This window comes from Devosia marina, from assembly GCF_009758415.1.
GTDB classification, from domain to species: Bacteria; Pseudomonadota; Alphaproteobacteria; order Rhizobiales; family Devosiaceae; genus Devosia; species Devosia marina.
In genome coordinates this window covers 1,415,642-1,473,312 of record NZ_WQRF01000001.1, presented here as the reverse complement: position 1 = coordinate 1,473,312, position 57,671 = coordinate 1,415,642, and the positions used below count along the sequence as shown (strand labels likewise).

Annotated in this window: 53 protein-coding genes (2 of these 53 running past the window's edge); 28 read left to right on the top strand and 25 right to left on the bottom strand. The window is 61.3% G+C overall.

Annotation, left to right across the window (positions count from 1 at the left end):
* From GO014_RS07115 to glgX, 8 genes are all read left to right on the top strand, one after another.
* Positions 1–751: the 3' portion of an AI-2E family transporter gene (locus tag GO014_RS07115; protein ID WP_157289643.1), read on the top strand. The gene continues 500 nt to the left of window position 1, outside the view; the window shows 751 of its 1,251 coding nt (coding positions 501–1,251); its start codon lies beyond the left edge, outside the window; its stop codon occupies positions 749–751.
* Positions 752–837: 86 nt separating this feature from the next.
* Positions 838–2,694: a monovalent cation:proton antiporter-2 (CPA2) family protein gene (locus GO014_RS07110; protein ID WP_157289642.1), complete on the top strand. Its 1,857-nt coding sequence runs from the start codon at positions 838–840 to the stop codon at positions 2,692–2,694.
* A 97-nt stretch (positions 2,695–2,791) separates the two neighbouring features.
* On the top strand, positions 2,792–5,263 hold the full coding sequence (locus GO014_RS07105; protein WP_157289641.1) for a glycogen/starch/alpha-glucan phosphorylase: 2,472 nt from the start codon (positions 2,792–2,794) through the stop codon (positions 5,261–5,263).
* 98 nt (positions 5,264–5,361) lie between these two features.
* A complete protein-coding gene (gene glgB / locus GO014_RS07100) occupies positions 5,362–7,563 on the top strand; it encodes a 1,4-alpha-glucan branching protein GlgB (RefSeq protein ID WP_425482056.1) in 2,202 nt (733 codons plus the stop codon).
* 57 nt (positions 7,564–7,620) lie between these two features.
* A complete protein-coding gene (gene glgC / locus GO014_RS07095; protein ID WP_116588219.1) occupies positions 7,621–8,892 on the top strand; it encodes a glucose-1-phosphate adenylyltransferase in 1,272 nt (423 codons plus the stop codon).
* Positions 8,892–10,352, top strand: a complete 1,461-nt coding sequence (gene glgA, locus GO014_RS07090; RefSeq protein WP_343030849.1) for a glycogen synthase GlgA — start codon at positions 8,892–8,894, stop codon at positions 10,350–10,352. Before glgC ends, glgA begins: the two co-directional genes overlap by 1 nt.
* Positions 10,333–11,967, top strand: coding sequence for an alpha-D-glucose phosphate-specific phosphoglucomutase (locus GO014_RS07085; protein WP_157289638.1), 1,635 nt, complete (start codon positions 10,333–10,335; stop codon positions 11,965–11,967). Before glgA ends, GO014_RS07085 begins: the two co-directional genes overlap by 20 nt.
* Before the next feature lie 7 nt (positions 11,968–11,974).
* Positions 11,975–13,984: a glycogen debranching protein GlgX gene (glgX, locus tag GO014_RS07080; protein ID WP_246204401.1), complete on the top strand. Its 2,010-nt coding sequence runs from the start codon at positions 11,975–11,977 to the stop codon at positions 13,982–13,984.
* On the opposite strand, the gene GO014_RS07075 is transcribed toward glgX, so the two are convergent.
* The 13 genes from GO014_RS07075 to GO014_RS07015 form a co-directional block, all read right to left on the bottom strand.
* Positions 13,981–14,376, bottom strand: a complete 396-nt coding sequence (locus GO014_RS07075) for a GNAT family N-acetyltransferase (protein WP_157289636.1) — start codon at positions 14,374–14,376, stop codon at positions 13,981–13,983. The genes glgX and GO014_RS07075 overlap by 4 nt on opposite strands.
* A gap of 65 nt (positions 14,377–14,441) precedes the next feature.
* Positions 14,442–15,080, bottom strand: coding sequence for an urease accessory protein UreG (gene ureG / locus GO014_RS07070; RefSeq protein WP_157289635.1), 639 nt, complete (start codon positions 15,078–15,080; stop codon positions 14,442–14,444).
* A gap of 19 nt (positions 15,081–15,099) precedes the next feature.
* Positions 15,100–15,531, bottom strand: a complete 432-nt coding sequence (locus GO014_RS07065; RefSeq protein ID WP_157289634.1) for a DUF3995 domain-containing protein — start codon at positions 15,529–15,531, stop codon at positions 15,100–15,102.
* Positions 15,528–16,184 carry an urease accessory protein UreF gene (locus GO014_RS07060; RefSeq protein ID WP_343030806.1) on the bottom strand — a complete coding sequence of 219 codons (657 nt, stop codon included), beginning with the start codon at positions 16,182–16,184 and terminating at the stop codon, positions 15,528–15,530. The genes GO014_RS07065 and GO014_RS07060 overlap by 4 nt, the downstream gene beginning before the upstream one ends.
* Complete coding sequence (locus tag GO014_RS07055) at positions 16,181–16,654, bottom strand: urease accessory protein UreE (RefSeq protein ID WP_157289633.1); 474 nt, start codon at positions 16,652–16,654, stop codon at positions 16,181–16,183. Before GO014_RS07055 ends, GO014_RS07060 begins: the two co-directional genes overlap by 4 nt.
* A gap of 6 nt (positions 16,655–16,660) precedes the next feature.
* Positions 16,661–17,248 carry a hypothetical protein gene (locus GO014_RS07050; protein WP_157289632.1) on the bottom strand — a complete coding sequence of 196 codons (588 nt, stop codon included), beginning with the start codon at positions 17,246–17,248 and terminating at the stop codon, positions 16,661–16,663.
* A gap of 8 nt (positions 17,249–17,256) precedes the next feature.
* A complete protein-coding gene (locus GO014_RS07045) occupies positions 17,257–17,679 on the bottom strand; it encodes an MliC family protein (protein WP_157289631.1) in 423 nt (140 codons plus the stop codon).
* A gap of 109 nt (positions 17,680–17,788) precedes the next feature.
* Positions 17,789–19,498, bottom strand: coding sequence for an urease subunit alpha (gene ureC / locus GO014_RS07040; RefSeq protein ID WP_157289630.1), 1,710 nt, complete (start codon positions 19,496–19,498; stop codon positions 17,789–17,791).
* Between the two features lie 117 nt (positions 19,499–19,615).
* Positions 19,616–20,017: a hypothetical protein gene (locus GO014_RS07035; protein ID WP_157289629.1), complete on the bottom strand. Its 402-nt coding sequence runs from the start codon at positions 20,015–20,017 to the stop codon at positions 19,616–19,618.
* A gap of 94 nt (positions 20,018–20,111) precedes the next feature.
* Complete coding sequence (locus GO014_RS07030; protein ID WP_157289628.1) at positions 20,112–20,417, bottom strand: urease subunit beta; 306 nt, start codon at positions 20,415–20,417, stop codon at positions 20,112–20,114.
* A gap of 10 nt (positions 20,418–20,427) precedes the next feature.
* Positions 20,428–21,006 (bottom strand): HupE/UreJ family protein, encoded by a 579-nt coding sequence (locus tag GO014_RS07025; RefSeq protein ID WP_157289627.1) that lies wholly within the window; start codon positions 21,004–21,006, stop codon positions 20,428–20,430.
* Positions 21,007–21,016: 10 nt separating this feature from the next.
* Positions 21,017–21,319: an urease subunit gamma gene (locus tag GO014_RS07020; protein ID WP_157289626.1), complete on the bottom strand. Its 303-nt coding sequence runs from the start codon at positions 21,317–21,319 to the stop codon at positions 21,017–21,019.
* A gap of 9 nt (positions 21,320–21,328) precedes the next feature.
* Positions 21,329–22,171: an urease accessory protein UreD gene (locus GO014_RS07015; protein ID WP_157289625.1), complete on the bottom strand. Its 843-nt coding sequence runs from the start codon at positions 22,169–22,171 to the stop codon at positions 21,329–21,331.
* Positions 22,172–22,249: 78 nt separating this feature from the next.
* Here GO014_RS07015 and GO014_RS07010 point away from each other — a divergent pair, with 78 nt between their 5' ends.
* A complete protein-coding gene (locus GO014_RS07010) occupies positions 22,250–22,585 on the top strand; it encodes a hypothetical protein (protein WP_116588233.1) in 336 nt (111 codons plus the stop codon).
* Positions 22,586–22,639: 54 nt separating this feature from the next.
* Here the strand turns inward: GO014_RS07010 and urtE are convergent, their stop codons facing one another.
* The 5 genes from urtE to urtA all read right to left on the bottom strand — a co-directional run bounded on the left by urtE (position 22,640) and on the right by urtA (position 28,345).
* Positions 22,640–23,344, bottom strand: coding sequence for an urea ABC transporter ATP-binding subunit UrtE (gene urtE / locus GO014_RS07005; protein WP_157289624.1), 705 nt, complete (start codon positions 23,342–23,344; stop codon positions 22,640–22,642).
* A gap of 2 nt (positions 23,345–23,346) precedes the next feature.
* Positions 23,347–24,096 (bottom strand): urea ABC transporter ATP-binding protein UrtD, encoded by a 750-nt coding sequence (gene urtD / locus GO014_RS07000; RefSeq protein ID WP_157289623.1) that lies wholly within the window; start codon positions 24,094–24,096, stop codon positions 23,347–23,349.
* 5 nt (positions 24,097–24,101) lie between these two features.
* Positions 24,102–25,313 (bottom strand): urea ABC transporter permease subunit UrtC, encoded by a 1,212-nt coding sequence (urtC, locus tag GO014_RS06995; protein ID WP_157289622.1) that lies wholly within the window; start codon positions 25,311–25,313, stop codon positions 24,102–24,104.
* A gap of 37 nt (positions 25,314–25,350) precedes the next feature.
* Positions 25,351–26,964, bottom strand: coding sequence for an urea ABC transporter permease subunit UrtB (urtB, locus tag GO014_RS06990; protein WP_343030848.1), 1,614 nt, complete (start codon positions 26,962–26,964; stop codon positions 25,351–25,353).
* A gap of 85 nt (positions 26,965–27,049) precedes the next feature.
* Complete coding sequence (urtA, locus tag GO014_RS06985; RefSeq protein WP_157289620.1) at positions 27,050–28,345, bottom strand: urea ABC transporter substrate-binding protein; 1,296 nt, start codon at positions 28,343–28,345, stop codon at positions 27,050–27,052.
* A gap of 235 nt (positions 28,346–28,580) precedes the next feature.
* Here urtA and GO014_RS06980 point away from each other — a divergent pair, with 235 nt between their 5' ends.
* The 8 genes from GO014_RS06980 to GO014_RS06950 all read left to right on the top strand — a co-directional run bounded on the left by GO014_RS06980 (position 28,581) and on the right by GO014_RS06950 (position 38,854).
* Positions 28,581–31,949 carry a hybrid sensor histidine kinase/response regulator gene (locus GO014_RS06980; protein WP_157289619.1) on the top strand — a complete coding sequence of 1,123 codons (3,369 nt, stop codon included), beginning with the start codon at positions 28,581–28,583 and terminating at the stop codon, positions 31,947–31,949.
* Positions 31,936–32,865: a response regulator transcription factor gene (locus GO014_RS06975; RefSeq protein ID WP_157289618.1), complete on the top strand. Its 930-nt coding sequence runs from the start codon at positions 31,936–31,938 to the stop codon at positions 32,863–32,865. The genes GO014_RS06980 and GO014_RS06975 overlap by 14 nt, the downstream gene beginning before the upstream one ends.
* Before the next feature lie 377 nt (positions 32,866–33,242).
* Positions 33,243–33,746, top strand: coding sequence for an Lrp/AsnC family transcriptional regulator (locus GO014_RS06970; RefSeq protein WP_157289617.1), 504 nt, complete (start codon positions 33,243–33,245; stop codon positions 33,744–33,746).
* A gap of 141 nt (positions 33,747–33,887) precedes the next feature.
* The gene (locus GO014_RS06965; RefSeq protein ID WP_157289616.1) at positions 33,888–34,919 is read left to right on the top strand and encodes an ABC transporter substrate-binding protein; all 1,032 of its coding nucleotides are present in this window, start codon (positions 33,888–33,890) and stop codon (positions 34,917–34,919) included.
* 117 nt (positions 34,920–35,036) lie between these two features.
* A complete protein-coding gene (locus tag GO014_RS06960) occupies positions 35,037–35,828 on the top strand; it encodes an ABC transporter ATP-binding protein (protein WP_246204399.1) in 792 nt (263 codons plus the stop codon).
* The gene (locus GO014_RS06955; RefSeq protein ID WP_116588242.1) at positions 35,825–36,640 is read left to right on the top strand and encodes an ABC transporter permease; all 816 of its coding nucleotides are present in this window, start codon (positions 35,825–35,827) and stop codon (positions 36,638–36,640) included. Before GO014_RS06960 ends, GO014_RS06955 begins: the two co-directional genes overlap by 4 nt.
* 65 nt (positions 36,641–36,705) lie before the next feature.
* Positions 36,706–36,951 carry a hypothetical protein gene (locus GO014_RS18990; RefSeq protein WP_210252414.1) on the top strand — a complete coding sequence of 82 codons (246 nt, stop codon included), beginning with the start codon at positions 36,706–36,708 and terminating at the stop codon, positions 36,949–36,951.
* Entirely contained in the window at positions 36,872–38,854 is a 1,983-nt protein-coding gene (locus GO014_RS06950; protein WP_210252413.1) for an FdhF/YdeP family oxidoreductase, read from the top strand. The genes GO014_RS18990 and GO014_RS06950 overlap by 80 nt, the downstream gene beginning before the upstream one ends.
* Positions 38,855–38,859: 5 nt before the next feature.
* Here GO014_RS06950 and GO014_RS06945 read toward each other — a convergent pair whose 3' ends face one another.
* Together GO014_RS06945 and GO014_RS06940 are read right to left on the bottom strand one after the other, a co-directional pair.
* The gene (locus GO014_RS06945; protein ID WP_157289615.1) at positions 38,860–40,491 is read right to left on the bottom strand and encodes an alpha-amylase family protein; all 1,632 of its coding nucleotides are present in this window, start codon (positions 40,489–40,491) and stop codon (positions 38,860–38,862) included.
* 66 nt (positions 40,492–40,557) lie between these two features.
* Positions 40,558–41,379: a sugar phosphate isomerase/epimerase family protein gene (locus GO014_RS06940; RefSeq protein ID WP_157289614.1), complete on the bottom strand. Its 822-nt coding sequence runs from the start codon at positions 41,377–41,379 to the stop codon at positions 40,558–40,560.
* 147 nt (positions 41,380–41,526) lie between these two features.
* Here GO014_RS06940 and ettA point away from each other — a divergent pair, with 147 nt between their 5' ends.
* The 5 genes from ettA to GO014_RS06915 all read left to right on the top strand — a co-directional run bounded on the left by ettA (position 41,527) and on the right by GO014_RS06915 (position 46,450).
* Positions 41,527–43,182 carry an energy-dependent translational throttle protein EttA gene (gene ettA, locus GO014_RS06935; RefSeq protein WP_157289613.1) on the top strand — a complete coding sequence of 552 codons (1,656 nt, stop codon included), beginning with the start codon at positions 41,527–41,529 and terminating at the stop codon, positions 43,180–43,182.
* 162 nt (positions 43,183–43,344) lie between these two features.
* Positions 43,345–44,787 (top strand): sensor histidine kinase, encoded by a 1,443-nt coding sequence (locus GO014_RS06930; protein ID WP_179952930.1) that lies wholly within the window; start codon positions 43,345–43,347, stop codon positions 44,785–44,787.
* Entirely contained in the window at positions 44,780–45,148 is a 369-nt protein-coding gene (locus GO014_RS06925) for a response regulator (RefSeq protein WP_246204397.1), read from the top strand. Before GO014_RS06930 ends, GO014_RS06925 begins: the two co-directional genes overlap by 8 nt.
* Positions 45,149–45,272: 124 nt before the next feature.
* Entirely contained in the window at positions 45,273–45,611 is a 339-nt protein-coding gene (locus GO014_RS06920) for a hypothetical protein (protein ID WP_157289611.1), read from the top strand.
* Positions 45,608–46,450, top strand: a complete 843-nt coding sequence (locus tag GO014_RS06915; protein ID WP_157289610.1) for an alpha/beta fold hydrolase — start codon at positions 45,608–45,610, stop codon at positions 46,448–46,450. The genes GO014_RS06920 and GO014_RS06915 overlap by 4 nt, the downstream gene beginning before the upstream one ends.
* 158 nt (positions 46,451–46,608) lie before the next feature.
* On the opposite strand, the gene GO014_RS06910 is transcribed toward GO014_RS06915, so the two are convergent.
* The gene (locus GO014_RS06910) at positions 46,609–47,058 is read right to left on the bottom strand and encodes a host attachment protein (RefSeq protein WP_157289609.1); all 450 of its coding nucleotides are present in this window, start codon (positions 47,056–47,058) and stop codon (positions 46,609–46,611) included.
* 196 nt (positions 47,059–47,254) lie between these two features.
* On the opposite strand from GO014_RS06910, the gene GO014_RS06905 reads away from it, so the two are divergent.
* Together GO014_RS06905 and rarD are read left to right on the top strand one after the other, a co-directional pair.
* A complete protein-coding gene (locus GO014_RS06905; protein ID WP_157289608.1) occupies positions 47,255–47,422 on the top strand; it encodes a hypothetical protein in 168 nt (55 codons plus the stop codon).
* A complete protein-coding gene (gene rarD / locus GO014_RS06900; RefSeq protein ID WP_157289607.1) occupies positions 47,416–48,192 on the top strand; it encodes an EamA family transporter RarD in 777 nt (258 codons plus the stop codon). Before GO014_RS06905 ends, rarD begins: the two co-directional genes overlap by 7 nt.
* Here rarD and GO014_RS06895 read toward each other — a convergent pair.
* Positions 48,189–49,091 carry a hydrogen peroxide-inducible genes activator gene (locus GO014_RS06895; protein ID WP_157289606.1) on the bottom strand — a complete coding sequence of 301 codons (903 nt, stop codon included), beginning with the start codon at positions 49,089–49,091 and terminating at the stop codon, positions 48,189–48,191. The two genes, rarD and GO014_RS06895, sit on opposite strands and share 4 nt — an antisense overlap.
* Before the next feature lie 96 nt (positions 49,092–49,187).
* Here GO014_RS06895 and katG point away from each other — a divergent pair, with 96 nt between their 5' ends.
* Both katG and GO014_RS06885 read left to right on the top strand, forming a co-directional pair.
* On the top strand, positions 49,188–51,374 hold the full coding sequence (gene katG, locus GO014_RS06890; protein WP_157289605.1) for a catalase/peroxidase HPI: 2,187 nt from the start codon (positions 49,188–49,190) through the stop codon (positions 51,372–51,374).
* Positions 51,375–51,581: 207 nt separating this feature from the next.
* Entirely contained in the window at positions 51,582–52,706 is a 1,125-nt protein-coding gene (locus GO014_RS06885; RefSeq protein WP_157289604.1) for a DUF2336 domain-containing protein, read from the top strand.
* A 115-nt stretch (positions 52,707–52,821) separates the two neighbouring features.
* On the opposite strand, the gene GO014_RS06880 is transcribed toward GO014_RS06885, so the two are convergent.
* On the bottom strand, positions 52,822–53,802 hold the full coding sequence (locus tag GO014_RS06880; protein ID WP_210252412.1) for a LysR family transcriptional regulator: 981 nt from the start codon (positions 53,800–53,802) through the stop codon (positions 52,822–52,824).
* 53 nt (positions 53,803–53,855) lie between these two features.
* On the opposite strand from GO014_RS06880, the gene GO014_RS06875 reads away from it, so the two are divergent.
* Together GO014_RS06875 and GO014_RS06870 are read left to right on the top strand one after the other, a co-directional pair.
* Complete coding sequence (locus tag GO014_RS06875) at positions 53,856–54,428, top strand: carboxymuconolactone decarboxylase family protein (RefSeq protein ID WP_157289603.1); 573 nt, start codon at positions 53,856–53,858, stop codon at positions 54,426–54,428.
* A 48-nt stretch (positions 54,429–54,476) separates the two neighbouring features.
* Positions 54,477–55,241 (top strand): SDR family oxidoreductase, encoded by a 765-nt coding sequence (locus GO014_RS06870; protein ID WP_157289602.1) that lies wholly within the window; start codon positions 54,477–54,479, stop codon positions 55,239–55,241.
* A 523-nt stretch (positions 55,242–55,764) separates the two neighbouring features.
* Here GO014_RS06870 and GO014_RS06865 read toward each other — a convergent pair.
* The gene (locus GO014_RS06865; protein WP_157289601.1) at positions 55,765–57,051 is read right to left on the bottom strand and encodes a saccharopine dehydrogenase family protein; all 1,287 of its coding nucleotides are present in this window, start codon (positions 57,049–57,051) and stop codon (positions 55,765–55,767) included.
* Between the two features lie 44 nt (positions 57,052–57,095).
* A protein-coding gene (locus tag GO014_RS06860; RefSeq protein ID WP_157289600.1) for a carboxynorspermidine decarboxylase crosses the window boundary here: on the bottom strand, positions 57,096–57,671 show its 3' portion. Its footprint extends 525 nt past the window's final position; only the last 576 of its 1,101 coding nucleotides appear in the window; the start codon falls outside the window, past its right edge — the gene reads right to left on this strand; its stop codon occupies positions 57,096–57,098.

Genomic DNA, 57,671 nt, shown 5'->3' with positions numbered 1-57,671 from the left:
GGCACAGGTGGCGATTTTCCTGGCGAGCCTCTATTTCTTTGTAGCCACGCGCGACCATATCCGTACCTCGGTGCTTTCCATGTGCGTCACCCGGCGCATGCGCTGGCGCACGGCCCATGTGTTCCGCGATGTCGAACTCAAGGTCAGCCGGTTTTTGCTGTCGGTCACACTGATTAATCTGTGCGTCGGCACTGCGGTGTCGATTGCCATGTGGGTCATCGGGATGCCCTCGCCGCTCTTGTGGGGCGCAATGGCTGCAGTGCTCAACTATATCCCTTATGTGGGCCAGGCGATCATGGTCACGGTGTTGATCGCAGTGGGCCTGGGGACGCAGACCGAGCTCTGGCAGATCCTGTTGCCGGTCGCCTGCTATGCGGGGATCAATTTCGTCGAAGGTCAGATCTTCACGCCGCATTTCATCGGCCGATCGTTGACGCTCAATCCGTTCATCATTTTTCTCTCGATTACCTTCTGGATCTGGGCCTGGGGCCCGGTTGGCGGGCTCGTGGCGGTGCCAACCCTGCTGATTGCCCAGTCGGTCATTGCCCATGCCCTGCCCAGCAAGCCCGTGGCGCCCCGCACGCCGGTGCGCCGTACGCGCCAGATGAGCGACCGTGACGAGTTGCTGGCCAATGCCGCTCAGGCGATAGCCGAGAAGCGCCGGGACGAAGATAGCGAGGCCCGCAGGCAAGAGCGGGAAGAGCCGCCCCAAGGTACGGGACCAACCGGGGTCGAGCCCTCCACCAGCTAGAAAGCTGCCATCCGCTCCCAAGCGCTTGACGGCATCGGTCTGACACACCAGTGTCCAGCCAATTAGCGGCAACGGGGGGACAGGCCATGGCAGGTGAAGTAGCGGCCCATGCGGCAGAGGCAGCCCATCACGGTCTCGACCTTGTTCCTGTCGTTGCCTTGCTGGCAGCAGGAGCCATCGCGGTTCCAATATTTCGGCGAATCGGTCTCGGTTCGGTGCTTGGCTACCTGGCTGCTGGCCTGCTGCTTGGGCCTTCGGGCATCGGCCTGATCTCCGATCCTGCTTCGGTCCTGCACGCGGCCGAACTGGGCGTGGTGCTGTTTCTCTTCATCATCGGGCTGGAAATGGAGCCGAGCCGGCTCTGGTCCCTACGCCAGCAGATCTTTGGACTGGGCGTCATTCAGGTCGCGGTCTGTGGCGGGCTGTTGACAGGCATCGGCGTGTTGCTGGGCTTTGCGCCGGCGGTAGCTTTTGTCTTCGGCATGGGCTTCGTGCTGACCTCGACCGCCATTGTCATGCAGATCCTGGGCGAACGCGGTGAACTGGCGACGCCCGGCGGGCAGAAAATGGTGTCGGTGCTGCTGCTCGAGGATCTCGCCATTGTTCCTTTGCTGGCCGTTGTCACATTGATGGCGCCCTCCACCGGCGATGTCAGCATGACGGCCCGGCTGATTTCCTTCGGTGCCGCCGTCGGCGCCATATTGCTGCTGATCTTTCTTGGTCGCCGGATCATGAACCCCTTCTTTGGTCTGCTGGCCCAGGCCAAGGTGCGCGAGGTCATGACAGCGGCGGCGCTGCTGGTGGTGCTGGGCGCAGCCTTGCTGTTCCAAGTCAGCGGGTTGTCGATGGCAATGGGCGCGTTCCTCGCCGGCGTGCTGCTGTCGACCTCCGCATTCAAGCACCAGCTTGAGGCCGATGTGGAGCCCTTTAGGGGTCTGCTTCTGGGCCTGTTCTTCCTGGCCGTCGGCATGTCGCTCGACCTGTCCGTGGTCGGTGAGAACTGGGGCCTCATCGCCATCAGCGTGGTGACCTACATGCTGGTCAAGGCGGTCGCGATTTATGTCATTGCGCGGGTGCTGAAATCCGACCACGGTGAAGCACTGGAGCGTGCCGTATTGATGGGGCAGGGCGGCGAATTCGCCTTCGTGCTCTACACCACCGCCGCCACCAGTGGCCTGATCGATGCGCCCACCAATGCGATCTTCACCGCAACAGTGATCATCTCGATGGTGATCACGCCCTTTGCCATCATCGGCATGCGCTATCTGATGCCGAAAGTGGAGCAGTCCATGGATGGCGTGGAAGAGGCCCACGAAATGAGCGGCAAGGTGCTGATCATCGGCTTTGGCCGCTTCGGGCAGATCGTCAGCCAGCCGCTGCTGGCCCTCAAACATACTGTGTCTATTATCGACAACGATACGGACATGATCAGGGCCGCGGCGCAGATCGGCTTCAAGGTCTATTATGGCGACGGGACGCGGCTCGACATCCTCCGGGCGGCCGGTGCGTCGACGGCAGACCTGATCTTGATCTGCACCGATCAGCGCGAACAGACTACGCGGATTGCCGAATTGCTGCGGGACGAGTTTCCCTTGGCACGTGTGATGGCACGTGCCTTCGACCGGTCGCATGGCATCGAGTTGGTGCGAGCAGGGGTGGAATACCAGCTACGCGAGACATTTGAGTCGGCGATCGCCTTTGGTGGCACCGCGATCCGGATGCTTGGTGCAACCGATGAAGAGGCCGATGAGGTCATCGAGGGTGTGCGCAGCCGCGACCGGCAGCGTTTCGAGCTGCAACTGGGTGGCGAGGATTGGCGCAACCTGACCCAATTGCTGATCAGCAATGCCCGGGATCAGGCGCGTGAGGGCGGCGTTTCCATCGCCGAGGAGGCGGCGGAGGCCGCTGCAAGCCAGTCCGCCGAACATGCGCGGGGCAGCTAGTCACCAATGAAATAATCGGGGGCTTTCCCCTGCATAAATTAAGTGCAACACTGTACCTATTCTGAGGGGAACATCGATATGAACACTGGATTGCGAGATGCCGCAAAAGCCGATCGTTTACGATGCGCCCACGCCCGAACCCCGCGCGATAACAGTTGAGGCGATTCAGGCCGAGATCCTTGAAAAGCTGATCTATTCGGTCGGCAAGGATCCGATTGTCGCTCGACCGCATGACTGGCTGCGCGCCACTATTCTGGTGGTGCGCGACCGGATCATGGACCGCTGGATGGAGAGTTCGCGCGAGACATGGCGAACCTCGAACAAGCGGGTCTATTACCTCAGCCTTGAGTTCCTCATCGGGCGGCTAATGCGCGATGCGATGAGCAATGTCGGGCTGATGCAGCCGGTTGCCGAGGCGCTGAAAAACCTCGATGTCGATCTGGGCGATTTGATCAATCTCGAGCCAGACGCTGCACTGGGCAATGGTGGCCTGGGGCGTCTGGCCGCCTGTTTCCTTGAATCCATGTCCTCGGTGGAAATCCCAGCCTATGGCTATGGTATTCGCTACGTGCATGGCCTGTTCCGGCAGGAAATGAGCGAAGGCTGGCAGGTCGAACTGCCCGAGGACTGGCTGGCACACGGCAATCCCTGGGAATTCGAGCGCCGCGAGAGCGCCTATGAAGTCGGGTTTGGCGGCCATGTCGAACCGGTCACGGATCCGGACGGCGAGGTGCGTCAGGAATGGCGGCCGAATGAGCATTTGCTGGCCGTGGCCTTTGATACGCCGATTGTCGGGTGGCGCGGGGCGCGGGTGAATACGCTCCGTCTCTGGAGCGCACAGCCCATCGACCCGATCCTGCTCGACAAGTTCAATTCCGGTGACCATATCGGGGCGCTCGAAGAAAGCGCCAAGGCCGAAGCCATTACTCGCGTGCTCTACCCGGCAGACTCGACAGCGGCGGGGCAGGAACTGCGCTTGCGCCAGGAGTTCTTCTTCTCCTCGGCCTCACTGCAGGACATCGTCCGCCGCCATCTGCAGCAATATGGCGATCTGGGGTCGCTGGCCGACAAGGTGGCGATTCAGCTCAACGATACGCATCCGGCCATCTCCGTGGCCGAGCTGATGCGCATTCTGGTCGATGACAACGGGATCAAATGGGCCAAGGCCTGGCAGATCACCAAGGGCACGTTCGGCTATACCAACCACACCCTGTTGCCCGAAGCGCTGGAAAGCTGGCCAGTGGCCCTGCTCGAACGCCTGCTGCCGCGCCATATGCAGATCGTCTATCAGATCAATGCCGATGTTTTGGCCGAAGCGCGCAACAAGGCGAAGTTCTCCGACCAGCAGATCGCCAATGTGTCGCTGATTGACGAGCATGGCGGGCGCCGCGTGCGGATGGGCCAACTGGCCTTTGTCGGGTCGCACTCGATCAATGGCGTTTCGGCGCTGCATACCGAACTGATGAAGCAGACGGTGTTTGCCGATCTGCATCGGCTCTATCCCGATCGCATCAACAACAAGACCAATGGCATCACCCCGCGGCGCTGGCTGATGCAGTGCAACCCGACGCTGACGCGATTGGTGTCGGACCGGATCGGGCCCGAATTTCTCGACGATATCGATAAGCTGCAACAGCTTTTGCCTCATGCCGAGGATCCCAGCTTCCAGAAGCAGTTCGCCGAGGTTAAGCTCAAGAACAAGAAAGTGCTGGCCAAGCTTATCAAGGATCGGCTGAACATCACCGTGGCCCCTGATGCCATGTTCGATGTGCAGATCAAGCGCATCCACGAATACAAGCGGCAATTGCTCAACATCATTCACGCCGTGGCGCTTTATGATGAGATCCGCGCCCATCCGGAAAAGGAATGGGTGCCGCGGGTCAAGATCTTCGCGGGCAAGGCGGCGCCGAGTTACTGGAACGCCAAGCTGATCATCAAGCTTATCAACGACGTGGCGCGGGTCATCAACAACGATCCGGCGGTGCGTGGCCTGCTCAAGGTGGTGTTCCTGCCCAACTACAATGTGAGCCTGGCCGAGGTCATCGTGCCGGCGGCGGATCTGTCGGAACAGATATCGACCGCGGGCATGGAAGCCTCAGGCACCGGCAACATGAAGTTCATGGCCAATGGCGCCATCACCATCGGTACCATGGATGGGGCCAATGTGGAGATGCACAAGGAGGTGGGCGACAAGAACATCGTCATCTTCGGACTGACCACGGACGAGGTGGATGACAAGCGGGCCCGTTCGGAAGTGCCGCGTGCGGCAATCGATAGGTCGCCACGTCTGCGTGAGGCACTGGATTCCATCTCCACTGGTGTGTTCTCTCCGGATGATCCGCATCGCTATCGTGATCTGATTGGCGGGCTCTACGACCATGACTGGTTCATGGTGGCGCGGGACTTCGATGCCTATGTCGCGGCGCAGGCCAAGGTCGATGCCATCTGGCGCGACAAGAAGAAGTGGACGGCCATGGCCATCCGCAACACTGCGAGCGTGGGCTTTTTCTCGTCGGACAGGACGATCCGGCAATATGCAGAAGATATCTGGGGCGTGTCCACGTCCTAGAGCGCAAGCGCGCGCGGTCGCACCTGACGCAAGATCAGCATTGCGCGCAGAGTTTTTGTTGGGCCGGCCGGGATGATTTGGCAGGTCATTGGGGGAGCGTGAGAGTGAGTGTGAGCAAGGAAAGCTGGCAGGCCGATGAGCGGGAAATCGAAGCCATTGTGGCCGGGCGCCACAGCAATGCCTTTGCCTTTCTGGGTCTGCACGAGGTTGCAGGACACTGGGTTCTGCGGGCCTTCGTGCCCCACGCGGACACGCTGAATGCCTTTACACTCGACGGCACGCCACTCAGGCACATGATCCCACGCCATAAGGGCGGGTTCTTTGAGGCCAAGGTGGACATCACCGAGCGGCAGCCGATCCGCTATGAGGCTAAAAATGCCGGAGGAAGCTGGACGGTCTATGATCCCTATTCCTTCGGTCCGGTGCTCGGGCCGATGGACGACTACTACATCGGCGAAGGCAGCCATTTGCGGCTGTTCGACAAGATGGGCGCCCACGAAATGGAATTCGAGGGCATTCACGGCACCCATTTTGCGGTCTGGGCGCCAAATGCGCAGCGCGTGTCCGTTGTCGGGCCTTGGAATGATTGGGATGGACGGCGCCACCCGATGCGCAATCGCCAGGGCATCTGGGAAGTGTTCATCCCGGTGCTGGGGACTGGCACCATCTACAAGTACGAGATCGTCGGGCCGAATGGGCAGGTGCTTCCCTTGAAGGCGGACCCGTATGCCCGGCAGGCCGAGATGCGGCCGCGAACCGCTTCGGTGGTTCCCGATCCGACGCCATTCACCTGGACTGACCAAAAATACATGGAAGAACGCGCAACGCGCGACTGGCGACGCACGCCCATGTCCATCTACGAAGTGCATCTGGGCTCGTGGCGACGACGCCCCGACGGCAGCTTCATGTCCTATGACCAGCTTGCCGAGCAGCTCGTGCCCTATGCGGCCGATATGGGGTACACCCACCTCGAACTGATGCCGATCTCCGAGCATCCCTTCGATCCGAGCTGGGGCTATCAGCCAACCGGGCTTTATGCCCCGACGGCGCGGTTTGGCGATCCGGCCGGGTTCGCGCGACTGGTCAATGCGGCTCATGAGGCGGGGCTGGGGGTGATCCTGGATTGGGTGCCGGCGCATTTCCCGACGGACGAGCATGGCCTGTCGCATTTCGACGGCACCGCGCTCTATGAGCATGAAGATCCGCGCCAAGGTTTTCATCCAGACTGGAACACGGCGATTTACAATTTCGGGCGCAAGGAAGTTTCGGCCTACCTCACGAACAATGCACTGTTCTGGTTCGACCAGTTCCATATCGACGGCCTACGGGTCGATGCGGTCGCCTCGATGCTCTATCTCGACTATTCGCGGCAACCGGGCGAATGGGTGCCCAACCAGCATGGCGGTAACCAGAACCTGGAGGCAGTGGCCTTTCTGCAGCGGGTCAATGCGGAGGTCTATCGACAATTCCCGGGTGCCTTCATGATCGCCGAGGAGTCGACTTCGTGGCCCGGCGTCAGCGCCCCCACCTATGCGGGAGGGCTGGGCTTTGGTTTCAAGTGGAACATGGGTTTCATGAACGACACCCTGCGGTTCATGAGCCGGGAAACCATCCATCGCCGGTTCCACCACAACGACATGACCTTCGGGCTGATGTACGCGTTCAGTGAGAATTTCGTATTGCCGCTAAGCCATGACGAGGTGGTGCACGGCAAGGGCGCGCTGCTTTCAAAAATGCCGGGAGACGACTGGCAGCAATTCGCCAATCTGCGCGCCTATCTGGCCTTCATGTGGGGCCATCCGGGCAAGAAACTGCTGTTCATGGGCCAGGAATTCGCGCAGCGCGAGGAATGGTCAGAGAGCCAGGCGCTCGACTGGTATCTGCTCGACGCGCCAAGCCATGAAGGCATGCGGCGGCTGGTGGCCGACCTCAATGCGGCCTATCGCAGCCTGCCTGCGCTTTATGACCGCGATTGCGAGCCGGAGGGCTTCGAGTGGGTGATCGGCAATGATCAGGCCAATTCCGTGCTGGCTTGGCTGCGCAAGGCGCCGGATGCCGATCCGGTGCTGGTGATCTCCAATTTCACGCCAGTGCCACGCAGTCACTACAAGGTACCGCTGCCCAAAGCCGGGCGCTGGGTGGAGCGGATCAATACCGATGCCGGTTGGTATTCCGGTGGCAACACCGGCAATCAGGGCGCGGTCGTTGCCAAAGCTGTCGAGGGGCAGCACTGGCCGGCCGAGGCGGAAGTCTACCTGCCGCCATTGGCAACACTGTTTTTGAAGTATGAGCCGGCCTGAGGCGGCTCGGGTGAGATAAGACCCGGCAGAAGCCGGGCTCAAGCGGAGGGAAATAATATGGCTGACTATCGAGTACCATCGCCGCTGGCGCGTGAAGCCATGGCCTATGTGCTGGCGGGAGGGCGCGGTACGCGTCTGATGGAACTGACCGACCGGCGTGCCAAGCCGGCGGTGTATTTTGGCGGCAAGTCGCGCATCATCGACTTTGCGCTTTCCAATGCCATCAATTCGGGCATTCGCCGTATCTCAGTGGCCACGCAATATCAGGCGCATTCCCTGATCCGCCACTTGTCGCGCGGGTGGAACTTCCTCAGGCCCGAGCGCAATGAGAGCTTTGACGTGCTGCCGGCCAGCCAGCGGGTGCGCGAGGACATGTGGTATGCCGGCACCGCCGATGCGGTGTACCAGAACATGGACATCATCGAGGATTCCGGCGCCCGCTATATCGTCATCCTGGCGGGCGACCACATCTACAAGATGGACTACGAAATCATGCTCCGCCAGCATGTGGATACGGGCGCGGACGTCACCATCGGGTGCCTCGAAGTCCCGCGCATGGAAGCTACAGGCTTCGGCGTGATGCATGTCGATGGCCGCGATCGGGTGGTTGATTTCGTAGAAAAACCCAAGGACCCTCCGGGCATTCCGGACAAGCCCGACATGGCGCTGGCCTCAATGGGCATTTATGTATTCGAGACGCGCTTCCTGATGGAGCAGCTCAAGCGCGATGCGGCGACCGAGGGGTCCAATCGCGACTTCGGCAAGGACATCATCCCCTATATCGTCAAGAACGGGACTGCCTGGGCGCACCGCTTCCCGCGCTCCTGCGTGCGCTCGAGCAATGAAGAAGTCAGCTATTGGCGCGATGTGGGCACGATCGACGCCTATTGGAAAGCGTCCATCGACCTGACCGACATCAAGCCACAGCTCGATCTTTATGATCGTGACTGGCCGATCTGGACCTATGCCGAGATCACGCCACCTGCCAAATTCGTACACGACTTTGATGGGCGCCGCGGCTCTGCCGTCAACTCGCTGGTTTCGGGCGATTGCATCATTTCGGGCGGGCATTTGCAGCGTACGCTGCTTTCCACTGGCAGCCGGGTGCACTCCTATTCAATGCTCGAGGAAGCGGTGGTGCTGCCCTATTGCGATGTCGGGCGTAATGCGCGGCTGAAGAAGGTTGTTATCGATCGCGGCGTCAATATCCCCGAGGGCCTGGTGGTGGGCGAAGACCCTGAATTTGACGCAAAATGGTTCCGCCGGTCCGACGAAGGCGTGACGCTGATAACCCAGGCCATGATCAATAAATACCTGGCGGATCGATGATCGAAGTTCTCTCGGTTGCATCCGAAATCTATCCGCTGATCAAGACCGGCGGCCTGGCCGATGTGGCCGGGGCGCTGCCCGGTGCCCTTGGTGAATCCGGGGTGACCATGCGCACCCTGGTGCCAGGCTATCCGGCCGTCACCGCCAAGATGTCCGGTGGACGGGAAGTGGCACGGTTCGACGATCTGTTCGGCGTGCCCGCGCGGCTGATTGCGGGGCGGGTGGAAGGGCTTGATCTGATTGTGCTCGACGCCCCTTCGCTCTATGAGCGGCCGGGCAATCCCTATATGGGGCCGGAGGGATGGGACTGGCCGGACAACTGGAAACGCTATGCGGCGTTGAGCTGGGTGGCGTCTGAACTGGGACTAGGTCTGGTAGAAGGCTATCGGCCCCAGGTCATCCATGCCCATGACTGGCAGGCCGGACTCGTGCCCGCCTATGTCAAATTCGGTCCGTCCTCCAACATCAAGACGGTGATGACCGTCCACAACATGGCCTTCCAGGGCACGTTCGGGGCCGAAATCTTCGCACAGCTCAAATTGCCGGCGCATGCCTTCTCCATGGAAGGCGTCGAATATTATGGCGGCGTGGGCTATCTCAAGGCGGGGGTGGAGTGCGCCGACGTGGTGACCACCGTATCACCCACCTATGCCGCCGAAATCCGCACCCCGGAATTCGGCATGGGGCTCGAAGGTCTTCTAAACAATCGCTCGACGACGGTGCACGGGGTGCTCAACGGCATCGACATGAATGCCTGGAATCCGGCGACAGATCCGGCGCTGGCGCAGACCTATACGGCCGGCACCATGCAGGGGCGCCTCGTCAATAAGCGCGCCGTGCAGGAGGCGTTCGGACTGGAACCTCTGGACGGGCCGCTTTTCGCAGTGGTCAGCCGGCTGACCTGGCAGAAGGGCATCGATCTGCTCGCCGCCAATATCGAGCTGATCGTAGAATCCGGGGCACAATTGGCGGTGCTTGGCTCTGGCGATACGGAGCTTGAAAACGCCATTCGCAGTGCGGCCAAGGCCCATCCAGGCAAGGTCGGGCTGGTCACCGGCTACAACGAAGAGCTCAGCCATCTGGTGCAAGGCGGCGCCGATGTGATGATGGTGCCCTCCCGGTTCGAACCGTGCGGGCTGACCCAGCTTTATGCGCTGCGTTATGGTTGCGTGCCTTTGGTCAGCCGGGTTGGTGGGCTCAACGACACGATTATTGATGCCAACGTCGCGGCGATTCAGGCCGAGGTGGCGACGGGGGTGCAGTTTGCGCCGCCCAGCGAAACAGCATTGGCCGACGCGATCCGGCGCATGCTGGCGCTCTATGCCGATGTAAAATCATGGAAGAAAATGCAGAGGCGGGGGATGAAGTCGGATGTGAGCTGGGAAACCAGCGCCAACCGCTATGCCCAGCTCTATGCCTCGTTGATCGGATATTCGACAGATGACAGCCAAGACGATTGAGACAACGCCTTATAAGGACCAGAAACCCGGCACCTCTGGCCTGAGGAAGCGGGTGCCTGTTTTCAGTCAGCCCAATTATGTCGAGAACTTCATCCAGTCGATCTTCGACAGCCTGGAGGGCTTTGGCGGCCAGACACTGGTGATCGGCGGGGATGGCCGGTTTTATAATGATGTTGCCATCCAGAAGGCCATTCGCATCGCTGCCGCCAATGGCTTTGGCAAGGTGCTGGTGGGGCAGGGTGGTATTCTCTCCACCCCAGCGGCCAGCAATATCATCCGCCATTACAAGGCTTTCGGTGGGCTAGTGCTATCCGCCAGCCACAACCCGGGCGGGCCGGATGGCGATTTTGGCATCAAATACAATGTGGGCAATGGTGGGCCTGCGCCCGAAAGGATCACCGATGCGGTCTATGCGCGAACCCAGGTGATTGACAGCTACAAGACGCTCGACACGCCCGATATCGACCTCAATCTGATTGGCACGCAGCAAGTCGGCGGCATGGTGGTCGAGGTGATCGATTCGGTTGCCGACTATGCGGCGCTGATGAAGAGCTTGTTCGACTTCGACGCCATCCGCGGGCTGTTCGCCAGCGGCTTCCGCATGACGTTCGACGCCATGCATGCCGTGACCGGCCCCTACGCCCACGCCATTCTCGAAGGCATGCTTGGGGCGCCCAAGGGCACCGTCGTCAACGGCACGCCTTCGCCCACCTTCAACAACGGGCATCCGGACCCGAACCTGGTCTATTGCAAGGACATGCACGACCTGCTGATGACCCCGGACGGCCCCGATTTCGGCGCGGCATCCGATGGTGATGGCGACCGCAATCTGATCATTGGCAAGAACCGCTTCGTGACGCCTTCGGACTCGCTGGCGCTCTTGGCGGCAAATGCGCATTTGGCGCCGGGCTACAAGCAAGGCATTGCCGGCATTGCCCGCTCCATGCCGACCAGTGCGGCTGCAGATCGCGTGGCTGAAAAGCTCGGCATTGAGATGCATGAGACACCGACAGGCTGGAAGTTCTTCGGCAATCTGCTCGATGCCGGCCGCGTCACCATTTGCGGCGAGGAAAGCGCGGGCACCGGCTCAAGTCATGTGCGTGAGAAAGACGGGCTCTGGGCGGTGCTGCTGTGGCTCAACATCCTGGCGGTTCGCAAGCAGAGCGTCGATGAGATCGTGCGCGAACACTGGAAGATTTATGGCCGCAACTACTATACGCGGCACGATTATGAAGAGGTCGATGCGGCCATTGCCAGCAAGCTGGTCGAGGATCTGCGGGCGCAATTGCCGAGCCTGCCCGGCAGGATTTTCGAGGATGACCTGCAGGTCGCCTTCGCGGACGACTTCACCTATCACGACCCGATCGATGGCTCGACCAGCGCCAAGCAGGGCATCCGCATCGGGTTCACCGATGGATCCCGAATCGTCCTGAGACTGTCTGGAACCGGCACGGTAGGCGCCACGCTGCGGCTCTACCTTGAACGCTATGAGGCCAGCGATGGACGCCATGATCTCGATACCCAGCTCGCTCTCGAGCCCCTGATCGGGATCGCCGAGGCCCTCGCAGGGGTCAAATCCAGAACCGGGCGAGATGCCCCCAGCGTCATCACCTAGGTTCGCCTTGTCCTCCACGCCAGCATTGGTGCCCCTTGGCGGGCACACGGACCATCTGGGCGCCACCGCTACGGCGGAGGGCGTCAATTTTGCCGTCTATTCGGAAAGCGCGAGCGCGATCTGGGTGTGCCTGTTCGACGAGCAGGACAAGGAGATCGAGCGGTTCGAGCTGGACATGCACCAAGACAATGTGCATGCCGGGCTGATTGCCAATATCGGACCGGGCGCGCGCTATGGGCTGCGGGCCGATGGACCCTATGATCCGGACCAGGGCTATTTCTTCGATCCGAACAAGCTTTTGGTCGATCCATATGCGCGCCATCTGGATCGGGTGTTCGTGCGCTCGCCGCGCCTGAGGCTGGCGCGCGAGGACGCGGTGGATACCGCCGAGCTGGTGCCCAAGGCCATCGTGCCGGGCGGCGGCAATGACCTCGCTCAACCGCGAAAGAAGGTGCCGGGTCTTTATTACGAACTCAATGTGCGCGGGTTCACCATGCGGCATCCCAGCGTACAAGGGCCGCTGCGCGGGACCGTAGCTGGGCTGACGACGCGGCGGGTGATCGATCATTTCAAGCATCTGGGTGTCGACGCCGTTCAACTCATGCCAACGGCGGCCTGGATCGACGAGGGACACCTGCCCCAGCTCGGTCTCACCAATGCCTGGGGCTACAACCCGGTGGCCTATTTCGCGGTGGATCCGCGACTGGCCCCGCGCGGGCCGCAGGAATTGCGGGTGATGACCGACGCCTATCGAAAGGTCGGCATCGCAGTGATCCTGGACGTGGTCTACAACCACACCGGCGAGGGCGACAGCGAGGGCCCGATCCTCTCGATGATGGGGTTGGACCCGCAAACCTATTATCGCTGGGTCGAGGTGGATGGCAAAAAGCGCCTGGTCAACGATACGGGTACCGGCAATACGCTGCGTTGTGACCATCCCGCCGTACAGCGCCTGGTGATCGAAAGCCTGCGCTATTATGTCGAGGAGCTCGGGGTTTCCGGATTCCGCTTTGATCTGGCGACCATTCTGGGTCGCGACCCGGGGTTCAACCCGGAAGCCGAGATGCTGGAAAAGATCAAGGCCGATCCGGTGCTGAAAAAGGCGATCCTGGTCGCCGAGCCCTGGGATCCTGGTCCGGGCGGCTATGGGTTGGGAAAGTTCGGCAAGGAATTTGCCGAGCACAACGATACCTACCGCGATGAAATCCGCGCCTTCTGGAAAGGCGAGAACGGCAAGATTGGCGCGCTGGCCGGCAAGGTGTCGGGTTCAGCCGAAATCTTCGATGTTGCGGGCCGCAAGCCCAGCGCCGGGGTCAACATGCTGGCCGTGCATGACGGGTTCACCCTGCGTGACCTGGTCAGCTATCACGACAAGCACAACGAAGCGAATGGCGAGCACAACCGAGATGGCCACAACCATAATTCCTCATGGAATTGCGGGGTTGAGGGCGAAACAGATGACGAAGCGATCAACCATGCCCGCAAGCGCGATGTTCGGGCGCTGCTGGCCACACTGTTCCTCTCGCGTGGCACCCCGCTGATCCAGCAGGGCGACGAGATGTATCGCACCCAGCAGGGCAATAATAACGCCTATGCCCAGGACAACGAGATCACTTGGGTCGACTGGGAGAATGGCGACGGCGCGCTGGTGGATTTCGTCGGAGCGCTGAAGAGTTTCCGCAAGGCGCATCCGGCGGTCAGCCATGACCACTGGCTGACCGGCCAGGATCGCAATGGTGCTCGCGATGTCATGTGGCTGCACCCGGATGGACGCGAAATGACCGTAGCGGACTGGAACGACAGCGGCGCCTCGGTGCTGGGCATGCATCTGAGGCACAAGGACGATGAGGTGCTGGTCTGGTTCAACCGTCGCGTCGAGCCGGTGGTGGCGCGTCTGCCAGAAGGGGAATGGGCTGTCGGCATCCAGTCCGACCAGTCATTCGAGGTCGCCTTCACTGAAGGCACGGCAACCCTGCCGCCGCGATCCGTGGTGGCATTGGTGCGGCCCAGGGCCTAGCTCTCCACCTCGAACATGCCGTGACGCGCATAAAAGCGCTGCGCCGCTCTGTTGGCCCGTTCTACCTTTAGGTCGGCATGCAGATGCCCGCGCTCGCGCAGCAACGAAAAGGCGCATGTCAGCAGCGCAGAGCCGAGACCGCGGTTTTGTGCGTCGGGATGCACGACGATGTCCTTGACGAAGCTGCTGGACCAGCATTGGACAAGTCCCAGCGGTTCCTGATCGGCATTGGCGGCAATAATCACCAGCGCAGGGTCGAATTCGGTGTCGTCCACCAGTGGCCACCACCATTGGTCGAACGACCCGACCGCGCCGCCGCCTTCGCCATAGGCGAGCACGAGCAGGCGGTGGAGGTCAGCCGGCCTGCTGCGCCATAGTGGTAGCCATTCCACGCCCGGCGGGAGTCCGGACGGCACCATTGGTTCTGCGAGAGATCGTCTCAGGCGGACGAAGTCGCTCACGCTTGTTCCGCTGCCTCCGCCACGAAGCCACCGTGCTTCTCAATAAAGCCGATGATGTGGTCGAGGCTTTCGCGGCGCAGCAGGTCGGTGAAGACATAGGGCCGGCCTTCGCGCACCTTCTGCGTGTCGCTCTCCATCACTTCGAGGCTGGCGCCGACATAGGGCGCCAGGTCGGTGTGGGTGATGACCAGGAGGTCGGAGCGGGAAATCGCGGGGCCGCCCTTGCGCGGGATCTTTTCGCCCTGCGCGACCGAAATCACATAGATGGTGAGGTCTGCCAGATCGGGCGAGAAGGTGGCCGCCAGATTGTCACCGCCGCTCTCGATCAGCACGATGTCCAGATCGGGAAACTTTCGGTTCAGATCGTCAATGGCGGCCAGGTTCAGCGAAGCGTCTTCGCGAATGGCGGTGTGCGGGCAACCGCCGGTTTCGACGCCGACAATGCGGTCCTCGGAAATCGCCTGAACGCGCGACAGGATCAGCGCGTCTTCCTGAGTGTAGATGTCATTGGTGACCACGGCCATGGAATAGCGGTCGCGCATGGCCTTGAGCAGCATTTCACACAAGGTGGTCTTGCCCGAGCCGACTGGCCCGCCAATGCCGATGCGCAGGGGTCCGTTGAGGCTCTTGGACATGACTTGCTCCATATGTGTTTCAGACGAGACGCAGATAGATAAGTGCCAGGAAGCCCAGCCCCAGGAACAGGCAGAGCGGGGAATAGACCCGGCGGTCATTGAGACGGAAATTGGGTTCGGGGGTCAGCCCCGCCCACCAGGGTGTATAGCCGATGATGCCGCGGGCCAGGAACACGGCAGCGAAGCCGAAACCGGCCAGATTGAGCAGCCATCCGCCGCTGTCGTGATCGGCCAGAGCCAGGGCGAAGCAACCGGCGGTGAAGGTGGCTACGGCGACGGCGAGCGAAGCCAGTCTGGGTGGCATGCGCTCGATGTCCTTGAAGCCCGCCACGGTCTGGGCCAGCAGTTTCTCGTCGCGGATCGGCCAGGTACGGCCGAAGGCCCACATCAGATGGGCAATCGACACGGCGAACAGGCCGATGAACATGAAGGAGGCGAAAAGCATGCTCATGACCGGAAAATCCTCGTTCTCAGCGTTTCGTGCTGCATCTGCGCAATATCTGCGCCATAGGCCACGCTGCCAATATCGTCCAGTGCGGCATGAAGGCACAGATCGGCCATATGCGCGATGCCCGGCTCGAACGCCGCCATGATGGCGAGGCCGTCAGCCTGCCCGATGGGCACGAGGCGCACGGCGACCGACACCTGACTATGGACCGTCGTGGCGAGAAAGGCGATCAGCGTATCACGGCGCTCAATGCCATGAGCACCAGCCAATGCGCCAACGGCGATGGGGTAGGGGCAGGGCTCGGGCAGCGGCACAGGCGTTGCGGCCGGCCATGCCGCACTGGCGAGCACGAAGGCGTTGCCGGTGATGGTGGTTTCGGCGTGCCGCTCATGGGCGGCGGTCAAGGCGAGGCAGAGATCGGCCAGTTCAGCCAGCTTTGCCTTGTCGGCATGAGCTCTGTGGGCATGGGCGAGCAGGATCGCGTCGGTCTTGAGGCTGCCGTGATGCAGCACGCCGGAAATCCAGTCTTGGGTGGTCGCACGGTCGGACACTGTGCCCTGCGCAATAGCGGTCTCAAGACCGGCGGACCAGGCAAAGGCCCCGACCGGGAAGGCCGGTGACATCCAGGTCAGCAGCTTTTGCAGATCGGCGCTCACTTGCGGTTCAACAGCGCATGGCCACCATCGCCATGGGCGTGGGCATGATAGGCGCCATGCTCTGCAAAGAAGGGTTCGGTGACATTTGCGACGCCCGCGCCCAGACCTTCCAGCATGGTCTTGAGGACGTGGTCGCGCTTGATCAGGATGCGATCGGGCTCCAGTTGCGCCGGGGTGTGGCGATTGCCGATATGCCAGGCGAGGCGCAGCAAGTGTCCGGGATCCCGGGCGCGAATTTCGTAGAGCGGTTCCTGGGCCGCCAGCACGCTGACCAACTCACCACTCTCCAGTTCCAGCGCCCCCATGTGGTCGAGGGTCACGGTCGCGGGAAAATCCACCATGACTTCCGTGCCTTTGGCCCCGGTGAGCAGCTTGCGCCGCAGCCTGCGCTCGTCATGGGCCAGGGTGATGGTGTCGATGATCGGGGACTTGCCGTGATCGGCGGGCAAATGGGCAGTGGCTCGGAACATGGGGAACTAACTGATCGTGGTGAAGAAACGGAAAATGAGGAAGAGTTGGTAGGTGATGTGCACTCCAACGATGGACAGGTGCAGGCGCCGGTCGGCATAGCGCCAGGCGAAGATACATAGCGCCAGTCCTACCGGAACCTGGCCAAAATAGCTCCAGTCGAACCGGCTCCAATGGGCCTGGCCCTTGATCAGCGTATCGATGGTGTCGAGGATGAAGGTTGCACCCAAAAGGCCAAAAAACCAATGACGACGCTTGAGGAAGAAGTCCTCATAGCCCTTGTACTCGGAGACGCTATCGGGGGAGAGCAGGGCCGCGATCAGGAAGAGGGTGATGGCATAGGTCAGGATGAACAGGACAATGCCGAAATTCCAAATCTCCACCCTGTGCAGCGCAAATTCCCACCACCAGAACAACACCAGCTCGAGCAGCATCGAGCCGATCCAGAGCATGTGCAGGGCAGAAATCTTGCCACGATGGGGATGCTGGATGATTCCGGCAACGGTCATCAGCAGCCTGGTAATACCCAGGCCGATAACCGTGCCCATGACGATGCGCACATGCGGAAACAGTTCGGCGGAGATTGCTGGGTCCATGCCAGCGGTCAGGGTGTGTTGTTGGCTTCGGTGCAGGTGACGAGCGGCTCGGCGTCCTCGTCCTGCATCAGGTCACGCAGGGTGGCTTCGCCCTGATGGCTCCACCATTCATAGGGCCCCGAAACATAGCGCGCACCGGAGGCTGAAAGCGTGGTTGCAAAGACCAGGCTCTGGCCTTCGACCGGTACAATGGCCAGGAAATTGGGGGCGGCGTTGATATAGTGTACGGTCAGAACCTGCTGATCCTCACAAAGATAGCTAACCGTGCGCCGCTCGATATCGCTCTGGCTTTCGAGGGTCAATGTCAGGCTGGCCGACGCTGCAGGCACTGTCGGCACAGTGGCGAGGGTCGTGACCTCGGCCTGGGCGAAAGCCGCAAGAGGGACGAACAGGGAAAAACCGATGACAAGCATCGCTCTGGGCGAGGGCATGAAACTGTCCTTTGGCAACAGGGAACGAACGGCAGTTATTGCACACCCATAATCATGGCGTTTGAAGGGAGTGACAATCGCTGCCGGTCGATCAGCCATGCCGATGTCGTCAGAAAAGGAAAAAGCGCTGCGCCATGGGCAGTACCGTTGCTGGCTCGCAGGTGAGCAATTCGCCGTCGGCGCGGACCTCATAGGTTTCGGGATGAACGTCGATCTCCGGGGTTGCCGTATTGAGCTTCATGGCCGCCTTGCCAATGCCGCCACGAGTATTGGATACGGGAAGCAATTGCTTGTCGACGCCGAGGCGGTTGCGCAGGCCCGCATCATGGGCGGCCTGGGAGATGAACACCACTGAGGAGCGGCTGACGAGCTTGCCATAGGCGCCAAACATGGGCCGGTAGTGCATGGGCTGGGGCGTCGGGATCGAGGCATTGGGGTCACCCATCGGTGCGGCAGCGATTGACCCGCCGAGCAACACCATGTCCGGTTTTACCCCAAAAAATGCGGGGTTCCAGAGCACCAGATCGGCCCGCTTGCCCACTTCGACCGAACCGATGTGCTGGCTTATGCCATGGGCAATGGCCGGGTTGATGGTGTACTTGGCGACATAGCGGCGGACGCGGAAATTGTCATTGTCGCCGGTTTCTTCCGGCAGGCGGCCGCGCTGGCGCTTCATCTTGTCCGCAGTCTGCCAGGTGCGGATCAGCACCTCGCCGACGCGGCCCATGGCCTGGCTGTCGGACGCGATAATGGAGAGGGCGCCCATATCGTGCAGGATATCTTCGGCGGCGATGGTCTCCTTGCGGATGCGGCTTTCGGCAAAGGCGACATCTTCGGGAATGGACTGGTCGAGGTGGTGGCAGACCATGAGCATGTCGAGATGCTCGGCGATTGTGTTGACCGTGTAGGGGCGGGTCGGATTGGTCGAGGAGGGAATGACATTGGGCAGGCCCGCAACCTTGAGGATGTCCGGAGCATGCCCGCCGCCTGCGCCCTCGGTGTGGAAGGCATGAATGGTGCGGTTTTTGAAGGCGCCGACGGTGTCTTCGACGAAACCGCTCTCATTGAGCGTATCGGTGTGGATCATCACCTGCACGTCGTAGTCGTCCGCGACCGAAAGGCAGTTGTCGATGGCCGCCGGGGTGGTGCCCCAGTCTTCGTGCAGTTTGAGGCAGGAGGCGCCCGAAAGGATCATTTCCTCGAGCGGGGCTGCAACGGCAGCGTTGCCCTTGCCGGCCAGGGCCAGGTTCATTGGGAAGGCGTCGAAGCTTTCGATCATGCGCTCGATATGCCAGGCGCCGGTGCAGGTGGTGGCCAGCGTCCCATGGGCAGGACCGGAGCCGCCGCCGAGCATGGTAGTGACCCCGCTCATCAGCGCTTCCTCGATCTGCTGGGGGCAGATGAAGTGGATGTGCGCGTCCATGCCACCCGCGGTGATGATCTTGCCTTCGCCGGCAATGGCTTCAGTCGAGGGTCCGATGATGATGTCGATATTGGGCTGGGTATCGGGATTGCCGGCCTTGCCGATGCCGGCGATCAAACCATTCTTGAGACCGATATCGGCCTTGTAGATGCCCGTGTGATCAACGATCAGCGCGTTGGTAATAACCGTGTCAACGGCGCCTTCCGCACGGGTGCGCTGGGATTGGCCCATGCCGTCGCGAATGACCTTGCCGCCGCCGAACTTGACCTCTTCGCCATAGGTGGTGAAATCCTTCTCCACCTCGATGAAGAGTTCGGTATCGGCGAGGCGGACGCGGTCACCCGTGGTGGGGCCATACATATCGGCGTAAGTGGCGCGAGAAATCCGTGCTGGCATGTCGTGTCCCGTTCGAATGGCCCGGAACAAAGGCTTCCCGGGCGTAACTTTGGCCTAAGGTGTCCGGACTGGCAAGAGTCCGGAACACGTTGTTCAAGCCAGTCGCGCCCAGCCCAATCAGTGCTTTGGACGGACCTGGCGGTATCTTGTTGCGGCCTGATCGATCAACTGGTCCACCAGCTTTTCGCCTGCCGCAATGTCGGCATCGTTGCGCTGGGTAAAGGCGACCAGCGAAACGCTCAGAAGCTGGATGGCGTAGGCCAGTTTGGTGCGGCCATCCTTGTGATATTCGTTGCCCCGCTTCTGGAAGCTCGCGAGCAACTCGTCATAGATGGCCGGGGTCATGCTCTGCTTGACCGCGACCCAGCTCTTCTGTTTCAGCGCATCGGACAACTCGACTGCCAGACCACCGATATGGGCCATGGCTTCCGGATCATCGATGCCGTTCTGCTGCAGATCCGCCACAACGGAAATGAAGCGTTGCTTGAACTGGGCTTCCTTGCTGGGTTCGGTGGTCATGGCGCGATCCTCTTTTTCGAGACGTGCCCTTTAACCAGCTTTCACCTGGCTGCGCCATGCCCCGCCGGGACAATATCGCGCCCGGCCACAGGGTTCAGAGATCTCCCATGATCTGTTGCCGAAAACCGAAAATGCGCCGGTCGCCTGAGATCGGCACCAGCCGAACCTCGCGCGCCTGACCGGGCTCGAAACGTACGGCCGTGCCCGCTGCGATATCAAGGCGCATGCCACGCGCCTTGTCTCGGTCAAAGCGGAGCCCCGCATTGGCTTCGAAGAAATGATAATGCGAGCCGACCTGGACCGGGCGGTCGCCGGTATTGGCGACCTCCAGCACGACCTGTTCGGCCCCGACATTGAGCTCAATGTCGCCGTTGGCAGGGATGACTTCTCCGGGGATCATGTCCATCTCCTCAGCCGCCGATTGCCAGATACAGACCGCCAAGCGCCGTCGCCGCACCGGCAAGACGGGTCAGGACCTTGCCGCTCGACCGCGCCAGCACCAGGCCGGCGCCAATGCCCGCCGCATGCAGGGCGGCAGTGGCGACGATAAAGCCAATGGCGAATTCCCAGGCGCCGGCGCCTCCCATTTCACCGCCATGGGCATGGCCGTGGAAGAAAGCGAAGAACCCGACCATGGCGGCGACCGCCGAAGAGGGAATCGGCAGGGCCAGCGCGATGGCCATGCCGATGAAGATCACCGAGGCCAGGATGACCGGTTCGACAAAGGGCAGGGGCATGCCGGCAATGGCTGCCGTAAAGCCCAGCGCCATGGTGCCGATAAAGGCCGTCGGCACCAGCCAGACTGCGCGGCCACCCTGCATCGCCCCCCAAAGACCAACCGCGACCATCGCCAGAATATGGTCGAGGCCAAGCAGGGGGTGGCTGAAGCCGGCGGCAATCGAACCATGTTCAGGCGGGTCGAGATGGGCAAAGGCCGGCAGGGTAGCGGCGATGGATATTGCCAGGGTCAGCAGGCTGCGCTTGAGCATTTGGGCCTCTTTATCGGATCGGCTGATGAACGGTGACGAGCTTGGTGCCGTCGGGGAATGTGGCTTCGACCTGCACGTCGTGGATCATTTCGGCGACGCCTTCCATGACCTGGTCGCGGGTGACGACATGGGCTCCGGCCTCCATGAGTTCGGAGACGGCGCGGCCATCCCGCGCGCCTTCCACAACGAAGTCGGTGATCAGCGCGATGGCTTCGGGATGGTTGAGCTTGACGCCGCGCTCAAGGCGCCGGCGCGCCACCATGGCGGCCATCGAGATCAGCAGTTTGTCTTTTTCGCGAGGCGTGAGATTCATCTTCCGGTCCTAAAGATGCCAGAGGCGGGGCAGGCTGCCCGCTGCGGTGAGTTCGAGCAAGACTGGTACGATCATGCGGCGCAGGGCAAGCCCGGTTGGCGCCATGGCACGTATGACCAGACGGGATTGGTTGACGCTGACGGCAATCGCCTGGTCCGCGGGCAGCATGGCGCGGACCCGGTCGCCGATGGCGCTGGCGCGGTCCGGCGTCGCGGCTATATGCAGCACGCTGGCGAAGGCCCTGTTTCCATTCAATAGCGAAAGGCTTTGCCGCTCCTCAGCGGTTGCGTGCAATTGGGTGGCCTCGGCGTGGACCAGTTGGCCATTGCGACGGATACGCCAATTGTCGCGCAGCAGGGCGTCGGCGGCATCCTCGCCCATGGCGTCCCGTCCCAGCAGCACCGCCTCGATCGCGGTCAGGGTGGCGCCTTCGTCCAGATCCACCTCCAGCCGGCGGTCGAGCTTGCTGGCAGCAAAGAGAATGGTTTCCTGGGGCAGCCAGTCGAGATGGCCGCCGGCGCCGACTTTCAGTCTAGTTTCCACGCGCCCGAAATCGCCGGTCGAGCGATAGCTGCGTTCGCAAGCCTGGGTGGTCAGGACCATGTGGCCATCCGGCGCCAGCTCGGCGCCCCAGAGCAGATGGTCGCCACCGGTTATGCCGCCCGCCGTGTTGATCAGCACGGCTTCCAGGCTGCTCGAATGGGTATTGGGCAGGCGAATCTTGCCACACCCTTCCTGGAACAAAGTGTCCAGGCGCGTGCGCTCGTCGACCTGCTTGGCCGTGATGCGCCCGATGCCGCGCGCGCGTTGCAATATCGGGCCGTTCACGATTTCCGCCTCGGCAAATTTCATTGCAACGATCCGGTGGGGTTGCCGTTGAGGGGGTGAGCAAGCGCTCTTTCAGAGATAATTTTCAAAAGGTTATACCAAATGACCATTAAGTCTGCACTTTCCGCCATCGCCCTTTCCGCCGGCCTGATCGCAACCCCCGCTTTTGCCCAGGGCATGATGATCGGCACCCAAACTGTTGCCGAAACCGATGTCGAGGCCGTTGCGGCCCGCTGCGCTGACCTGCAGCTTGCGGCCGAGACTGAATCCCTGTCCAGCACGGGCACTGACAACGATGACGACACCGCTGACGACTCTGTGGCGGGCAACGCTGCCATCAACAACGTCCCTGCCACCGATTCTGAAACGGCCACTTCCGTGGACCTTGGCATCATCACGCTTGCAGAATGTGAGGCCGATGGCTGGTTCGACATGTAATCGGATCACTTCGGTGTTAAAGGCGCCCGGCTTCGGCCGGGTGCTTTTTTGTGTCTAGACCATCAGGTGCTTGCGCACGTCGGGCAGGTCAAGGTCGCTGGCAGGGCCGGTATGCATGATCTCGCCGCGATCCATGACATAGATGTCGTCGGCAATTTCGCGGCAGAAATCGAGGAATTGTTCTACCAAAAGGATGGTCATGCCCTTCTCATCGCGCAGAAATTGCAGCGCGCGGCCGATATCCTTGATGATCGAAGGCTGAATGCCCTCGGTAGGCTCGTCGAGCACCAGCACCTTGGGCCGGGTGACCAGCGCGCGGCCAATGGCCAGTTGTTGCTGCTGACCGCCCGACAAGTCGCCCCCCCGACGGCCCAGCATGGATTTCAGAACCGGAAAGAGTTCAAAAATGTAGTCGGGAACGTTGCGCTCCGACCGTGCAAGCCCCGCATAGCCGGTCTCGAGATTCTCTTTGACGGTGAGCAGGGGGAAGATCTCGCGGCCCTGCGGCACATAGCCGATGCCCATGCGGGCACGCTTATAGGGTGGAGTTCTTTTGAGCACTTCCTCGCCAAAGGTGATGTCACCAGCAGATAGGTGATTGATACCGGTGATGGCCCGCAAGGTGGACGACTTGCCCACGCCATTGCGACCCAGCACGGCCGTGATCTTTCCCGGCTGGCAGGTGAGGGAGATGCCCTTGAGCGCCTGTGCGGCACCGTAGTGTAGGTCGATGGAATTGATTGAGAGTGCAGCTACCATTCTCACCTCCCCAGATAGCGTTCAATAACAACCGGATTGGCGCTGACCTGATCGAGTGAGCCTTCGGCGAGCACCGATCCTTCTGCAAGGCAGACGACGCGCGAGCCCAATTCGCGGACAAAGCTCATGTCATGCTCGACCACCACCACCGAGCGGGTCTGTGAAATTTCGCGCAGCAGCTTTGCGGTTTCCTCGGTTTCGCTGTCAGTCATGCCGGCCACCGGTTCATCGACCAGCAAGAGCTTTGGATCCTGCGCCAACAACATGCCGATTTCGAGCCATTGTTTCTGGCCGTGGCTGAGATTGGCGGCGAGTTCGTCCTTGCGTGCGATGAGACGGACCGTCTCGAGGATTTCGGTGATCCGCGCCACATCGTCGTCACTGGCGGTGTAGAACAGGGTCGAGAAGATGCCGCGCGGCTTCTTCAGCGCCATTTCCAGGTTGTCCCAGACGGTTTGACTCTCGAAAACCGTCGGCTTCTGGAACTTGCGACCAATGCCCAGATTGGCGATGGCGGCTTCATCCAGCCTGGTCAGGTCAGTACGGCCATCGAACAATACCTGGCCAGTGTCAGGCCGCGTCTTGCCCGTGATAATGTCCATCATGGTGGTCTTGCCCGCGCCATTGGGGCCGATGATTGCCAGCATCTCCGCTGGCTTGACGATGATGGCGAGGTTGTTGATCGCCTTGAAGCCGTCAAAGGCAACCGAGACGCCGTCAAGATAGAGCATGGTATCGGTGTGCGCGCTCATGGCCTTTACTCCGCCGGTTTGGGTTGCGCTTCGTGGCCGAAGCTGGCGGGGTCTTCGCCGCGCTCGATATCTGCGGACTGGGCGGGCGTGGGTGGGGCGGGCCGTTCCGCGTGCTCGGTTTTGCGGCGCATCCTGCCCCACGCCTGGTGCCACAGGCCCACAATGCCTTTGGGCAGGAACAGCGTGGTGAAGACGAACAGCGCGCCCAGGGCAAACAGCCAGAGCTCGGGCAGGGTGGTTGTGAACCAGGATTTGCCCAGATTGACCACGATGGCGCCGATGATCGGGCCGATCAGCGTGCCGCGTCCACCCACGGCCGTCCAGATCACCACTTCGATGGAATTGGCCGGGTCAAATTCTGAGGGGTTGATGATGCCCACCTGCGGGACATAGAGCGCGCCAGCAATGCCAGCCATGATGGCGGAAACCGTGAAGGCAAAGAGCTTCACATATTCAACGCGATAACCGAGGAAGCGGGTGCGGCTTTCCGCGTCGCGCACCGCGATCATCACCTTGCCCAGCTTGGAATTCACGATCATCGAACAGACCAGCACCGAGAGCGCCAGGGCAATGGCGGTGGCGGCGAACAGCGTGGCGCGGGTGCTCTGCGCCTGCACGGACACACCCAGAATATCCTTGAAGTCGGTCAGCCCGTTATTGCCGCCAAAGCCCATATCGTTGCGGAAAAATGCCAGCAGCAGGGCGAAGGTCATCGCCTGGGTGATGATGGAGAGATAGACGCCCGTAACGCGGCTGCGGAACGCAAAGAAACCGAACACAAAGGCCAGCAGGCCGGGAACGAACACAACCATCAGCATGGCGAACCAGAAATTGTCCATGCCCAGCCAGAACCAGGGCAGTTCGGAGTAGTTCAGGAAGACCATGAAGTCGGGCAGCACCGGATTGCCATAGACGCCGCGGCTGCCGATCTGGCGCATCAGATACATGCCCATTGCATAGCCCCCCAGCGCGAAGAAGGCGCCGTGTCCGAGCGAAAGGATTCCGCAATAGCCCCAGACCAGATCGAGGGCGAGCGCGAGGATCGCATAGGCCAGATATTTGCCCATCAGCGAGACGAGATAGGTCGGCACGTGCCCGTACTGGCCCGGCGGGATCAGCAGATTGGCCATGGGCACAAGAACGGCGACGGCCAGGAAGATGGCAATGACCCAGATGGCCTTCTTGTCGAGTGCGCGGAACAGGGCTTGGGTCAGCATGCAAGTTCTCCGGTGGTCTTTGTGCAGATCAGAACACTCATTGTTCCACCGCCCGACCCTTGAGGGCGAACAGCCCTCTCGGCCGCCTTTGAATAAAGAGGATGATGAGGACCAGGATCAGGATCTTGCCCAGAACCGCGCCAGCATAGGGTTCGAGGAACTTGTTCGCGACGCCAAGGGTCAACGCGCCGACCAGCGTGCCCCAGAGATTGCCGACACCGCCAAAGACCACGACCATGAAGCTGTCGATGATGTAGTTCTGGCCCAGATTGGGGGAGATGTTGTCGATCTGGGTCAGCGCCACACCGGCCAGCCCGGCGATGCCGGAGCCTAGGCCGAAGGTCATGGCGTCGACAAAGGGGGTGCGGATGCCCATGGCCGAGGCCATGCGGCGGTTTTGAGTCACGGCACGCATCTGCAGGCCCAGCGCGGTCCGATTGAGCACCATCAGTAGCAACAGGAAGACAATGATGGCAAAAATGACGATCCAGAACCGGCCATAGGTAATCGAGAGACCGAAGAATTCGGTCGAGCCCGACATCCAGGTCGGGGCGATGACCATCTGGTTGGTGGGGCCGAAGATCGAGCGCACGGTCTGCTGCAGGATCAGCGACAGGCCCCAGGTGGCGAGCAGGGTTTCAAGCGGGCGGCCATAGAGCCAGCGGATGATGCCGCGCTCGATGCCGACCCCGATCGCACCGGTGACCAGGAAGGCGCAGGGCAGGGCGATGAGCAGGGAATAGTCGAGCAGGCCGGGGAAATTCTGGCGGATGACCAACTGGACGATGAAGGTGGTGTAGGCCCCCAGCATGACCATTTCACCATGCGCCATGTTGATGACACCCATGACGCCGAAGGTGATGGCCAGACCAATGGCGGCCAGCAGCAGGACCGAGCCGAGCGAGAGGCCAAACCAGACATTCTGCAGGGCGCCCCAGATGGCGCGCTCCTGTTCGAGACCGGCAATGGCCGACTGGATCGTCGGCGCCAGTTCTTCGGGTGCGCCATTGAGCGCGGAGTTGAGGATGGTCAAGGCGTTGCGCCCCGCGCCGGATGCGACCAGCGGCACGGCGGCCTTCCGGTCCGCAACGCTCTGCTCGTCGTCGCCCAGAATGGTCACGGCCCGGGCCGCTTGCATGGCCTTGAGGACATTGGCATCGGTCTCGGCCGCAATGGCCTCGTCGAGCAGCGGGATATTGGCAGGGTCGGGATTGGCCAGAAATCCCTGCGCGGCCGTCAGGCGGCGGGCGGGGCTGTCGCTCATCAGCGTCATTCCGGCGAGGGCGGCGGCGATATCGCGTCGCAAGCCGTTATTGACGCGGATCTTGGAGAGATCAGCATCGGCACCCAGTTCGACAGCCTCGCCTGAAAGCGGTTCGAGATAGGTCGAACCGCGTTCAATCAGGACGGCGCCGGAGGTTTCTTCGAGATAGAGATTGCCATCGCCCAGGGCGGTCAGGACCGGAACGACCGTATCGCTCCCGGTTGCGGCAAGGTCGGCGACGATCTGTTCGAGTTCGCGCAGATTGGCCTCGCCCATGGCCTGAATGGCGGCAGGAATGTCGGTTGCTGCGTCCTGTGCGCGGATGGCGTTGGACGGCAACAGCAGGAACGGCAGGGCCAGAAGCACCAGGCGGAGTGCGCGGAGGATCAGCATCGCGGGGCAAGTCCTTGTCGTTCGGGAAAGTCGAGTTGGCAGGGGCGGCGACGCCCCTGCCCAGGTCAGGCAAGCTGCCTTACATTGCCGAGCCGCAGCTCTCGGTCTCGGTGTTGTAGTTGCCGCAGTTGATCGGGGCGGTCCAATCGGCCTCGAGCATGGCGCTCTCTGGCAGGAAGTCGGACCAGGCATCGCCCGGCACGAGGTCTTCGGTTTCCCAGACCACGAAGAACTGGCCGTCATCCTGGATTTCACCGATCAGCACGGGCTTGGTGATGTGGTGGTTGGGGAGCATGGTGGCCATGCCGCCGGTCAGGTTCGGGGTTTCGAGACCGACAATGGCGTCGATGACGGCGTCAGCATCGGTGGTGCCGGCCGCTTCCACGGCCTTGACCCAGAGGTTGAAGCCAATCAGGTGAGCTTCCATCGGGTCATTGGTGACGCGGTCTTCCGAACCGATGAACGCCTGCCAGTCAGCGATGAACTGCTCATTTTCCGGGGTATCGACACTCATGAAGTAGTTCCAGGCGGCCAGATGGCCCACCAGCGGGGTGGTGTCGAAGCCCGAGAGTTCTTCTTCACCCACCGAGAAGGCCACCACGGGGATGTCCTCAGCGGCAACGCCTTGGTTGCCCAGTTCGCGGTAGAACGGCACGTTGGCGTCACCATTGATGGTGGAGACAACGGCGGTCTTCTTGCCTTCCGAACCAAAGGCGACGATGTCGGAGACAATGGTCTGCCAATCGGAATGACCGAAGGGCGTGTAGTTGATCATGATGTCTTCGGCGGCCACACCCTTGTCGAGCAGGTACTGCTCGAGGATCTTGTTGGTGGTCTGGGGGTAGACATAGTCAGTGCCAGCCAGAACCCAGCGCTCGACGCCCTCTTCGTTCATCAGATAGTCGACGGCTGGAATGGCCTGCTGGTTCGGGGAGGCACCGGTGTAGAACACGTTGCGCTGGGATTCTTCGCCTTCGTACTGCACCGGGTAGAAGAGCAGCGAATTGAGTTCTTCAAACACCGGCAGCACCGATTTGCGGCAAACCGAGGTCCAGCAACCAAACACCGCATCGACTTCATCGACTTCGATGAGCTGACGGGCCAACTCGGCGGCCAGCGGCCAGTCCGACGCGATGTCGACCACGACGGGTTCGAGCATCTTGCCCATCACGCCGCCCTTGGCATTCTGCTGTTCGATCAGGAACAGCATGGTGTCCTTGAGCGTGGTTTCCGAAATCGCCATGGTGCCCGAGAGCGAGTGCAGAATGCCGACCTTGATAGTGTCGTCCTGCGCCATGACCGGCACTGCAGACAGCGAGACGCTGCCGGCAAGTGCGGCGGCGAGCAAAGCGCTTTTCGCGCTGAAGTTTTTCATGTGTTGTCCCTCTAGACCTGTTGAGTCCCTGAAGACACCGGGAGGCGTCCTGGGGGCACACTGGGACATCTCTTAACGTTCGCCCTATACGTCGATTGACGTAACTGCCTGTCGCGTTGATTCCCGCTATCGGCGGAAAGCCCTGAAAAACCGCGTGATTTTTCCCAATTTCGTGCTATTGAAGGGCTGGCGATTTTTTGGGCAGCGCGACGAATTGGTTAAGGCTTAGGCTTGCATGGCACGGCAGCGGATCATTCCGGTCAGGCGCGAATATAATCGCTGGGTGGCCGACCAGACCCTGGAAGACTATGCGCTGCGCTTTACCGCCAAGTCGGCTCGGCGCTTCTCCAATGACCGGATTTCCCAGACCGCTATCGGCGCCATTTCCTTCCTTGCACTGGAGGCGATCGGCGGGGCCATTACACTTTCCTACGGCACCACCAATGCGTTGATTGCGATTCTCGTCGCCTCCATCGCCATTTTGCTGGTTGGCGTGCCGATCTCGCGCTACGCGACCCGGCATGGCGTCGATGTCGACCTGCTCACGCGCGGGGCCAGCTTTGGCTATATCGGCTCGACGATCACTTCGCTGATCTATGCCAGCTTTACCTTCATCCTCTTCGCCATCGAGGCCTCGATCATGTCGAGCGCGCTGGAACTGGCCTTCGGTATTCCGCTCTGGATCGGCCATATCATTTCGGCGCTGGTGGTAATCCCGCTGGTGACACATGGCATCCGCATGATCTCCTCGTTCCAGATGCTGACCCAGCCGATCTGGATCGTGCTCAATATCCTGCCCTTCTTCTTCATCGCCTTCATGGATTGGGAGAAGTTCGACCTGTGGCGCGCCTTTGCCGGGCTCGGAGAGCCGGAAGGCGCTGCGGGCAGTATCGCGCCATTCGAAATCGCCAAGTTTGGCGCCGCATCGGCGGTCATCCTGGCCCTGATGACCCAGATCGGCGAGCAGGTCGACTTCCTGCGCTTCCTGCCGGCCGAAGGGGCACCGAAATGGCGGCACAAGATCGGCATCTTCCTGGCAGGTGCCGGCTGGGTGGTGGTCGGTGCGCCAAAGCTTATTGCCGGCTCGTTCCTGGCCTTTCTCGCACTTTCAGTGGGTGTTTCGCCCGAACATGCCTCCGAGCCGGGGCATATGTATGCCGTCGCGTTTGGCTACATGATCCCCAATGAGTTCGTGGCATTGATGCTGATGGCGGTGTTTGTCGTCGTTAGCCAGCTCAAGATCAATGTGATGAACGCCTATGCCGGCTCGCTCGCCTGGTCGAACTTCTTCTCGCGTCTGACCCACAGCCATCCAGGGCGTGTGGTCTGGCTGCTGTTCAATGTCGCCATTGCGCTGTTGCTCATGGAGCTGGGCATTTATCGGCTGCTCGAAGAGACGCTGGGCATCTTCTCGATCATTGCCATGGCCTGGCTGTGCTCGATTTCTGCGGATCTGTTCATCAACAAGCCCCTGGGCCTGGCGCCGCCGGGCATCGAGTTCAAGCGCGCCCATCTTTATGACATCAATCCGGTCGGCGTCGGCTCGATGTTCCTGTCTGTCGTCATCGCCCTGACCGCCCATTTCGGCGCCTTTGGCGAGATGGCCTCGGCGCTCTCACCCTATATCGCCTTGATCGTTTGCTTCATCGCCTCACCGGCCATCGCCTGGGCAACAAAGGGCAAGTATTATCTCGCCCGCAAGCCGCGCAAGCAGTGGCAGTCCAGGCAAACGCTTACCTGCTCGATCTGCGAGCATCCCTTCGAGCCCGAGGACATGGCCTGGTGCCCGGCCTATGCGGCGCCCATCTGTTCGCTGTGCTGCTCGCTCGATGCGCGTTGCCACGATATGTGCAAGCCACACGCGCATTTCCGCGCGCAGACCCATGCGGTGGCGGCGAGTATCCTGCCGCAATGGGCCATCGACAAATTACGGTCCCGCCTGGGGCGCTATGGCATTTCCATGGCTATTGCCACGGCGATTCTGGGCGGCATTCTGGGGCTGATCTACTATTTTGCCAGTCGCTCGGCGCCCAATACCGCCGATGTCGTCGGCGGCACGCTACTGGTGGTGTTCTTTGTCTTTGCGGTCGCCGCTGGGGTCATGACCTGGTTCCTGGTGCTGGCGCATGACAGTCGCCTGGTGGCCGAGGAGGAAAGCTCGCGTCAGAATACGTTGCTCCTCAAGGAAATCGACGCGCACTCGAAAACCGACGCCGAATTGCAGCGCGCCAAGGAAAAGGCCGAGGCTGCCAATCAGGCCAAGTCGCGCTATGTCGTCGGCCTCAGCCATGAATTGCGCACGCCGCTCAATGCGGTGATGGGCTATGCGCAAATTCTCGAACGCGACGGGCAATTGCCGGAGAACCGTCGCGGCTCGGCACAGGTCATTCGCCGCAGCGCCGAGCATCTGTCGGGACTGATCGACGGGCTGCTCGACATTTCCAAGATAGAAGCCGGGCGGCTGCAGGTCTATGCCAGCGAGGTCAATATCCAGGATTTCCTGGATCAGATCGTCGACATGTTCCGCCTGCAGGCCGAGGCCAAGGGGCTCGAATTCCGCCATGAGCGCGCCCGTGCGCTACCCGACTATGTGCGGACCGACGAGAAACGGTTGCGGCAAATCCTGGTCAACCTCCTATCCAACGCCATCAAGTTCACGAGTGCTGGTCATGTCAGCTTCAGCGTCGGCTATCGCATGCAGGTGGCGACTTTCACAGTTGAGGATAGCGGCAGCGGCATCGCGGCGGCCGATCTTGATCATGTCTTTGAGCCCTTTGTCCGTGGCGAGGCGGAGCGCAATCGCTTTACACCGGGGCTGGGGCTGGGCCTCACCATCACCAAGCTGCTGACCGAGACGCTAGGCGGTGAGATCACCGTGTCCAGCGCCGTGGGAGAGGGCACGCGCTTCCAGGCCCGGCTGATGCTGTCTAAGGTTGAGCGGCCGGCCAAGCGCATGGCGCCCGTGCAGCAGATCATTGGCTATCAGGGCAGGCGGCGCACCATCATGGTCGTTGATGACAATGCCGACCACCGCCAGTTGATGCACGAAATGCTCGCCCCGCTCGGCTTTACAGTTCTTACGGCGGTCGATGGTCAGTCCTGTCTTGCCGCCATCGAGACGGCGCGGCCCGATCTGTTCTTTGTCGACATCCGCATGCCGGGCATGAGCGGCTGGGAGCTGGTGCAGGCCATGCGTGCTCGTGGCGTGGTGGCGCCGATGATCATGCTCTCGGCCAATATCGGGGATGGCGCCAATCCCACCAGTGCGGATGCCGGACATAGTGATACGCTGGCCAAGCCTTTCGATCTTAACCAGCTTGTCGACCGGCTGGGCACGCATCTGGGGTTGGAATGGGTCCATGAAGCGCCTGACAAACCTGCACCGCGGGACAGACAAATGCGGTCTCCGGGCGCAGAACACTTGCGTGACCTGGCCGCACTCAGTCAAATCGGCCATGTCAGGGGCATTGATGACAAGCTGGCCGAGCTGGCGGCCGATCCGGCCAATCTGCCACTTGTCGAGGCGCTAAGGCAGCATATGCAGAATTTTGATTTCGACGGCTTCGCCGAAACGCTGGAGCGGGTAGGCCATGAGCCGGATTGAGCAGGAACAGGACATCGTTCTTCTGGTCGACGACTCGCCGGAGTCGCTTGGTTTTCTGACCACGGCTCTCGAACAGGCGGGTGTCACCGTGCTTGTCGCCCGCAGCGGCGAGGCAGCGCTCAAGATCATTGAACGGGTCACGCCGGACGTGGTGCTGATGGATGCGGTGATGCCGGGGCTGGATGGTTTTGAAACCTGCCGGCAGATGAAAGCACTGCCGCCGCTGGTCCATGTGCCAATCATCTTCATGACCGGGCTGACCGAGACCGAGCATGTAGTGCATGCGCTCGAAAGCGGCGGGGTGGATTATCTCTCCAAGCCGATCAACGTGGATGAATTGCGCGCCCGGATAAGGGTGCATCTTGCCAATGCGCGGCGGGCGCAAAGCGCCCGCATTGCTCTGGATGCTGCCGGACGGCACCTGGTGGCCTTTGCCGCAGAGGGGCTGGTGCTTTGGTCGACACCCCAGGCCAATCGGCTGCTGGATCGCTCGGGTCTGGGGCAGGGGGTCCAACTCAGCATGTCGCGGTGCTTTGTCGACTGGCGCCTGGCCGAAGGCGAGCGACCAACGCCGGGGGGGGGGTTCGATCTCAAGACAGGAGAGAGCATCGGCCTGCACTTTGCCTTTCTGGGCGTTGTTGGCGGGGACGAATACCTGTTCCGCATCGCGCGCGCCCAGGAGGAGGGGCAGGAAGAGGTCCTGCGCCAGCAATTCGGTCTGACGCAGCGCGAAAGCGAAGTGCTGCTCTGGATCGGGCGCGGCAAGTCCAACAAGGATATTGGCGATATTCTGGGCCTCAGCCCGCGCACGGTGAACAAGCACCTGGAGCAGGTCTATGCCAAGCTGGGCGTGGAAAACCGTGCCTCGGCCGCCATCAAGGCGATCCAGTCGCTACAGGCGCCGTTCGAGCTTTAGCCGCGCTGCGCGTCGTTCTCCGATCACAAAAGCAATGTGAGCCTGTTTGGCGGGAACCGCCTGCGCGTCCGGTCGTTGAGCAAGCGAACCGGACAATGATCAATCCGGACCCATCTATGGTGGACCGCCAACAGAGCCTCCACCATCCGATCGGTGGTCGGTCGCAGAGGTTGACGCTCCTTTGTTGGCCGCCCCGGAGGGGCGCGAGACTTCGGTTTCGCGCCCTGTTTCTTGCGCACGGCCAATCGGAATGTCGCGGATTTGCGGACAAAAAGCGGACGAAATTCGAGAGTATTTGTTTACCAGATTACTGCCCATTTGTGGGGGTGGCGGGGGATAAGCCGCCCGGTCCTTGTCAGGACATCGCCACGGGATACATGGTCGAATTATTGCTCGTCCTGCCGGAGAACCGCGCCTTGCCCCTACAGCCCGATGCGACTGACCGGAAATTATTGCGTGAACTGCAACGCGATTCCCATCGCAGTGTACAAGTTCTTGGTGACACGGTTGGCTTGTCGCCCTCTGCCTGCCACCGGCGTATCAGGGCGCTGGAGGAGGCCGGCTTCGTGCAGGGCTATCGCGCCGAGCTCGATGCGGGGCGGCTTGGCTTTGCCATGCAATTCTTCATCGAGGTGGGGCTGACAAGCCAGAGCGAAGCGGCGCTCGATGCCTTCGAGGCCGCCGTTCAGGATATACCCGAAGTGCTCGAATGCCATCTGATGGCCGGCCAGTCCGACTATATCTTGCGGGTGATTTGCCGGGACCACGAGGATTTCGAGCATCTGCATCGCCGCTTGAGCGCTCGGCTGCCCGGGGTGGCGCGCATTCATTCCAATATGAGTATTCGGCGGGTCAAGGCGCGTTCGGGCCTGCCGATCTGAGCCTGGCGGAGAAAGAGGCAGCAGGTTGCTGAGAAATTGGGCAGCAATGCTGTCTGATGCCAAAATGGTCAGAAAAAACTTGCGCGCGGGCGGTGACTGCGCTTGATTTCTCCTCATAACAAAACTGGGGACGTCAAAATCATGCTTTCTCGCCGCCACTTTACCGCAGCCCTGGCTCTGGCAACGGGCCTGTCCGTTTCCGGCCTGGCCCTGCCCGCCCTGGCGCAGACCGACATCAAGCTGACGCTTGACTGGCGCTTCGAGGGTCCCGCCGCCGGCTTCCTTCTGGCTCAGGACAATGGCTATTTCGCCGATGAAGGGCTTAACGTCACCATCGATGTCGGCAATGGCTCGGTCGAGGCCATTCCGCGTGTCGCCACCGGCGCCTATCAGCTTGGCTTCGGCGATATCAACTCGCTGATCAAGTTCCTGGACGAAGACCCGTCCCAGCCGGTCAAGGCCGTGATGATGGTCTATGACAAGCCGGTGTTCTCAGTGGTGGGCCGCAGGTCGCTCGGCATCACCGAGGATCCCAAGTCTCTGGAAGGCAAGAAGCTGGGCGCACCGCCGCCGGATGGCGCCTTTGCCCAATGGCCCGCTTTCAAGGAAGTGGCCGGAATCGATGATAGTGCCATCACCCTTGAATCGATCGGCTTCCCGGTGCGCGAACCGATGCTGGCGTCCGGCGATGTGGACGGCGTCTTTGGCTTCGCCTTCTCGGTGATCCTCAACCTTAAGGCCAATGGTGTGCCGGAAGACGATATCGTGCCGTTGCTGTTCGCCGATCACGGCCTCAATCTTTATGGCAATGCCATCATGGTCAATGAGGCCTTTGCCGAGGAAAATCCGGAGGCGGTCAAGGGTTTCCTCCGCGCCTTGGCAAAGGGCTTTGCCGACGCCGTGGCGGATCCGGGTGCCGGCGCTGCCGCCGTTTTGGCGCGCAACGAAATTCTCGACATCAACACCGAGACCGAGCGCCTGGAAATGGCCAATGAGATGAATATCAAGACCCCGTACGTGGTCGAGAACGGCTTTGGCGGCATCGACGAGGCGCGGCTGGCCGCGTCCATCGAAACGCTCAAGATCTCCATGGGCCTACAGGGCAATGTGACTGCCGCCGACATCTTCGATGCGCAGTTTCTGCCCCCGGCAGAGGAGCGCATGCTGCCCTGATAGCGGCCTGCATTCCCGGGCGATAAGGGACGCCCGGGTCATCCGCCCCGAGCCATTCTTCCGAGGGAACGGGAATGGTTTCGGGGCGGTCCTGTTCTGCCTTGACTGGAGATGCCTATGGCCTCGCCCCTGGTTTCAATCGAAAATGTCGACATGCGCTATGGCGGGCCGGATGGCACGCTGGCGGTGAGTGGGCTCAATCTCAAAATTCAGCGCGGCGAATTCGTCGCCGTCGTCGGCCCCTCGGGCTGTGGCAAGTCCACCCTCATGAAGCTGACTACGGGGCTGCATATTCCGCAATCGGGCTCGGTGGTTGTGGCCAATAGCCAGGTGACCAAGCCGGTTTCGATCGTGGGCATGGCCTTCCAGAACCCCACCATGCTGCCCTGGCGCACAACGCTGGAAAACATCCTGTTGCCGCTCGAGATCGTCGAGCGCCATCGCCACCGGCTGCGTGCGCACAAGGCGGAATATGTCGCCAAGGCGGAAAAGCTGCTTGAAACCGTCGGCCTCAAGGGCTTTGGCGAAAAATTTCCCTGGCAATTGTCCGGCGGCATGCAGCAGCGGGCAAATCTTTGCCGCGCGCTGATCCATGAACCCGAACTGCTGATGCTCGACGAACCCTTTGGAGCGCTCGACGCCTTCACTCGGGAGGAATTGTGGTGCGTCATCCGCGACCTGCATGCAACGCAGGACGTCACCATTGCGCTGGTGACCCATGATCTGCGCGAGAGCGTGTTCCTGGCCGACAAGGTCGTGGTGATGAGCGCACGTCCGGGCCGCATCATCTCCGAGCATGTCGTGCCTTTTGCGCGGCCGCGTCAGCTCGAACTGCTCTATGAACCGGCCTTCAACGAAATGGTGCAGAAGCTGCACGGGGAAATCGCCACCGCGAGGGCTGCAGCATGAGCTCAACAGAAACCAGAACGCCTGTCGCGGCGGCGCCAAAGCCGGCGCTCAAGATCAACTGGGTGCGGCTGTCCCCGGTGCTTTACACCATCGGGCTGTTCGTCATCTGGGAGCTGGGCGCGCGCATTTCCGGCCTGCCGCATACCATCCTGCCTACCCCGACGCGGGTGTTCGAAGCCATCTTCCAGTATTGGTCGCCGATCTGGAAGAATTCGGTGCAGACGCTCTACACGACCGTGCTCGGCTTCCTTATCGCCATCGTGGCCGGGCTCGGCATTGGCCTGTTCATCGGCTGGTCCAAGACCATTTATGCCGGGCTCTACCCGATCATGGTGGGTTTCAACGCCATTCCCAAGGTGGCGCTGGTGCCGATCCTGGTGATCTGGTTTGGCATCGGCACTGTACCCGCAGTGCTGACCGCCTTTCTGATCTCCTTCTTCCCCATCGTGGTCAACGTGGCAACAGGCCTTGCCACCATCGAGCCGGAAACCGAGGACGTGTTGCGAGCGCTCGGCGCCAAGAAGCTCGACATCATGCTCAAGGTCGGTATTCCGCGTTCCATGCCTTATTTCTTCGGCTCGCTGAAAGTGGCGATCACCCTGGCCTTTGTCGGCTCGGTGGTGAGCGAAACCGTCGCGTCCAATTCGGGGCTGGGTCAGATGATGGCGTCGGCGCAGTCCAACTTCAACGTGCCGCTGGTCTTTGCGGGCCTGTTGATGCTGGCCGTTGAAGGCATCGCCATGTATGCGCTGATGGCCTGGATCGAGAAACGCATGACCGGTTGGGCGCACCGCTCGACAATGTCGAACTGATCGCGCAAGCATTTCCCTTGCCCCAATGCCCGCCGCTGGCGAACAATGGGGCGAGGAGAAATGATTTGACCGATACCAGCCACATCGTGGGCGGCGGCCCCAAGAAGGTGCTTTACACCCTCTCGACCATCAACCGGATCGGGGTGGGCAAGGCCACCAAGGCGCTGACCGCCAGGAACACCTGCAAGGCCTGCGCCTATGGCATGGGCGGCCAGCAGGGCGGCATGACCAATGAGCTGGGCGAATTCCCTTCGGTCTGCAACAAGTCGGTGCAGGCCCAGTCCTGCGCTGGTTTTCGAGCACACCATTGACGATCTGGCCGAATTGAGCGGCAAGGAGATGGAATCACTGGGGCGGCTGGGCACGCCGCTGTTCCGCCGCGCCGGCGCCAGCCGCTTCGAACCTCTGGATTGGGATGCGGCGCTCGACCATGCCGCCCATCGGCTGGCCGAGACCGATCCGCAGCGCAGCTTCTTCTATTCTTCGGGCCGCTCATCCAACGAGGCGGGCTTCCTGTTCCAGCTCCTGGCGCGGGCCTATGGCACCAACAATGTCAACAATTGCTCCTACTACTGCCACCAGGCGACCAGTGAGGGCCTGAAGACGACCATCGGCACCGGCACGGCGACGATCGAGCTGGACGACCTGACCGGTGCCGACCTTATCTTCGTCATTGGCGCCAATCCCTCGTCCAACCATCCCCGCTTCATTCACATGCTGAAGAACTGCCGCGAACGGGGCGGACAGGTCATTGTCCTCAATCCGGCCAAGGAGCCGGGGCTGGTAAAGTTCGCCGTGCCGAAATCGCCATTGTCCATGCTCAAGGGCGGCAGCGAGATCGCCTCGGACTATCTGCAGCCGCGCATCGGCAGCGACATTGCGCTGTTCAAGGGCTTGGCCAAGGCCGTCCTCGAACAGGGAACCGCAGACCGCGATTTCATCTCATCGCACACGGGCGAGTTTGCGGGCTTCAAGTCCGATCTCGATGCTCTGAGCTGGGACACAATCACTTCAGTCTGCGGTCTCGCCCGGTCCGAAATCGAGCGCGTGGCCGCCGCCTATGGCCGCGCAAGGAACGCCGTCTTTGCCTGGGGCATGGGCATGACCCACCATGTCCATGGCGTTGCCAATGTGGAGGCCATCGCCAATCTGGCGCTGCTGCGCGGCATGATCGGGCGCCGCTTTGCTGGGCTGCTGCCCCTGCGCGGCCATTCCAATGTGCAGGGCATCGGCACCATCGGCGTCAAGCCGGTGTTGGCGCGCGATGTGCTCGATCGCATGCAGGAGGCCTTTGGCGTGACCTTCCCGGAGGAAAAGGGGCTCGACACCATGGCCTGCATGCAAAAGGCCGCTGCCGGCGCGATCGACGCGGCTGTCATTATGGGCGGCAATCTCTGGGCCGCGACACCGGACACCGCCTTTTCCTCACGCGCTATGGCCAATATCGGCTTCAAGCTGTTCCTCACCACCACGCTCAATCAGGGCCATGTGCATGGCGTGGGCGAGGGGGAGATGATGATCCTGCCGGTCACGGCGCGCGACGAGGAATGGGAGCCGACTACGCAGGAATCCATGTTCAACTTCGTGCGTCTGTCCGATGGCGGCATTCGGCGCATCGAAACCGTGCGCCCGGAAAGCTGGATCCTGGGGCAATTGGGCCAGCGGATGCTGCCGCAATCGCCCATAGATTTTGCAGCTTTTTCCGGTCACGCAAAACTGCGCGATGCCATCGCTGCCATTGTGCCGGGCATGGAACAACTGGCGGATATCGATGTAGCCAAGCGCGAGTTCCACATTCGCAATCGCGTGCTGCATGCGCCCTCGTTCGGCACGGCGGATGGAAAGGCGCACTTCGTGGTGACACCGCTACCCGAACAGGCACCGGGCCGCCTGATGCTGGCCAGCATGCGCAGCGAGGGGCAGTTCAATTCGATCATCTATGAGGAAACCGACAGCTATCGCGGCCAGGCAGGGCGAGAGTCGATTTTCCTCAATGCAGACGACATGGCCGCGCGCGGATTGGTCGAGGGGCAGGCGGTGATGGTCCGGTCCGACGCCGGGGAAATGCGTGGCATTGCCACGCGGTTCGATCTGCCTCCGGGCTCGGTGCTGGCCTATTATCCGGAAGCCAATGTCCTGGTGGGGCAGGCGGTCGATCCGCGCAGCAAGACCCCCGCCTTCAAATCCGTGCCCGTGGAGGTATCGGCAGCGTGAGCGCGCTAGCGCCGCTCACCATTGCAGCGCAGCCAGCAATAGCCATAGGGCGACAGCGCGATTTCGCCATCGCCCTCGATCGGTCCGGTCGGTGAATCGGTCAGCATCGGCATGAGCTCTTCGATGCCTTCATCGGCCAGATGAAATGACTTGGGTTCGCCAGCAAAGTTATGGGCGGTGATGACCCGGTTGCCGCGCCAGCGACTGGAGAGCACGAGCAATTCATCGTCGCCGACATCAATGATCTCGACCCCACCCCAGCCGACTTCCGGGGAGGATCGGCGCGCCGAGACCATATCGGCAATGGCATGGAAGAACGAGTTGCGGTGCTGGGTCTGCATGGCCGCGTTGACATGATGGTAGCTGAACTTTCCCCTGTCTATCAGCGGCCGGACAAGGCGGTCTTTTGGCGCATCCGAGAACCCGCCATTATGCCTTGGCGACCATTGCATTGGCGTGCGGACAGCTTCGCGTTCGGGCAGGGCCAGGTCTTCCCCCATGCCGATCTCGTCGCCATACCAGATAACGGGTGTGCCCGGCAGGGCCAGCAACAGCGAAAAAGCCATCTTCAGACGCGTCTGGTCCCCATTGAACATGCTGGCGAGGCGGCGTCTCAGGCCACGGTCATAGATCTGCATGTTCGGGTCCGGCCCGAAGGCGGAGAAACATTGCTCGCGCTCCTGTTCCGTGAGGTTTCCCAGGTTCAGCTCGTCATGGTTGCGCAGAAAGACGGCCCATTGGCCCATGCCCTGAGGTTCGGGTCTTGCGGCCAGCGAGCGACGCAGGGGGGCGGCAGTCCCGCGCGCGAGGGAGAGGAACAATTGCTGGTTGCCGACAAAGTCGAAAACCATGGTCATGCGGTCTCCGGCGGCAAAATAGTCGGGCGCTTCTTCGTAGCTGATATTGGCCTCGGCCAGCAGAATGGCTTCGGCCTTGCGCCAGGACAGGAAGTCGTGAATCTCGGTCAGCATGGCGTGGGGGTCCACGACCGGCTTGTCCGTCAGCACGCCGCGCGGCTCAATCAGAAACGGCACGGCATCAACGCGAAATCCTGACACGCCCAGCGCCAGCCAGAACCCCATGATCTTGAGAATTTCCTGCCTCACGGCGGGGTTGGTCGTGTTGAGGTCCGGCTGGAACTTGTAGAACCGGTGCATGTACCAGGCCTTGGCGGTTCGGTCATAGCTCCAGATGGCCTTCTGCACGCCGGGAAAGACAATGCCGTCGGTGATATTGTCCGGTTTCTCGTCGCGCCATACATACCAGTCGCGGTAGGGCGAGTTCGGGTCGGCCCGGGCGGCCTGAAACCAGGGATGCTCGTCGGAGGTATGGTTGACGACGAGGTCGACAATCACCCGCATGCCCCGATCTTTGGCCGCTTCGATGAACTCGACAAAGTCCCCCAATGTCCCAAGCGCGGGGTCTATGCCGTAATAGTCTGAGATGTCGTAGCCATTGTCCCGTCGTGGGGACGGATAGAATGGATTGAGCCAGATACAGGTGACGCCCAGCCGTTCGAGATGATCGAGCCTGTCGGCCAGCCCCACAAAATCGCCGGTGCCGTCACCATTGGCGTCCATGAAGCTTTTGACATCGACGCAATAGACGATGGCATTCTTGTACCAGAGATTGGCCATGCATAGGTCCTGACGCTTTCAGGACAAACCGACGTCGCGGTAAATTCGTTCCACCGGCCCTTGCCGTTAGCGCGCAAGTCCCTGCGCGATCAGCCAGTCGGCCCCGGCGCGCAACTGGCTGTTGTCGGCCAGTTCGAGCACCAGGTGCGGCGATTGGGGCAGCGTGGCTAGGGCCGCGAAAACCGCGTGCCAGTTGACCGTACCCATGCCGGGCCGCCAATGGCGGTCGGCATAGCCATCGGCATCCTGCATATGGATATGGGAAAGCCGGTCACCGGCTGCCGTCACGAAATAGTCAACCGGGGGCGCGCCGGTCGTGCCGTGGGCATAGTGCGCGTGGCCGGTGTCGATGGAGACGGCAACCGCGTCCGAGTTGAAACTATTGGCCAGGTGCAGCCGGTCCATCGGGTCCTTGTCCTCGATATTCTCGATAACCAGGGTAATGCCATGGTCTTCTGCTTGCTTGACCGCATCGCCCATGGTGGCATGGCCATATTCGATCATGCGCGTGCGGGCGCCGGAATCCTTGTCCAGATTGTTGTAGCTCCAGGTGGTGTAGGGGCTGTGGACGACCATCTGCGTAGCACCCAGAGCCACGGCGATGTCGAGCCCCTGGCGCAGGCGCAGCTTTACCGCCTCACGAATGACCGGGTCGGGCGTGGCAATGGAAAAGCCTATGAACGGTCCATGGATGCCCAGTCGCCCGGTGTGGCCATCGAGCAGGCTGCGGGCCCGATCGACCTGGACCCTCCAGTCGCCGTCCAGCCGGCTGGGAGAGATGAAGTCCTGGATTTCGACATCGCGCTGCCCCTCGATCAGCCAGGGCGCAAGCGTTTCCAGATCGTCGACGAGCAGGGCGGCGCCAATTGTTGGTAGCGGGCGGGTCATGGCAAGGCTCTTGGGCGGTATGAAGGCCGGCCCTGCTTAGTGGGCGCAGATGACGGCTGCGTGACCACTGGCCCCCCGTTGCTCCGCGTTGCCCTATGCCCTACATAGGCGCCAATCCCCGAACACCCTTCAAGAGGTTCATCGCCCATGGCACGCCAGTTCATCTATCACATGCACGGAATGAGTAAGGCCTATGCCGGCGGCAAGAAGGTGCTGGATAATATCCATCTCTCCTTCTACCCCGACGCCAAGATCGGCATTCTCGGCCCCAATGGCTCGGGCAAGTCGACCCTGCTCAAGATCATGGCTGGCATCGAAACTGAGTTTTCGGGCGAAGCTTGGGCTGCCGATGGCGCCAAGGTTGGCTATCTCCCCCAGGAGCCGCAGCTTGATCCGGCGCTCAACGTGCTGGGCAATGTGATGATGGGCGTCAAGGAAAAGAAGGACATCGTCGACCGCTACAACGAGTTGATGATGAACTATTCCGACGAGACCGCGGACGAGGCGACCCAGCTTCAGGACGTCATCGACGCACAGAATCTGTGGGATCTCGAATCCCAGGTCGAGGTGGCCATGGAGGCGCTTGGCTGCCCGCCGGGCGATGCCGACGTTACCAATCTCTCGGGCGGTGAAAAGCGCCGCGTGGCGCTTTGCGCACTGCTCCTGTCCAAGCCCGACCTGCTGCTGCTCGACGAACCGACCAACCATTTGGACGCCGAAACCACGGCATGGCTTGAACGGCACCTGCGCGAGTTCGAGGGCGCGGTGCTGATCATCACCCACGACCGCTACTTCCTCGACAATGTCACGGGCTGGATTCTCGAACTCGATCGCGGCCGCGGCGTGCCCTATGAAGGCAATTACACCGCCTATCTCGATGCCAAGGCGAAGCGCTTCGCGCAGGAAAAGAGCGAGGACGCCGCCCGCGCCAAGGTGCTCGAGCGCGAGCGCGAATGGATGGGCCAGTCCCCGCAGGCGCGCCAGTCCAAGTCCAAGGCGCGTATCAAGGCCTATGACGAGCTGGTCAAACTCAACGAGGCCCGCACCCAGTCCCAGACCGCACAGATCATCATTCCCCCCGGCGAGCGGCTCGGGCAGAATGTCATCACGGTCGAGAACCTTTCCAAATCTTTTGGTGACCGGCTGCTGATTGACGATCTCTCGTTCAAGCTGCCGCCTGGCGGCATTGTGGGCATTATCGGTCCCAATGGCGCGGGCAAGACCACCCTGTTCAAGATGCTGACTGGCCAGGAAAAGCCCGATAGCGGCACCGTTACCGTCGCTGAAAACGTGCATCTGGGCTATGTCGATCAGAGCCGCGATGCGCTCAATCCCAACAAGACGGTCTGGGAGGAAATCTCGGAGGGCGACGACATCCTGATGCTGGGCAAGCGCGAGATGAACTCACGCGCTTATACTTCTGCCTTCAACTTCAAGGGCGGTGACCAGCAGCAGAAGGTCGGCAATCTCTCGGGCGGGCAGCGCAATCGCGTGCACCTGGCCAAGATGCTCAAATCCGGTGCCAACGTGCTGCTGCTCGACGAACCGACCAACGATTTGGACACCGAAACTCTTGCGGCGCTCGAAGAAGCGCTCGAGGAATTCGCCGGTTGCGCCGTCATCATCAGCCACGATCGCATGTTCCTTGATCGCCTCGCCACCCACATGCTGGCCTTTGAAGGGGACAGCCATGTCGAATGGTTCGAGGGCAATTTCCAGGACTACGAAGCCGACAAGGTCCGTCGCCTCGGCGCCGATGCCGTCAATCCACGGCGTGCAACCTACAAGCCGCTGACGCGGTAATCACTAACAAGGGCGCGGCGAGAGCTGCGCCCCGTTTTCGTGCCATCATCCCATTGCCAGCGAGAAACTATTCTTCTCAATGGAACCAGTTGGATGCCACTGCGTTCAACTCGCTTGATCGGGATGACGATCCCGGCACGTATCTTGGGGGATTTCCGATCTATGGCTGAGCTGGATTTTGCGCGCATATTCGAGGCGCTGCCCAGTCCATTCATGATCCTGGATCAAAATCTTCGCTATGTCGCCGCCAATCCGGCCTATGAGGCGGTGGTGGGAACGCCATTTTCCAGGCTCAAGGACCAGAAGCTCTTCGACCTGTTTCCTAACGAAGACGAGGCGGGAGTTCGTCTGCGCCAATCCTTAGAACGCGTTCTGGCAACCGGCGAGCCGGACACTCTGGCCTATATTAATTATCCAATCACGGAAGCCGACGGCACGGTCACCAATCGCTATTGGACCGCCGTGCACGTGCCACTCACCGGCCCGGATGGCACGGTGCAGCATGTGATGCAGAACACGGTCGATGTCACCGAGCTGGTGCGGATGCGTGAGGCGGCAACGCTGCCCTATGGATCGATTTCGGCGGCCACACGCCTGATCGAGCGCACCCGCGAGACCGAGGCTTCGAGCGCCGAGTTCCGCCGGTTGTTTCAGCAGGCGCCTGCGTTTTTCGCCGTGCTCTCAGGTCCCAGCCACGTTTTCACCTTCACCTCCGATTCCTACTCCAAGCTGATCGGAGGGCGGGACGTCATCGGGCAAACCGTTGCACAGGCGCTCCCCGAAGTCGTCGAGCAGGGTTTCATTGAGATATTGGACAAGGTTTACGCCGACGGCCATGTGCATGCGGCCGAGGGGGCCCGCGTCATGCTGGGAAACGAGCCCCACCGGCCGGCCAAGGAAACCTTCCTCGATTTCTCCTACAATCCGATCCGCGACGGCGCGGGTAATATTACCGGCGTTTTCGTGCAGGGCATGGATCGCACCGAGGCAGTGCGGGCCGCCCGCCGGCAGCGTCTGCTGATCGATGAGTTGAACCACCGGGTGAAAAACACTCTGGCGACCGTGCAGTCCATTGCCAGCCAGACCCTACGCAGCACCAGCGATTTCGCCCAAGCGCGGCGGTCGCTTGAGGCACGGATCATGGCGCTCTCCAAGGCCCACACCATGCTGAGCGACCGCCATTGGCATGATGCCGAACTCGGGCACCTGGTGTGTCAGGAGCTGAGCGCTTTTGGCGATGAACAAGTCGATTACGGTGGCCCTGCGTTGGTGGTGAACGCCAAGACGACAGTGGCGCTGGCTTTGGTGCTGCACGAAATGGCGGCCAATGCGGCCCGGCACGGTGCCCTTTCGGTGCCAGAGGGCAATCTGGCTGTCAGCTGGCATCGGGACGGAGAGGGGCAGCTCGTGCTCGAATGGATAGAGCGAAACGGTCCAACGCCGGCCGAGACGGAGCGGCAGGGTTTCGGTTCGCGGCTCTTGCGCATGGTGGTGACGGGCGAATTGGGTGGCGGCCTGGATTTGAACTATGATCCGAACGGACTTCGGGCGCGGTTGTCGATCCCTGCGACAGCCTATGCTGAGCAGGAGGCGCGATTTGACTAGGGCCGGACGCCGCGTACTCGTCGTCGAGGACGAGACGCTGGTTCTGATCAATCTCGAGGATATTCTGGAGCAACTCGGCTGGAGCATCGCGGCGCAGGCCATGCGATTGCCCGACGCTGAGCGGCTGGCCAGCAGTGTCGAAGCCCTTGATGTTGCTATTCTGGACGTCAATATCGGCGGAGCCAAGGTGTTTCCTGCAGCGCAGATCCTGCGCGAGCGCGGGGTGCCGATCCTGTTTGCCACCGGCTATGGGCGCGACGGCCTACCGCCGGAATGGCAGGATCATGCAGTCATCGCCAAGCCCTATAGCCAGACTGACATTGAACAGGCGCTGGATCGTCTGCTCGGGGCAGACGTCTAACTTGCCGGCCGGCCTTTACCAATCCTCCATTGACATGTGAAAAGCGTTGGGTTTGTTGGGCTTTCTGCAATAGAGTGCCCTGAATGGAGCCATGCTCCTTGCAGATCGGTTCTTGGGGGACTGTATGAAGAATTTGGTGACGGGGGCGGTGCTGCTGGTCAGCCTTGCCCTCGCCGTTCCGGCACTTTCTGCGCCGGGGCAATGCTCAATCACGGGCCTGGATCCTTTTGATTGCGACGTGACTGTCGATGGTGGTGGCATTACCTTTGCCCTGCCGAGTGGAGAAACTTTCGTGTTTGCGCATGAAGCCGATGGCGAGGGCCTGGGCTATCTCATTGCCGCTGAACCACAACCGGGCCGCTACCCTAAGGAACTGGGCAGGTTTGCGCCTGTCGATGGCGAGCCAGGCTGTTGGCTGGGCGACAAGGACGGCACGAAATTCTGCGCGGCCCTGGAGCAATGAGCGCCGAGCCTTTCACTCTCGAGATCGGCGGCGCCACGCTGAGCGGTCTTGAACAGGGGGAGGGGCTTGCGGTCGTGTTCCTCCATGCCGGTGTCTGCGACAAGCGCATGTGGCTCGACCAGATGGAAGCGGTCGCTACCAGGGGTTGGCACGCCATTGCCTATGACCGGCGCGGCTATGGCGAAACCACCAGTGAAGACGAGCCGTTCAGCCATCTCGATGATCTCGAGGCCCTGCTCCAGGAAATGGATATCCATGCCGCCATTCTGGTGGGATGCTCCATGGGTGGCGGGCTGGCGGTCGATTTTGCACTCGCCTATCCCGGCCGTGTGATTGGGCTGGTGTTGATGGGCACATCGATCAACGGTGCACCCTGGAGCGTCACGGCGGAAGAAAGCGCCATTGAAATGGCCGAGGAAGATGCCTGGGAACGCGGCGACATTGATCTGCTCAATCGCGTGCAGGCCCATGAGTGGCTCGATGGGCCACGCAGCCAGAGTGGCCGTGTTGGCGGCGCTGTGCGTGAGCTGTTCCTCGATATGAATGCTGCCGTTCTCAGAAAGCCGGAATTGACCCAGGAAGAGCCTTCACCTGATGCCTGGAACCGGATCGAGTCCGTGGCGGCGCCCACCCTGCTGATTGTCGGGGATGAGGATTTTACCGCTCTGGTCGACCGGCACGAGACACTGTCCGAAACCATGCCCAACGCCATCGGGGTGGTCCTGGAAGGGGCGGCGCACATTCCCAGCATTGAAAAGCCGGGCCTGGTCAATTCGGTGTTGCTGCAATTTCTCGACGCCTTTTCGCGCGGGGAAAGCGACGACGAAACAGATGACTAGCGGCGCGACGCAAGAAGTCGCGCCGCTTGGCTCTGGTTCAGATTCAACAATCTCAGAGATTGATTCCCGGCCCTGACAATCTGCTTCAAGCTCTGTCGAGACTGATTCCGGAAATCGTGTTAAGCCTCTGAAATACCGTAGTAAGCTCTGCTCGCCGCCTAGACGGCGATGATGCCGTCCAGATGCTTGTCCAATTGTGGAGTGGGCACGTTGGTCAAATCCTTGTCGAGCTCGGCCAGCACGGTTTTCTTGACATGATCGGACAGCACTTTGCGCAGATTGCCCAGCGCAATTGGAGCGGCGGCGATGATCAACCGATCATAGGCGCCCGACATGGCCTTTTCTTCCATCACATGGGCCACGGAACGCACGAACTCGGCTTCCCGGTGGTCCGCCGGATCGGTCTTGGGTTCCATGGCGCTGCGGCCATGGCCAACCGAGGAATGACTGCGGCCGGGCCGGTCGGCATTGATGTCCTGGGTCTGAAGCGGCGGAATGGACCAGTCCAGGCCCTTGACGGTCGTGAGACCCTTGCCGGGGCCGGCGTGTTCAACCACGCGGGCCTGTGTTCCATCGGCGATCAGGATCCAGGTCACTGTCTTTTTCATCTGCTGCTCCTCGTATAGGGACGGGTCCGAAGCGCGCGAGCATAACGGCGCTTCTCAAGGCCAACGTCCGACACACACAAAGGTTGGGACTAAGCCATCACCTTTGCAAGGGTTGGCGATCACAAACTCTGATTGGCCATGATGCGTTCGGGTTGGTGCAGGAACGGGCACCCGCATCGTGGTGCGGAGTCCTGCCATGACCCTTCCAGAACAGGCGCCCGAGCTGGCGGCAGAGAGTGTCACGCAGCGGCAGGCCGATGCCACCGAGACGCGCAAAGGCGTTGTTGCCGCTCTGTCCGCCTATCTGCTTTGGGGCTTCCTGCCGATCCTGTTTCACCTGCTAGATCAGGCCGGCTCGTGCTGATCGTCGCCGAGCGGACCCTATGGTCGCTGGTCCTGCTGGCAATTGTTCTCGCCGCTACCGCGGGTTTCCCGGAAATCCGGTCCGTCCTGGTGGACTTCCGACGGATGCGGGTCATTGCCGTATCGGCGCTGCTGCTGGTGTGCAACTGGCTGCTCTATGTCTGGGCGGTGGAGACCGGGCAGGTGCTCGAGGCCAGCTTCGGCTATTTCATCAATCCACTGGTCAGCGTGGCCATCGGCATGGTGTTTCTGGGCGAGCGGCAAAACCGCATGCAGACCATCGCCATCGCCATCGTGGCCATCCTGATCCAGGCCGCCGGCATCGGGCGCGCGCCGCTGATTGCCCTGGGCCTAGCCTTCTCGTTCGGCTTTTATGGTTTCATCCGCAAGACCGCGCAGACCGGACCGGCGACGGGGCTGTTCGCTGAACCCCTCGTGGTTGCGCCACTCGCCATGGGCTATGTCATCTTCGACATCGTCCGCAATGGTGTGGGCGTTCACGCTGATCCCACCCTGATGCTGCTGTTGATCGCCACCGGACCAGCAACGGCCGTGCCTCTCCTGCTGTTTGCTTATGGCGTCCGGCGGCTGCGGCTGACCACCATTGGCATGTTCCAGTATCTGGCGCCCTCGATCCAGTTCCTCCTGGCGATCCTGATGTTCGGTGAGGAACTCAATACGCTGCGCCTGCTGAGCTTTGCGCTGATCTGGGTGTCGCTGATCGTGTTCTCCTGGGATAGCTACAGCCAGCGCCGGCGCATGGCCGCTTAGCCTGCCGCTTCGCCACGCATGCCGCGGATCACATCGGCGATCTGCTGAAAGGTGGCGGCGAAGGGCGTTGCCTCGCGCCAGACCAGCCGCAATTGGCGGCCCGCTGCCGGGTCGTTCAGCGGATGCACGGCGATGCGTGGGTCGCTGGCCTCCTTGCGCAGGGCAATCTGGGGCAGCAGGGTCACGCCCTGACCATTCGCGACGAATTCCACGATGGTCGATAGCGACGTCGCCGCAAAGGTCTTGGCACCGCGCTCGGTGTCCAGCCGGCAGGCCGAAATCGTCTGGTCACGAAAACAGTGGCCTTCATCAAGCAGCAAGATGCGTTCCGGGGGCAGGGCGGCCAGACTGACCGGAAGCTTCGTCGTTTCGCTGCTGGGCGTGGCCAGCACGAAATTGTCCTCGAACAGCGGTGTGTCCACGAGGCGCGGCCCGGCCCCGCCCGGTTCGGTGGCAATCAGCGCGATATCCAGGCTTCCATCGCGCAAACCATCAAGTAGCGCCTCGGTGCGGCTCTCGCTGATGGTGAATTTGAGGTCGGGCAGGTTGCTGGTCAAAGCCGGAAAGATTTCGGGCAACAGATAGGGTGCTACCGTCGGAATCAGTCCGAAACGCAGGGCACGGGCCGGCCTGCCGGTGCGGCCGATGGCGAAGGCTTCAAGCGCTTCCGCGCTTTTAAGGGTTTCGCGCGCCATGGTGACGAATTCCCGCCCAAACGGGGTGGGTCGTACCCCCGCCTTGAGCCGATCAAACAGGGGCGTGCCGCAAAGACTTTCAAGCGCCAGAATTTGCTGGGACAATGCCGGCTGGGTGACCGACGACGCTTCAGCGGCGCGGCCGAAGTGACCGGCCTCGGCTACGGCGACCGCATAGCGCATCTGTTTGAGGGTGATCGACATGATTAGTTTTTCCTATTGTATCAGGAAGAATTATCGATTGGCCTAATGGTTTTCACCCCCCTATAACGCGTCCATATCTATTCAGGAGGCCCCGCCATGACCGATCCCAATCCCAAACCCGAAGCCGGCAAGTGCCCGTTCCCGCACGGTGGTGCAGGGCGCGGCCCGAAGAATCGTGACTGGTGGCCCGAGGCGCTGGATGTGCAGGTGCTGCATACCAATTCGCCCCTGTCCGATCCGATGGGCCCGGATTTCGACTATGCCGAAGAATTCAAGAAGCTCGACCTCGACGCGGTCAAGGCAGACCTGCGTGCCCTGATGACCGACAGCCAGGACTGGTGGCCGGCTGATTTCGGGCACTATGGCGGCCTGTTCATCCGCATGGCCTGGCACAGCGCCGGCACCTATCGCATCACCGATGGCCGCGGTGGCGCCGGCATGGGTCAGCAGCGTTTCGCGCCGCTCAATTCCTGGCCGGACAATGCCAATCTGGACAAGGCCCGGCGCCTGATCTGGCCGATCAAGCAGAAATATGGCAACGCCATCTCCTGGGCCGACCTGATGATCCTGACCGGTAATGTCGCGCTCGAATCCATGGGCTTCAAGACCTTCGGTTTCGCCGGTGGCCGCGCCGACGTCTGGGAGCCCGAAGAGCTCTATTGGGGCCCGGAAGGCACTTGGCTGGGCGATAGCCGCTATTCGGGCGAACGTCAGCTCGAAGAGCCCCTGGCTGCCGTGCAGATGGGTCTGATCTACGTCAATCCCGAGGGCCCTAACGGCAATCCCGATCCGGTGCTGGCGGCGCGCGACATCCGCGAGACCTTTGCCCGCATGGCAATGAATGACGAAGAGACCGTGGCGCTGATCGCCGGTGGCCACACCTTCGGCAAGACCCATGGCGCTGGCGATCCGTCGCTGGTGGGTGCCGATCCAGAAGGCGCGGACCTCGAAGATCAGGGCCTGGGCTGGAAGTCCACGCACGGCACTGGCATTGGCGCTGACGCCATTACCGGCGGTCCGGAAGTCACCTGGACGCAGACCCCGGTGCAGTGGTCCAACTTCTTCTTCGAGAACCTGTTCGGCTATGAATGGGAGCTCACAGAGAGCCCGGCCGGTGCCAAGCAGTGGGTCGCAAAGACCGACGATGCCGTCATCCCCGATGCGTTCGATGCCTCAAAGAAGCATCGCCCGACCATGCTGACCACCGATCTGTCGCTGCGCTTCGATCCGGCCTACGAAAAGATCTCGCGTCGCTTCCTGGAAAATCCAGATCAGTTCGCCGACGCCTTTGCCCGCGCCTGGTTTAAACTGACCCACCGCGATATGGGCCCCAAGGCCCGCTATCTGGGCAAGGAAGTGCCGGCCGAAGACCTGATCTGGCAGGACGTCGTGCCGCCCGTCGATCATGCGCTGGTCGATGACGCCGACATCGCCGATCTCAAGGCCAAGGTGCTGGCTTCGAGCCTGTCGGTGTCCGAGCTGGTCTCGACCGCATGGGCCTCGGCCTCGACCTTCCGCAAGTCGGACAAGCGCGGCGGCGCCAATGGCGCGCGCATTCGCCTGTCCCCGCAGAAGGACTGGGAAGTCAATCAGCCGGCCCAGCTCGCCAAGGTCCTGGCCCAGCTCGAAGCCATCCAGGCCGAGTTCAACACGTCGGCTACCGGTGGCAAGAAGATTTCGCTGGCCGATCTGATCGTGCTGGCGGGCTGTGCCGCCATCGAGCGGGCCGCGCATGCCGGTGGCCAGGCCATCACCGTACCGTTCACTCCGGGTCGCATGGACGCTTCGGACGAACAGACCGATGCGGCCTCGTTTGCCGCACTCGAGCCGCGCGCCGATGCGTTCCGCAACTACTACAGCCAGCGCACCTTCATGCAGCCTGAAGAGGCCATGGTCGATCGCGCCCAGCTCCTGGGTCTGACCGGTCCGGAAATGACCGTGCTGCTCGGTGGCCTGCGCGTGCTCAAGACCGGGCTCAACGCACACGGTGTTCTCACCGATCGCCCGGAAACGCTGAGCAATGACTTCTTCCGCAACCTGCTGACCATGGACATTGTCTGGGCACCCAAGGCGGATGAAGAAGGTGTCTATGAGGGGCGGAACCGCAAGAGCGGCGAGCTGAAATGGACGGGCACGCGCGTCGACCTGATCTTCGGCTCGCACTCCCAGCTCCGCGCCTTCGCCGAAGTCTATGGTCAGGCCGACTCGGCGCCCAAGTTCACCCGGGATTTCGTCGCCGCCTGGACCAAGGTGATGAACGCGGATCGCTTCGACCTGCGCTAAACCCCTTCAGGGTCAATCCCGCCAGCCCCGGGGAGGTTTTCCCCGGGGCTTTTTTGTCTCGCGCATCTGCCAAAAAAGTCTGGCACACGAAAGGAAAGCGGCAATTGCATAGAATTTGAATCAAATCCGATCTCCCACCTTCAGCCCCCACAAGCATGTCGGCGTCAGTCTGACCCGAACCAAGCGGCAGAAGCCGGGAGATCGACCATGACAGAGCTCGATGAAAGCCACCGTGCGTTCGCGAATTTCCGCGTTCTCAACGGCGACAACAATCAGATGGAACGCGAGCAACTGTTCCGCACCACTGCGCAACTTTTCAGCTATGTTTCGGACCGTTGCGACGACGACCAGGTTGCCCAATATGACGAGGTGCTGTGCCAGCTCGCCGAGCTGGTAGAGGTCGAGGCGCGGGTACATGTGGCCAAGCTGCTAGCCCCGCTCGAGCGGGCGCCCGGCACGGTCATCGTCAAGCTGGCCAATGACGTCATCGAAGTGGCCCGGCCGCTGCTCGAGTTTTCCAATGTGCTCAGCGATGACGATCTTATCGACATCATTGCCAAACAGACCGAAGACCATCGGGTGGCCATTGCTGGCCGGTCCATGCTGACCGAGCGGGTCGGCGATGCGCTGGTGGACCATGGCAAGACCGCCTCTGTGGTGCGCCTGGTGCGCAATCCGAAGGCCGAGTTCGACCGTGCGACGCTGGAAAAGCTGGTCAAGCGCGCCACCGAGGACGCCGAGATCGCCTCCGATCTGCGTGGCCGCAGCGATATCGACTGGAAGTCGCTGCGCGGCGAAATCGACCAAGTCGCTGGCAAGGTGCTACAGACCCTTGGCAATATCGACCGCCAGGTCGATCCGGTCGCTGCCGGCAAGATCAATACCGTCGTTTACAACCGCATCCGCAACCGCGCTGGCTTCAACGCGCAGGAGTGGAAGGTGGCCTACAACCAGGTCAAGGGCCTGGCCGACCGCAAGCAGCTCGACGACCGTGCGCTGGCCCGCTTCGCCCGCTTCGGCTATGGCCACCACGCTGCCGCCGCCTTGGCGGTCATGCTGCAGGTGGCCCCGGAAATCGTCGTCAAATGGCTGGCCGGCCAGGACTATGTCGCTGTCATCGTGGCCCTGCGCGCCACCGGTATGGCGCCCGACCTCTTCGGGGCCATCGTGGCTACGCTCCCCTGGCGCGATCTGCCCAGCGACGCCGACAAGAAAATGGTTCTGTCCCGCTTCGATGCGCTCGACCGGGACGATGCCAAGCACATCTTCGAACTCTGGCGCGCCCATTCCTTCCGCAAACGCGCCATGGGCGAAGACCGCCAGACGGCGTAGGGCAGGGCGGCTCACATCTCCAGATTCATGACACCCTCGGGAGTTTTCCGGGGGTGTTTTACCTCGGTTTCCCACTGTTGAATGGGCGTCGGATCCTGAACCGGACGATGCAATTCTATGGCTTTGGCGTCTGTGGGGTCTCTCGATGTGCGCCCTGGCCCATTGAGCCGCGGAGAAACTCAATCATCGCCCGCACCTTCGCGGGGAGAAAACTGCGGCTGGGATAAATCAGCCAGGCGGCGGTATCGAAGGTTGTCGCGGTAACATCCCAGCCGGCGATACATGTCTGCAGTGCCCCCTTATCGACATCGTTTGAGATCAGCCAATCGGGGAGCAGCGCCGGCCCAAGGCCGGCCAGCGCGGCGTCCCGGATGGCGCCTGCTGGTGACAAAATCAGGTCGCCTTCGACATTCTGCTCAGTGACGGTCCCATCGGCGTCGCGGAAGGTCCATCTGGACCTGTAATCCCGGTATGGAAACAGGATGGCCCTGTGAAGCGCCAGGTCTTCGGGTCTTTCCAATGGGGCCGCTTGGCGCAGATAGCCCGGCGCCGCGACCACGCTGTAGCGCGTGTCCATGAGCTTGCTTACGACATAGTCGCCATTGATCGACGGTGCGAGACGAATGGCAAGGTCGACGCGTTCCGACACCAAGTCGATGGTACTATCGGAAAAAATCCCCTCGACCGACACAGCCGGATACGCTTCTCTGAATGCTGACAGGCGGGGCACGATGAATCTTTGGCCAAAGGTCGCAGACGCCGAGATACGCAGGGTGCCTCTTGGTTCGACCTGCATCGCCCTGCATTCGTCGACTGCCCGTTCCAGTTCCTCGCACAGCGGACCGATACGGGAAAGGTAGAGGGCCCCGGCCTCGGTCACCTCCATCCGCCGTGTCGTTCGCGCAAAGAGACGGAAGCCAAGTTCCTCCTCGATTGCCGCGATGATCCGCCCGATGGAAGAAGGATCCACGTCGCGTTGGCGGGCCGCTGCCGCGAAGCTGCCATGACGCGCAACGTCCTGAATCAGTGTCAAATCTGCGAAATTCATTCCTGCAGAATATGCAGGAATATGCGGATAGTCACGTCCTTTATCCATCCAAGGAACTGCAATACCCCTGTTCTCGATCAACGCGGCAACAGGAGACATCGATGCCAGACTTTATACTGCACACCCCGGAAACTGCTCCCGAAGGGTCCAGAGCCACGCTCGAAACCGTCACCGCAGCATGGGGCTTTACGCCCAAAATGCACGCCACCCTGGCGGAGAGTCCAAGTGCGCTGGTGGGCTATGAGACCCTTTGGGAGCAGCTTGCAAATTCGACGCTGAACGCTGTGGAACAACAGGTGGCCTATCAGGCCGTCAACGTGTTCCATCGCTGCGGCTACTGCACGATGGGCCACACCTTCCTGTCTCGGCAGGCCGGCATGGACGAGGCAACCATCACCCGACTGCGCGCTGGTGAGCCGCCGGAGGACCGCAGGCTGGCTGCACTCTGGACATTCACGCGCACTGTCGCAGCGGCGCGGGGAGAGGCGCGTGAGACCGTCCCGGTCTTTCTGGCTGCAGGCTTCACCAAGGCCAATGTTCTCGACGTGGTTGCCATCATCGCCACCAAGGTGATCGCCAATTACAGCGCAGCTCTTGCTGGTGTACCCAACGAAGACTTCATGTCGGATCCTGCCCTGGCGTGGACCGCACCAGTGGCAATCGCCGCCGAGTGACAGCCGGACCTGGGTGGTGACAGCCCGGTCCTCAAAGGGAGAAAGAGAATGGATTTCAAGGACAAGGTGGTCGTGATAACCGGAGCCAGTCGCGGCATTGGCGAAGCTGCTGCGATGCACTTTGCGTCACTGGGGGCACATGTCGTTCTGGCTGCCAGAAGCGCGGGCCGCATCGGAGAGATTGCACTAGCCCTCAGGGCGCAGGGCGCCTCCGCGCACGCTGTCGCCTGTGACGTGTCTGATCCTGGGCAGGTGATGGGTCTGATCTCGGAGGCCAAGGGTACATCGGGCAGGCTCGACCTGCTGGTCAACAATGCAGGGTTGATTGATCCAATAGCGCTGTTGGCCGACAGCGAACCGCAAGATTGGTCCAGGATCGTCGACGTCAATCTCAAGGGCGTCTATTACGGGCTGCGCTATGCAATTCCGTTGATGGTAGACCAAGGCGGTGGCACGATCATCAATATCTCTTCGGGGGCGGCGACCTCGGCTCTTGCGGGATGGAGCCACTACTGTGCGACGAAGGCGGCAGTCCTGTCTTTGACCGGTGTGGCGGACAAGGAGTATCGCGACAAGGGCCTGCGCGTCATCGGCCTCAGCCCGGGAACAGTTGCGACGCAGATGCAGGAGCAGATCCGTGCCTCAGGCATCAATCCGGTCAGTCAGCTCGACTGGTCCGCACACATTCCCGCCGCATGGGTCGCAAAAGCGATTGCCTGGCTGACAACGGCGGAAGCGGACCCGTATCTCGGTTTGGACTTCTCGTTGAAAACCAATGTGGGGCGTCGGGCGGTTGGCTTGCCGCCAATCTAGACCGGATTGCAGGGAGCTGCACATATTGAGGGAGGCGGTTGCTGGAGCAAAAGCGACGGTGGAATAGGTCAGGCGGATTGTTATCCCCGCGCCCAAAACCTCCCTAATGATCCCTTCATCTCTCCCGCGATGGGCGGACTGCAGCGAACAGTTGCGGGAGGAGCCGGTGAGACTGGGTTCGCTCCAGGGCTCGCCTGCCAGTCGGGTCACCTTGCGACGAGCGATCAATAGGGGCCACGACGGCAGGAGAAACCCGCTTCGATCTGTCCCGACAGGGCAAATCTCTCCGGCGGAGAGATTTGAAGTGAGAAGGCCATGAGCGCTACGCGCGAATGGCTGGGGCGGCGACGTCTCTATTACTTAGTTTTACCGAGACGCACGTGCCTCGGAACACGTTCACCACGCAGCCGGAAGCTGATGGCTGTCCGGGCCCTTGGCATGCCTCACGCATCGCGGAACGTTCTTTGAGTCCGTGCAGAAACGAAAACGGCCGGGGCAACGCCCCGACCGCTTGAACTTGAGCTTATGCCTGGCGCACCTTCGGCCGCGTCTGTCGGGTCTCGCCGAACTCGGCGGGATCGAATGCGCGATCACCCTTTTCGTCGCGGATGCGGGTCGGCAAGCCGATCCGGCCCAACAGGTCCAGGAACGGCACGGGAGGCAGTTCCTCAATATTGGCCATGCGGTGGCAATCCCATTCGCCCTTGGCGATCAGCATCGCCGCGGCAATTGCCGGAACTCCGGCAGTATAGGAAATCGCCTGACTGTTGGTTTCGGCAAAGGCGTCTTCGTGGTCCGAGATATTGTAGACCAGCAATTCGGTCTCGATCCCATCGCGCTCGCCCTTGATCAGGTCGCCGATAAAGGTCTTGCCGGAATAATCGGGCGCCAGCGACATCGGGTCGGGCAAGACGGCCTTGACCACCTTGAGCGGCACCACTTCAAGGCCCTCGGCGGTGGTGACCGGCTGCTCGGAGAGCAAGCCGAGCTTGTTCAGCACCGTGAACACATTGATGTAGTGCTCGCCAAAGCCCATCCAGAAGCGGATATCGGGCACGCCCAGATTGGCCGACAGCGAATGAATCTCGTCATGGCCGGTCAGATAGGTCGTGTGCTCGCCCACCACCGGCAGATCGTCGGTGCGCTTAACCTCGAACATCTTGTTCGCTGTCCACTGGCTCTGTTGCCAGCTCCACACCGTGCCGGTGAATTCCCGGAAATTGATCTCGGGGTCGAAATTGGTCGCAAAATAGCGGCCATGGCTGCCCGCATTGACATCGATGATGTCGATGCTGTCGATCCGGTCGAAATAGGCATTGGCAGCCAGCGCGGCATAGGCATTGACCACGCCGGGGTCGAACCCGGCGCCCAGAATGGCGGTCACGCCCTTGCGCTCGCAGTCCTCGCGGCGCTTCCACTCATAATTGCCGTACCAGGGCGGTGTCTCGCAGATCTTCTTGGGATCCTCGTGAATGGCCGTGTCGATATAGGCAACGCCCATGTCGATACAGGCGCTGAGCACGCTCATATTGAGGAAAGCCGATCCTGCATTGAGAACGATCTGGCTCTTGGTCTGCCGGATCAGGGCCTTGGTCGCTTCGACATCCATGGCGTCGAGCTGATGGGCGGCCAGAATACCCGGGCGCTTGAGCGCCTTTTTCTCGAGAATGCCGGCGACCAGCGCCTCGCATTTCGAAACCGTGCGGGAGGCAATGTGAATGTCTCCGAGCACATCATTGTGCATTGCTGCCTTATAGGCAGCGACTTGCGCGACACCTCCGGCGCCGATGATCAACAGGTTCTTTTTCAATTGGCACGAAACACCTTTTCGAGGGTTACGGGATCAGCCTGTCACTATGACAGGCTGGCGACATAGTCGGCATAATCGAAGCTTTGCACAACCTCAACTGCGCCGTTTTTTCTGCGGATGGCTATAGCGGGCATTGCCACGCCATTGAACCAGTTTTTCTTCACCATGGTATATCCCCCTGCGTTCAAAAGGGAAATACGGTCGCCGACCGCCAGTGGATCGGGAAAATCGAAGGTGCCGAAAACATCGCCGGCAAGGCAGGACTTCCCGGCAATTTGATAGCGATGCGGGCCCTTGTTGGGCGCCACGGCCCCACTCTCGCGATAAACAAGCAAGTCCAGCATATGGGCTTCCACTGCGCTGTCGACAATGGCCACCGACATTTCATTCTCGATGATATCAAGCACGGACACTTCGAGCGTGGTGGTATCGGTCACCACCGTGTCGCCCGGCTCGAGATAGACCTGGACCCCGAATTTTTCGGCAAAGGCCTTCAGCCGGGCCGCCAGGCCATCAATATCGTAGCCGTCCTTGGTGAAGTGGATGCCGCCGCCCAGGCTCACCCATTCAAGGCGCAACAGCAGGTCGCCAATCTTGTCCTCGATCTGATCGAGCAGGGT

Coding starts and splice junctions, on each gene's coding strand:
- GO014_RS06885 (WP_157289604.1), top strand. CDS start 51,582: ATGACAGAGCTCGATGAAAGCCACCGTGCGTTCGCGAATTTCCGCGTT.
- ureG (WP_157289635.1), bottom strand. CDS start 15,080: ATGTCCAAGAGCCTCAACGGACCCCTGCGCATCGGCATTGGCGGGCCA.
- urtC (WP_157289622.1), bottom strand. CDS start 25,313: ATGCTGACCCAAGCCCTGTTCCGCGCACTCGACAAGAAGGCCATCTGG.
- urtE (WP_157289624.1), bottom strand. CDS start 23,344: ATGGTAGCTGCACTCTCAATCAATTCCATCGACCTACACTACGGTGCC.
- GO014_RS06910 (WP_157289609.1), bottom strand. CDS start 47,058: ATGAAAAAGACAGTGACCTGGATCCTGATCGCCGATGGAACACAGGCC.
- katG (WP_157289605.1), top strand. CDS start 49,188: ATGACCGATCCCAATCCCAAACCCGAAGCCGGCAAGTGCCCGTTCCCG.
- ureC (WP_157289630.1), bottom strand. CDS start 19,498: ATGCCAGCACGGATTTCTCGCGCCACTTACGCCGATATGTATGGCCCC.
- GO014_RS06975 (WP_157289618.1), top strand. CDS start 31,936: ATGAGCCGGATTGAGCAGGAACAGGACATCGTTCTTCTGGTCGACGAC.
- GO014_RS06980 (WP_157289619.1), top strand. CDS start 28,581: ATGGCACGGCAGCGGATCATTCCGGTCAGGCGCGAATATAATCGCTGG.
- GO014_RS07050 (WP_157289632.1), bottom strand. CDS start 17,248: ATGGACCCAGCAATCTCCGCCGAACTGTTTCCGCATGTGCGCATCGTC.
- urtA (WP_157289620.1), bottom strand. CDS start 28,345: ATGAAAAACTTCAGCGCGAAAAGCGCTTTGCTCGCCGCCGCACTTGCC.
- GO014_RS07065 (WP_157289634.1), bottom strand. CDS start 15,531: ATGAGCATGCTTTTCGCCTCCTTCATGTTCATCGGCCTGTTCGCCGTG.
- GO014_RS06965 (WP_157289616.1), top strand. CDS start 33,888: ATGCTTTCTCGCCGCCACTTTACCGCAGCCCTGGCTCTGGCAACGGGC.
- GO014_RS06905 (WP_157289608.1), top strand. CDS start 47,255: ATGACCCTTCCAGAACAGGCGCCCGAGCTGGCGGCAGAGAGTGTCACG.
- GO014_RS07110 (WP_157289642.1), top strand. CDS start 838: ATGGCAGGTGAAGTAGCGGCCCATGCGGCAGAGGCAGCCCATCACGGT.
- GO014_RS06870 (WP_157289602.1), top strand. CDS start 54,477: ATGGATTTCAAGGACAAGGTGGTCGTGATAACCGGAGCCAGTCGCGGC.
- GO014_RS07030 (WP_157289628.1), bottom strand. CDS start 20,417: ATGATCCCCGGAGAAGTCATCCCTGCCAACGGCGACATTGAGCTCAAT.
- glgC (WP_116588219.1), top strand. CDS start 7,621: ATGGCTGACTATCGAGTACCATCGCCGCTGGCGCGTGAAGCCATGGCC.
- GO014_RS06875 (WP_157289603.1), top strand. CDS start 53,856: ATGCCAGACTTTATACTGCACACCCCGGAAACTGCTCCCGAAGGGTCC.
- GO014_RS06920 (WP_157289611.1), top strand. CDS start 45,273: ATGAAGAATTTGGTGACGGGGGCGGTGCTGCTGGTCAGCCTTGCCCTC.
- GO014_RS06930 (WP_179952930.1), top strand. CDS start 43,345: ATGGCTGAGCTGGATTTTGCGCGCATATTCGAGGCGCTGCCCAGTCCA.
- GO014_RS06940 (WP_157289614.1), bottom strand. CDS start 41,379: ATGACCCGCCCGCTACCAACAATTGGCGCCGCCCTGCTCGTCGACGAT.
- GO014_RS06915 (WP_157289610.1), top strand. CDS start 45,608: ATGAGCGCCGAGCCTTTCACTCTCGAGATCGGCGGCGCCACGCTGAGC.
- GO014_RS07105 (WP_157289641.1), top strand. CDS start 2,792: ATGCCGCAAAAGCCGATCGTTTACGATGCGCCCACGCCCGAACCCCGC.
- ettA (WP_157289613.1), top strand. CDS start 41,527: ATGGCACGCCAGTTCATCTATCACATGCACGGAATGAGTAAGGCCTAT.
- GO014_RS07055 (WP_157289633.1), bottom strand. CDS start 16,654: ATGTTCCGAGCCACTGCCCATTTGCCCGCCGATCACGGCAAGTCCCCG.
- GO014_RS06895 (WP_157289606.1), bottom strand. CDS start 49,091: ATGTCGATCACCCTCAAACAGATGCGCTATGCGGTCGCCGTAGCCGAG.
- GO014_RS07020 (WP_157289626.1), bottom strand. CDS start 21,319: ATGAATCTCACGCCTCGCGAAAAAGACAAACTGCTGATCTCGATGGCC.
- GO014_RS07045 (WP_157289631.1), bottom strand. CDS start 17,679: ATGCCCTCGCCCAGAGCGATGCTTGTCATCGGTTTTTCCCTGTTCGTC.
- GO014_RS07085 (WP_157289638.1), top strand. CDS start 10,333: ATGACAGCCAAGACGATTGAGACAACGCCTTATAAGGACCAGAAACCC.
- GO014_RS06880 (WP_210252412.1), bottom strand. CDS start 53,802: ATGGATAAAGGACGTGACTATCCGCATATTCCTGCATATTCTGCAGGA.
- GO014_RS06950 (WP_210252413.1), top strand. CDS start 36,872: ATGAGCTGGGCGAATTCCCTTCGGTCTGCAACAAGTCGGTGCAGGCCC.
- GO014_RS07015 (WP_157289625.1), bottom strand. CDS start 22,171: ATGAAATTTGCCGAGGCGGAAATCGTGAACGGCCCGATATTGCAACGC.
- GO014_RS06945 (WP_157289615.1), bottom strand. CDS start 40,491: ATGGCCAATCTCTGGTACAAGAATGCCATCGTCTATTGCGTCGATGTC.
- GO014_RS06960 (WP_246204399.1), top strand. CDS start 35,037: ATGGCCTCGCCCCTGGTTTCAATCGAAAATGTCGACATGCGCTATGGC.
- GO014_RS07035 (WP_157289629.1), bottom strand. CDS start 20,017: ATGACCACCGAACCCAGCAAGGAAGCCCAGTTCAAGCAACGCTTCATT.
- GO014_RS07010 (WP_116588233.1), top strand. CDS start 22,250: ATGACCATTAAGTCTGCACTTTCCGCCATCGCCCTTTCCGCCGGCCTG.
- GO014_RS07025 (WP_157289627.1), bottom strand. CDS start 21,006: ATGCTCAAGCGCAGCCTGCTGACCCTGGCAATATCCATCGCCGCTACC.
- GO014_RS06955 (WP_116588242.1), top strand. CDS start 35,825: ATGAGCTCAACAGAAACCAGAACGCCTGTCGCGGCGGCGCCAAAGCCG.
- urtD (WP_157289623.1), bottom strand. CDS start 24,096: ATGAGCGCGCACACCGATACCATGCTCTATCTTGACGGCGTCTCGGTT.
- GO014_RS06970 (WP_157289617.1), top strand. CDS start 33,243: ATGGTCGAATTATTGCTCGTCCTGCCGGAGAACCGCGCCTTGCCCCTA.